The following is a 57,671-nucleotide window of genomic DNA, read 5'->3' on the forward strand; positions in this document are numbered from 1 at the left end:
TCCACTTCTCCTCGATCAGCGCGCGGTCACGCACCTCCGCGCCGGTTCCCGACAGCGCGGCATGGCGGCCGCTGGCGTTGGAGTAGCCGAGGCTGACCTGCGGGTTCTTGACCACCGATCCGTCATGGTGCGTGAAGAACCAGATGTCGCCGTTCTCTTCGGCTTCCTGGTTGGCCATCGGCCGGGTGAGTAGCCGCCCGTCCGCCTCGACCGTGGTCATCATGCAGATGTCCAGGTCCTTGATGACGTCGTAAAGCTGCTCTTCATTCTCGTGGTCGGTCACGGTCGCATCTCCTGCTCGGTTGGTCCGGGCAGGAGAAACCCCTTGGCGCGTCCGACGTTCCCTGCCGGGGCGCTTTGTCGCGATTATTCGTTCACGCGCCTGGCCGGCCGGTCAGCCCTTCTTGCCCTTGCCTGGCTTTGCCGCGCCCTTCTCGGCTTCCTTGCGCGTAGGCTTGAAGGCCGAGGGCGCCGTGTCGTCGAGAGCCTGGCGACCCTGTCCGACTTCCGGCGGCGACAGTGGATCGGAGGCTGGCCTCGGTTCGCCCGTCGGCACCGCATTGTCGCGCCGTTCCTCTCGGCGCGCCTTCGCGCTTGCCTCGGCTTCCTCGGCAGCCTCGCCGATCTTGCCTGCGCCAGGCTTGGCCAGCTTGCCGTGCGGACGCTTGGGCGGTTCGCCGGCAAATCCCGGCCCGCTGCCCTTCGGCGCGTCTTCCGGCACAGCGTCGTCGGCGGCGGCGAAGCTGATCACTGGGTCCATCTTGGCCAGCACATCGTCGTCCAGCCAGCACAGGCTCTTATGGCCGTCGCCGAGATCCTTGGGCGGCGGCACCTTCGTCTCGCAAAGATTGTCCGGCACCAGGTGCTTGTAGCCGCAGCGCGTCTGGAACGGACAGCCCGACGGCGGGTTCATGGCCGAGGGAATGTCGCCTTCGAGCACGATATGCTTCTTCACCACGCTCGTGTCGGCAATCGGGATCGCCGACAGCAGCGCCTCCGTATAGGGGTGGTAGGGCGGCGAGAAGATCTGGTCGGTCGTGCCCTGCTCGACGATGTAGCCGAGATACATCACCACCACGCGGTCGGCGATGTAGCGTACCACCGAGAGGTCGTGGCTGATGAACAGCATCGTCGTCTTGTTGACGCGCTGGATGTCCATCAGGAGTTCGGTCACCGCCGCCTGCACCGAGACGTCGAGTGCCGACACAGGTTCATCGGCCACCACCACCTTGGCATTGCCGGCAAAGGCGCGCGCAACGCCGATGCGCTGCTTCTGCCCGCCCGAAAGCTGGCGCGGCATGCGCGTCTCGAAAGCGCGCGGCAGCTTCACCAGGTCGAGCAGTTCGAGCATCCGCTCGCGCCGTTCCGCGACATTGTTGCCGACATTGAACTTTTCCAGCGTCCGGATGATCTGCGAGCCGACCGAATGGCTGGGGTTCAGCGTGTCGAACGGGTTCTGGAACACCATCTGGATGGACGCCACGGTCTTCACGTCGCGGTCCTCGATGGCGGTCGACTGGATCTCGCTGTTGTCGAGCTTGACCGTGCCCGACGAGGCTGTCTCGAGCCCGAGCAGCACCTTGGCCAGCGTCGACTTCCCGCAGCCGGATTCGCCGACGATGGCCACCGTCTCGCTCTCGCGCGCCGTGAAGCTGATCGTCTCGTTTGCCTTGACCGTACGCGGCTCGGCGCCGCCGAAGATCTCGTTCGCCGACACCTTGTAGTATTTCCGCAGGTCCTCGATCTGCAGCACCGGCGCGCCGGGCGCCACCGGCTCCTTCTTTTCCGTCGCGCCTTCGGGCATGGCGTCCCAATCGATCTCGTTGAAGCGCACGCAGCGGCTGAAATGCCCCTCATGGCCCTCCACGGGGATCATCGGGATTTCCGCGGCGTTGCACAGGCCCTCGACGAAATGCTGGCAGCGCGGGCCGAAATTGCAGCCCTTGGGGCGCTCGTGCGGCAGCGGCAGCTGGCCGGGAATGGCAATCAGCGGGCGCGAATTCTTGTCGGCGCCGGGCAGCGGGATCGAGCGGAACAGCCCCTGCGTATAGGGGTGGCGCATGCGGTCGAACACGTCCTTGATCTTGCCGGTCTCGACGGCCTCGCCCGAATACATCACGGTGATCCGGTCGCAGGTCTCGAGGATCAGGCCGAGATTGTGCGACACGAAGATCATCGACGTGCCGAATTCCTTGCCGAGCCCCTTCACCAGTTCGACGATGCCGGCCTCCACCGTCACGTCGAGCGCCGTCGTCGGCTCGTCGAGCAAGAGCAGCGCCGGCTTCGACAGCAGCGCCATGGCGATCACGATGCGTTGCTGCTGGCCGCCCGAAAGCTGGTGCGGGAAGGATTTCATCATCCGCTCGGGATCGGGCAGCTTCACCGCGCGCACCGTCTCCAGCGCCCGCTTGTAGGCTTCCTCCTTCGACACCTTCTCGTGGATGATCGGCACTTCCATCAGCTGCTGGCCGACCTTCATCGCCGGATTCAGGCTGGCCATCGGCTCCTGGTAGATCATCGCGATCTTGTTGCCGCGGATCTGCCGCAGCTCCTCGTCGGACAGGTCGCCCATGTCCTTGCCCTGGAACTTGATGCGGCCGCCGACGATCTTGCCGATGTTGGACAGGTCGCGCATGATTCCGAGCGAAACGGTCGACTTGCCGCAGCCCGATTCCCCGACGATGCCCATCGCCTCGCCCGGCATCACCGTGCAGGAAAAATCCATCACCGCCGGGATCTCGCCGGCGCGGGTGAAGAAGGAGATCGACAGGTTCTCGATCTCGATGATCGGTTCAGCGGCCTGTGTGGCGGAGGCTTGGACGACTTCGTTCATGGCTCTCTCCGGGGCATATGTGTGGTGGGCGCGGCGCGGAAGCCGCCGGTCTCTCCCCTCGAGGACGAGAGACCCGGCACGGCAGATGGGGGTGTCGCCGCTCCCATCCTCAATCCTTCATCGACTGCTCGCGCAGCGCGTCGGCAAGCAGGTTTAGGCCGAGCACGAAGGACATCAGCGCGATCGTCGGCGGCAGCGCGGGGTGGATGAAGGAGCGCAGCAGGCGGCTGGCATCCTTGATCGCCGTGCCCCAGTCGGGGCTTTCGGGCGCCAGGCCGAGGCCGAAATAACCGAGCGTGCCGAGCAGGATCGTCGTGTAGCCGATGCGCAGGCAGGCATCGACGATCAGCGGCCCGCGCGCATTGGGCAGTATCTCCCACAGCATGATGTACCACGGCGTCTCGCCGCGCGTCTGTGCCGCTGCCACGTAGTCGCGCGTCTTGATGTCCATCACCAGGCCGCGCACGATGCGGAACACGCCGGGACTGGAGGCGAACACCACCGCCACGAAGATGTTGAGCTGGTTGGGCTTCATCGAGACGATGCCGAGCGGATCGGCGTTGAACACCAGGCCGATATAGACCCAGCCGCCGAGCAGCAGCGTCAGCCCGACCAGTATGTAGAGCCTGTCCGGCCGGTTCTTGAAGCGCGTGTAGAACAGCGTCGTGAAGAAGATGATCGGGAACAGGAAGAACAGCCCGGCCAGCGCATAGGGGATAGGCGTGTCCATGATGCCGGGCGTCACCAGCAGGTAAAACAGCAGGATCACCGGGAAGGCCAGCACCAGGTTGGCCAGGAACGACAGGATGGAGTCGGTCCGCCCGCCGTAATAGCCGGCGGGCAGTCCGAGCGTGATGCCGACCATTAGCGCAAAGGCCGTCGCCGCCGGCGCGATGATCAGCACGATCTTGCTGCCGAACACCATGCGCGAGAACACGTCGCGCGCCAGCTTGTCGCCGCCGAACAGGTAGACCTGGTCCGTGTCGGGAACGATCGCGCCAGGCAGCGCATCCTTCATCACCACGATCTGCCCGAGCGGATCGAAAGGCGCGACCGTGCCCGAGAAGATCGCCGTGAACAGCCAGAACAGGCAGATCGACACGCCGGCAATGCCGACGCCCGAGTCGAAAAGCTGGCCGTAGAGGCCGAGCTTCGACTTGTAGGTGAAGCTCGCGCCCAGCACGATCGCCATCGCAAGCCATACCGGCCAGAACCGGACCAGCACACCGATGAAGACCTGGAAGCCCCCGATAAATTCCATCGCCCGGCCCCCTACTGAACTCTGATGCGTGGGTTGAGATAGGCGTAGCCGACATCAGAGATCAGCTGCGTCAGGAGCACGATGAACACCGACACCAGCGAACAGCCGAGCAAAAGGTCGATGTCGTTGTTGCCGGCCGCCTCAACCAGCGTGAAGCCGAAGCCCTGGTAGCGGAACATCACCTCGACGATGACGACGCCGGTCAGCAGCCACGGAAACTGCAGCATGATGACGGTGAAGGGCGCGATCAGCGCGTTGCGCAGCGCGTGCTTGATGACGACGCTCGAGAAGCTGAGCCCCTTCAGCCGCGCCGTGCGGATATATTGCTGCGTCATCACCTCGACCATCGAGGCCCGCGTCATGCGCGCGATGTAGCCGATGCCGTAGATCGCCATCGTCATGACCGGCAGCGTGAAATTGTAGAAGGTGATGCCCTTGCCGGTGGCGCTGGCGGCCGAGCCGTTCAGCCAGCCGAGCCACGAGGCGAAGATGACGGTGAAGATGACGCCGGAGACATATTCCGGCGTCGCCGTCGTGGCGATCGCCGCAACCGACAGCGTTCGGTCCGTGCGGGTGCCCTCCCGCATGCCGGCCAGTATCCCTATCAACAGGGCGATGGGCACCATCGTCACCATCACCCAGAACATCAGGATGCCGGTGGCGCCAAGCGCCGGGAACAGCTTCGCCGCGACCGTGGTCTTGAATTTGGTGGAACAGCCGAAATCGCCCTGGATGACGCCCGAAAAGCGCGTCTCGGCCGGCTCGTCGCAGAAGCTGAAGCGCGAGGTGGCCTCGCCCGTTTCGGCATCGATCTTGGGGTATTTGGGCCACACGCCGAGCCATTGCCCGTAGCGCACGAAGAAGTTCTGCCGGTAGCCGTTCTTGACCAGCCAGCTTTCGATGTGCTCGTCCGACGAGCGCATGTCGAGCTGGCTTATCGACAGCTTCCGAAGGTTCGGCTCGAGGTTGACCATGAAGAAGACAACCATGGTCAGGCACAGCATGGTCAGGATCATGGTGCCCATGCGTCGAGCTACGAATGAAAGCATGCGATCGGCCCCCCTGCCGTTCGGGTTGGGGTAACTACTCCGGAGCAACGGGAGGGGCCGTTGGGCCCCTCCCGTCTCGCGTCAGGATCAAGCGTTCAGCCAGACCTTGCCGAAGTCATGTTCGAAGGTCGGGTGCATGCCGTGGTTTTTCACCTCCGGCACCGAGCTGTTGTAAAGCTTGCGCCAGTACGGCTGGATGATGATGCCCGAGTCCTGCATGATCTTCTCGATGTCGGCCATCAGCACCTTGCGCTTCTCGGCGTCGGCGATCGAAAGCGCCTGGCCGATCTTCTCGTCGAGCTCGGGATTGGAATAGCCCGCCTCGTTCCAGGCCTCGCCCGTGCGGTACGCGATGGCCAGCACCTGGACGCCCAGCGGGCGCATGTTCCAGTTGGTCATCGAGTACGGGTACTTGGTCCAGTCGTTCCAGAAGGTCGAACCCGGCAGCACGGTACGCTTGACGTTGAAGCCGGCTTCGCGAAGCTGCGCGGCGATGGTGTCGCCGGTGTTCTTGTGCCAGTCCTCGTCGACCGTGATCAGTTCGTGCTCATAGTCCATCTGGCCGGCTTCGGTCATCAGGGCCTTGGCCTTCTCGAGGTCGCGCGCGACCTTGGGAAGCTCGGCATATTCCGGATGAATCGGGCAGACGTGATGGTTTTCCGCCGGCTCGCCGGCATTGCCGTAGCCGAGCGCCAGCACCGTCGCATTGTCGACCGCGAGCTGCAGCGCGTTGCGCACCTTCTGGTCGTCATACGGCTTGTTGTTGACGTTGGTGCGCGCCACGATGGTCGAGGCAGTGACGACTTCCGACGTATCGGCGCCGACGCCCTCGAGGATCGACACGTAGTCGGCGGTCGTCTCGTGGTTGGTGTGGACCTCGCCGGATTCGTAGGCCGAGACCATGGCCGACGGATCGGTGCCGTAGTCGATGAACTCGACGCCGTCGAGATAGACCTCGCCGTCCCACCACTTGCCGTCTTCGCGACGCTTGTAGACCACCTTCTGGCCGACGTCGTAAGAAACCAGCTCGAACGGACCGGTGCCGATCGGGTTCTTGACGAAGTCTGCGCCCGTCTCATCGAACGAACGATGGACGATCAGTGCGGGGTAGTCGCACAGGCTCGGGATGAGCGCGATGTCGGACTTGGTCAGGCTGAGCTTGACCGTCATGTCGTCGACCTTCGTCACCGCGCCCTCGCGCAGCTTGCCCGAGGCTTCGTCGACAATCGTGCCGAGACGGCCCGGCATCGAGTTGCCCTCGGCGCTCTTGTCGGCCCAGCGCGTGAAGTTGAACACCACGTCATCCGCGTTGAAGGTGTCGCCATTCGTCCAGGTCACGCCCGGGCGGACATGCAGCACGTATTCGGTGGCGTCGTCATTCACGTCCCAGCTCTCGATGAGATAGGGCTTGAAGGTGAAGTCGCGGGTGTACTTGACCAGCGGCTCCAGCGTCTGGCGCTGCGCATTGGCGATTTCGGACCAGTCGGCCGTACGCGGATCCTTGGGATCCTTGACCACCATGGCGACCTTGAGGACGCCGCCCTTCTTGGGCTCTTCCTGGGCCAGCGCCTCGGTCGGCGCGGCGAGTCCGAGCAGGCCGTAGGCCATTGCGGTCGAAGCGCCGAAAACGCTCGCCATGGCAAGAAATTCGCGGCGGTCCATGCCGCCAGCCTTTGCGTCTTCGGCCATCTTCACGATGTGATCCGGAACGCGATCCCCATTACTCTTATAGAACGTCATATAGTTCTCCCGTTGTTAGGCTTTCTGCCCATTACAATTCAGCATCCGGTGATCGATGTCAAAGCTCGCCGAATGCGAATTCGGCTTGAAATGTGCAACTTTGACCGGAGTGCAGTGTGCGCGAATGCGACAATCTTGGCGCAAAATTGGTACCCGACCGGAGATTCCGGAGAGAATCGTGTCAGCCGATTGTGTTGAGACAATTGCGTCCTTCCGGACAGCGCCAAGTCACTAAGCTACACTAGCAGCCGCCTGCTCGGCTGGCTAGGGCGGCGGGCGGCTTTCTGGCGCCCGGCCCTGCCGCCGCCCCCGCCGGAGCCGCGCCGATGCTCAGTATTCGCGCTCGTAGAAAATGCCGGCCTTGGCCTCGCCGCCGTCTGTAGCCTGGCCGCGCAGCTTCACGCCGCGCCCGACGCGGAGGTCGATCGTAGCCTTGCCCGAGCCCGCCTTGTCGCCCTTCTCGATCGACAGGTAGGTGCGGTCGTTAAGATACTTTCCGGCCGTCACGGCGGTCGATCCGTCCTCGGTCGTGCGCACGTCGAGGTCGTCCACGCCGATCGTCGAGCGCAGCGATTCGAGCAGCGTGCTGGTGCCGCCGCCGCCGGCGAGCTGTGCTGCCGCATCGGCGAGCTGCACGATCTGCAGCGGCGAAAGGTTCGACATCGAGCTGCCGAAGATCAGCTGCGCCAGCACCTCTTCTTCCGGCAGCGCCGGGTTCGACGTGAAGCTGAAGCGCGGGTCGTTGGCCGGGCCTGATACCGTCACGGTCACCGTCGTGTCCCCGGAGGTCGAATCGGCGGCCAGGTCGAGATAGGGCACCAGCGATCCCGAGAAGGTGATGGTGCCGCGCGAGAAGACCAGCCGCTTGCCGAGGATGGACAGCCGCCCGCGCGTCATCGTGAACCGGCCGACCGCCTGCGGCGCGCTCGCCGATCCGGTCAGCTTCAGCCTGCCGCCGAGTTCGGCGTCAAGGCCGCGGCCCTGCACGAAGATCTGGTTGTTGGCGTTGACGGTGACGTCGAGCAGGAGGTCGCTCCTGTTGCCCGTCGCCGGTTCGGCCGGCGACAGCGCCCTGTCCTGTGCCTGCACGGCGGCCGTCGCGTTCTTGTGCTGGACGTCAAGCGCTGCCAGCGATCCGGGCAGTTTTTCCGGCACCGTGATCACCGTGCGGCCAAGGTCGACCGTGCCTGCCAGCGTCGGCGAGGCCGACAGCTGGCCCGTCACCGTCAGGTCGCCCGACATCGTCGCCGTGACGACGCGGCCGTCGGTATAGCGCCCGTCGCGGATCTTCACGGCCAGGTTGGCAGGCAGGCCCTGCGCCGTATCGATGCCGACCGTGCCCGAGGCCGAGATCGAGCCGCCGGTCGACAGCGTGCCGTTCAGCGAGCGCACCGTCGCGACGCCGTTGGCGAGCGCCACGTCGGCGCTGATGTCGTTGATGGCGATGCCCATGCGCGCCGCCACCATGCGCGTGCCCGACGTTGTCACCGTGCCGCTGATGACCGGCGCGCTCATCCCGCCGCTCACCGACAGGTTCACGTCGGCGGCACCCGTCAGCGACAGGCCCTGCGCCGCCAGCCGTTCCGACAGGAAGGCGAAGGGCACGCCGCCCGCGAAATCGAGCGCCAGAGAGCGCGCCCGCGTGTCGACCGAGCCGCCGCCCTTCAGCGTGAGGCCCGAGCCCTCGCCGATCGTCGCGTCAAAATTCACCCTGCCACCGGCGAAGTCGCCGCTGGTGGTCAGGCTCATCGCGCCGAAGCCGGCTTCGCGCGTCTGCGCCGTCTGGGCGCCCTTCCAGTCGATGGAAAAACCGACCGACGGGTCGGCGGGCTTGCCTGTCACCTTGGCGGTGCCCGACACCGTGCCGGCCGCCGAAAGCCCCGGCGCAAATGAATTGGCGATCGAAGCGGGAACGCCCGACACCGTCGCATTGAGGTCGAGCGTGCTGCCCGCCGTGCCCGACACGGTCGCGCTGCCGCCTCCGAGGTCGAGCGCCAGCCTGTCGAGCGTCGTCGTCCCGTCGGCGATCTCCACCGTCGTCGGCCGCGCCAGCTCCGCCTCGACGCCGCGCACCGTCGCACGGCCGGAGTCGAGCTCGATCGTCGTCCGCCCGTCGGCGAGCCGCACCCGGCCGGCCGCCCGCGCCGGAATATCCGACACCGTCGCGCCGCCGTCGAAACCGGTCCAGCCGCCATCCTGGCTGAGCTTGACGTCGACATCCTTCACCACGGTCGTACCCGATGTCACCGTGCCGGCGCGCACCGTGCCGGTCACAGCCGGCTGCGCGATGTAGTCGGCGACCACGGCGCTGATGTCGACATTGCTCGCCGTGATGTCGCCGCGCGACAGTGCCTGCGTCTGCGCCTCGACGGCGAGCTGCGGCTTTCCGCCCTCTTCGGAGAAAGTCAGCGTTCCGTTGAGGTCGCCCTTGGCCGTCTGCGCGGCCAGCGCCGCCAGCGAACTGATGTCCGGCAGCTGGAAGTCGACCGTGCCGAGCGGCATGAAATTCTCGTCCAGCACAAGGTCGCCGGCGATCCTGTTGTCGCCAAGCGACAGCGACAGGTCCTTGACCTCGCGCCGCGCGCCCGCCGTTGACAGCGACGCCTTGCCGGCGAGCTTTTCGCCGCCCACGGTGCCGCTGAGCGACACGGCGGCCGCCGGGTTGTCTATGTCGGCGCGGCCCGAGGCCTCGAGCCGCAGCCCGGCGATCTCGCGCCCGGCCGCCATGATGCTGTCGCTCGTCACCGTCACCGAGACATCCGGCTTGCTGAGCGCGCCCTCGGCCTTCAGCGCGATCTCGACCGCGCCGCTTGCCTCCTTCGCCACCAGCCCGATGTCGGTCAGCGTCCCGTTGATCGTGGCGTCGATCTTCTCGTCGGCCGAGCGGATGGTGCCCTTGGCCGCCAGCGCGCCCGAGGTCAGCGAGAACGGGTCGGCCGAGACATGACCCTCGGTGTCGCGCAGGAACCGCGCCGAGAGTTCGACGCGCTCGGCGAGCGCCGGTCGCACCGCGGCGGGCAGCGCCGCCGACGCCACGTCGGCCTCGATGTCGAGCCGGATCGCGCCGTTGGCGAGCGATACCTCGCCGTCGAAGGCGCCGTTCAGTGCGTCGCTGCTGAGCGAGCCTTCCGTCACAGTCAGCGCGTCCGTCTTCAGCGTACCGGCGAAACCGGCGCTGATCTTGCCGGCCACCAGCGGTGCGATCGTCGGGTTGTCGATGGTCAGCGCGGCGGCCGTCGCCTGGCCTGTCACCGGACCGGTACGGGCGGCAATGTTGAAGGCGTCCGAATGCAGCGTCACGCTGAGATTGTCGATCGCTGCCGAATTGGTCGAGACCCTGCCCATCACCGCGCTGATATCGAGGTTCGGCTCGTTGCCGGCGCCAAGCGCCCGCACGGTCGCCGACTTCACCACCATGTCGATCGGGCTTTCCTCGCTGCCGAAGGACAGGAGCACGCCGTCGCCGGTCGCTGCCGCCTCCAGCGCAAAGTCGCTGGCGCCTTCCGGGTCGATCGAGCCGCTTGCCGAACCGCGCAGCGCATTGCTCTCCACCGTCGCCCGCTCGACGATGACGCCGCCGGCCTTTGTCGCCGTGCCGGCAATGTCGAACACCGTCTTGCCAGACAGCAGCGGCCGAAGCTTCTCCGGCACGAAACGCTGGAACTCGCCGTCGCCCTTGGCCTCGATGGCGCTGCCCTTGTCGGTCAGCTGGTGGCGTCCCTCGACGCGCGTTATCACCGTGCCGTCGACCGCGAAGGTGCCGCTGCCTTGCCAGTTGGCCAGGGGGCCCTCGCCCGAGATGTGGATTTCGACAGGCGGCGCGTCAGGCAGTTGCAGCAGGTTGGCGATGATGCCGCCCTGCGGTTCCGAGCCGTTGACGTCGATGTCGATGCGGTTCTCGTCGGGCACGAAGTGCACCGACGCGTCGATGCTGCCGGCGCCGCCGTCGCTGCGCGCGACGTTCAGCTCGGCCTCGATCTCGAGCGGCGAGGCGTCGGCCCTGAGCGATCCCTTGGCCGCAACCGCGGCAACGCCGCCGGCGAGTTCCGGTCCGATGGCGATGTCGGGCAGATCGATCTGTTTCAGCGACAGCGAGACCGGCAGCGAGAAGGCTGCGTCATCGGCCTTCTTCTCCGCGCCCTTCGGCAGCCGCGCGACCTCGATCCGCTCGGCGAAGATCCGCTCGGCGCGGAAGGTCATCGAAAACAGCGCCAGCGGCGACCAGTGGACGGCGACGCCGCGTCCGACGAGCCAGGTGCCCTCCTTGTCGCCGATCGCCAGGCTGTCCAGCGTCAGCTCGCCCGTCCAGATGCCGTCGATCCCGCGCAGCCTGACCGACTGCTCGGGCGTCGAGATGAAGTCGGAGATCAGCCCGGCAAGGTTGTCGCGGCCGCGCTCGGTCATCGTCAGCACGATGATGGCGCCGAAGGCGAGCGCCAGCACCGCCAGGATGGCGTAGCGCAGCAGTCTCAGGAAGTGCTTCAGGTAGCGCATCGTCAGAACGCCTGCCCGACGCCTGCATAGATGGCGAAGCTCGGATCGCCTTCCTGCCGGTCGAGCGGCACGGCGACGTCTAGCCGCAACGGGCCGAACGGCGTCAGGTAGCGCAGGCCGATGCCGGCGCCGAAGGCGAATTTGGAGAAGTCCGGGCTCTCGTTGACCGACACCGAGCCGCCATCGATGAACGGCACGATGGCGATGTTCTCGCGCACCTTGATGCGCAGTTCCACCGAGCCCTCGGCCACCGAAAGCCCGCCCGACGGCTCGCCGTCCGGCGCCTTCGGTCCGATGCCCTGGTAGGGATAGCCGCGCACCGAGCCGCCGCCGCCGGCGTAGAAGCGCCGGTCGGCCGGCACGTCCTCGATGTCGGCGCCGAAGATCGAGCCCGCCGCGACGCGTCCGGCCAGCACGAACTGGCCCGCCTGGTCGAGCGCCTGGTAGGCCGACAGTTCGCCCCTAACCTTGATGAAGGTCGCCCCGGTCTTGAGATCGTGCGTCGGCTCGGCGAAGGCCAGCGCGCGAAAGCCCTTCTTCGGGTCGAGCTTGTCGTCGCGGCTGTCATAGACATATTGCAGCGGCGTGCTGAGCAGCAGGTGTTCCCTGCCGTCGGGATTGTAGAAATCCTCGATTTCCTCGTAGTCGATCGACACTTCGGCCGAGGCGCTCTGCTCGCGCGTGAACTGGTAGGACAGGCCGGCTCTCGCCTCGGTCGAGAAGCGGTCATAGGCGTCGGGATGCTCGAAAACCGTGCGCACGCTGGCGAAGAACTTCGAGTCAGGGCCGATGACGCCCGGCTTCTCGAACAGGATGGCGGCATTGTAGTTGAGCTGGTCGACCTCGGTGGTGTCGCTGATGCGGCCGACCGAGCCTTCGACGCGCAAGGTCTCGGCGTGGCCGAACAGGTTGCGGTGGCCCCAGTAGCCCTCGAGGCCAAGGCCTTCGGTGCTTGAGACCGTGGCCCCGACGCCGTAGTAGCGCAGCTTGCGCTCGCTGACCTCGACGACGATCGGTATATCGCCATTGGCGTCGAGCGCGTCGCCATGCCTGACCGTGACGCTCGAGAACACGCCAAGCGCCAGCAGGCGGTTTCGCGCGTCCTCCATGTCCTGCGGCGAATAGGTCTTGCCCGGCCGCAGCCCGGCGACATAGCCGGTGAAGCCCGGGTCCATCGTGTCGGTGCCGCTGACCTCGGTCGCGCCGTAGCCCGCCACGGGCCCCGCCTCGACGTCGAGCGTTACGTTGAGCGTCGTCGTCGCGTGGTCGGCCACGATGTCGCTGCCGGTCACCTCGGCCAGTGGCCGGCCTTCCGCCTGCAACCGGCGCACGACCTCGGCCTCGGCCTTCAGCACCGCGTCGGAACTGGCGTCGCCGCCGGGCACCAGGCCGAACTCGGCCGGATCGAGGTCGGCCGCGTCGCCGCGCAGTGTCACCGTGCCGAGCGTGAAAACCGCGCCCGGGTCGATCGTCACCGTCACCGGCACCGGCCCGTCGCCGAATTCGGCGTCCGGCGGCAGGTCGTCGAGCTGCCGCCCGGCGATCGTGATGTCGACGACGCCGTCATAGCGCGCCCGCGAATAGAGCGCCGCAACCAGCCGTTCGCGGTCCGAGCGCGCCTTGGCCAGCACGCCCAGCGAGCCCGACACCGGCCGCTCCACGTCCTGCACCAGCGACGACGCATTGTTCAGCGCTTCCGTCAGGTCCTCGTCGCCGCCCTCGACCGTCAGCGTCACCGTGTAGTTCAGCGGATCGACGACGTCCTCGTTCTCGTCGTCAGACGAGCCGAACAGCTTGAATCCGAATATCTCGAAGGCAGTGGCGGAAGACACGGAGATCAGGCTGGCCGGCTGGCATAGCATGGCCGCCAGCAGGAAACGCGCTGTGCGTCCCGCCACGATCCTCCCGCCCTTGCGTGGCTTCCGTGTCTGCATCGATCCGATGTTAGGTCCCAAAACTAAAATTGGAATGAAGTCCTGAAGTGCTCGTAAAGGGGCCACAATCGATGTGTCAGAAGTTACGTAAGGTAGTCCCGTCCCCCGGCGTTCATGAGTTATGTTTCGGAAAGACGGGTATTTTGCGACATAGCATGCCGGGCGGCATGCGCAAGCAAAGACCTTGGCGGGGCTTGGCCCGCAAACGGGCGGTGTGACAGGCTTGGGCGATGCCTGTGCCGCCTCGCATGTTTCGACGTTCGCCCCGGTGGAGGAAAATGACATGCGGGTGGTCAACGGGCTTTCGGTTCTTGGGTTCCTCTTCTTCGTTTTCATGGCGCCGGCTCTGGCCCTCGAGGCGCGCCAGGTCGTCACCACGCCCGACGGCGATTATTTCGGTTTCGACCTCAGGTCCGAGCAGAACGTCACGCTCGATCAGTGCAAGACCTCCTGCCTCGGCGACAGCCAGTGCCGCGCCTTCACCTACAACACCAAGGCCAAATGGTGCTTCCTGAAGTCCGACTTCGCGACGCTGAAGCCCTTCGCCGGCGCCGTCGCCGGCAAGGTCGTCCCGCTCGCCGGCGATCCTGACCTCGGCGCGCCGCCCGCCGTTGCCTGGTTCCCCGACTGGATGGTTCCGGAGGCACAGGCCATGCGCAAGCGCATCCTCGCCGACCAGCCGTCGGACGAGGAAGGCATGGCCGCGCTCACCGAGGCCGGCCACAACGCCATGCTCACCGGCGACCCGCGCACCGCCGTGCAGAAATTCACCGCCGCGGTGCGCATCCTTCCCGACGATGCCGGCCTCTGGCTCGACCTCACCCGCGCCATCCAGGCCGTGCGCGGCATCAACTACCAGGAAACCGCGAGCCTGAAGTCCGAGGTCACCGCGGCCGCCTGGAACGCCTATCTCGTCTCGCGCACCGCGCCCGTCCGCGCCGGCATCCTTGCAGCACTTGCCGTCGGCCTCGACAATCGCGACCTATTCCGCCCGGCGCTGCAGGCCTATGAGGCAAGCCTTGCACTGGTCAATTCCGCCCTGGTCCGCGCCGAATACGAGGACCTCAAGGCGCGCAAGGGCTTCCGCGTCATCGAACACACCGTAGAGGCCGATGCCGCCTCGCCGCGCATCTGCGCCCAGTTCTCCGAGGATCTCGTCAAGGTCGGCGTCGACTACGCGCCCTTCGTCACCGTCGACGAGGCGGCGCCGAAGAGCGTCGAGGCCGACGGCCGCCAGATCTGCGTCGGCGGTCTCGCGCACGGCCAGCAGTACCGCGTCGCCTTCCGCGCAGGCCTGCCGGCGGCGATCGGCGAAGTGCTTGAATCGCCCGTCATGCTATCGGTCTACGTCAAGGACCGTGCCCCCTCGGCCCGCTTCACCGGCGATTCCTTCGTCCTTCCCTCGACGGCGCGGCGCGGCATCCCGGTCGTCACCGTCAACATGGACGTCGCCGACATCAAGCTCTTCCGCATCGGCGACCGCGCGCTCGCCCAGCTCATCTCCGGCTACCAGTTCCTGCGCCAGATCGACGGCTACGACATGAGCTCGATCGGCGACCAGATGGGCGAGCCCGTCTGGCAGGGCGAGCTCGTCGTCGCCAACGAGCTCAACAAGGAAGTCACCACCAGCTTCCCGGTCGACGAGGCGCTGCCCGACCGCAAGCCCGGCGTCTACGTCATGACCGCGACGCCGAAGGACGACCGCAGCGAGACCTGGCAGTCGCGCGCCACGCAATGGTTCGTCGTCTCCGACATCGGCCTGTCCACCTACACCGGCCAGGACGGGCTCACCGTATTTGCCCGCTCGCTCTCCACGGCCCTGCCGGTCGCCGGCGTCGACCTGACGCTGCTGGCCAGGAACAACGAGATCCTCGGCACGGCGAAGACCGACGGAGAGGGCCGCGCCAGCTTCAATCCCGGCCTGTCGCGCGGCGAAGGCGGCATGGTTCCGGCCGTGTTGATGGCCTCCGACGGCGACCAGGATTTCGTCTTCCTCGACATGACCCGGGCGGGCTTCGACCTGTCCGACCGCGGCGTCGCCGGCCGCGCCGCGCCCGGCGCGCTCGACGTCTATGCCTGGACTGAGCGCGGCATCTACCGCGCCGGCGAGGAGGTGCATGTCGCAGCCCTTGCCCGCGACGGCACCGCAAGTGCCGTCGAGAACCTGCCGCTCACCTTCATCTTCTCGCGCCCCGACGGCGTCGAGGATCGCCGCATCGTCTCCGACGGCGCCGCCGCCGGCGGCCATGCCGTCGACCTGCCGCTGTCGAGTGCCGCCATGCGCGGCACCTGGTCGGTCGCCATCCACACCGATCCGAAGCAGCCGGCCGTCGCCAGCCAGGTCTTCCTGGTCGAGGACTTCGTGCCCGACCGCATCGAGTTCGACATGACCAGCGACCGCGACGAGATCGCGCTCGGCGAGACCGCCGAGGTCACCGTCGACGGACGCTTCCTCTATGGCGCGCCGGCCGTCGGCCTTGCGCTCGAGGGCGAGGTCACGCTGTCCACCGTGCGCGAATGGGAGGCCTTCGACGGCTATGTCTTCGGCCTCGCCGACGAGCAGGAGGGCGACGCCACCCGTCTCCCGCTGCCCGCCCTTCCCGCCATCGGCGAGGACGGCAAGGCGACTTTCCCGGTCACCGTCACCCAGCTTCCCTCGACCACCCGCCTCGTCAATGCCGCCGTCACCGTGCGCATGCGCGAGGCCGGCGGCCGCGCCGTCGAGCGCGATCTCGACATCGGCATCCGTCCGCCGTCCGACATGATCGGCATCCGCCCCGATTTCTCCGGCAATGAAGTGCCGCAGGGCGGCACGGCGAAGTTCAGCGTCATCGCCACCAACCCGGATGGCGAGCGCGTCGCGCTGGCCGGCGCGCAATGGTCGCTGGTCAAGGTCGAGCGCAACTACCAGTGGTACCGCTCCGGCAATTACTGGAACTACGAGCCGGTCACCTTCACCAGGGCCGTCGCCAACGGCACGCTCGACATCGCGGCCGACGGCACCGTGTCGCTGTCGCAGCCGGTCGACTGGGGCCGCTACCGCCTGGAGATCGAGACCGCCGACCCCGCCGGCCCCGTCACCAGCTACGAGTTCGATGCCGGCTGGTTCGTCACCGCCACCTCGACCGAGACGCCGGACGGCCTGGAAATCGGCCTCGACAAGGCGACCTATGCGCCGGGCGAAGTTGCGAAGCTGAAAATTTCGCCGCGCTTTGCCGGCGAGCTGCTCGTCACCGTCGGCGCCGACAGGCTGCTCGCCACCGTTTCGGCCAGCGTGCCGGCCGACGGCGCCACCATCGACATTCCGGTCGGCCCCGACTGGGGCGCCGGCGCCTATGTCACCGCCACGCTCTACCGGCCGGGCGAGGCGCAGGAATCGCGCATGCCCTCGCGCGCCATCGGCGTCAAATGGCTGAAGGTCGATCCGGGTGCGAAGAAGCTCGCCGTCGCGACCGAGGCGCCCGAAAAGTCCATGCCGCGCTCGACGCTTGCCGTGCCGGTCTCCGTCACCGGAGCCGAGATGGGCGACGAGGCCTACGTCATGGTCGCCGCCGTCGATCTCGGCATCCTCAACCTCACCCGCTACGCGCCACCCGATCCGGAAGCCTGGTTCTTCGGCCAGCGCATGCTCGGCATCGAGCTGCGCGACCTTTACGGCCGCCTGATCGACGGCTCGCTTGGCGTCACCGGGCGTCTGCGCACCGGCGGCGACGGTTCGGCGCTTGCCGCCGAAGGCAGCCCGCCGACCGAAGAGCTGGTCGCCTTCTTCTCCGGTCCCGTCCGGCTCGATGCCGACGGCAAGGCGACCATCGGTTTCGACATCCCGCAGTTCAACGGCACCGTCCGCATCATGACGGTCGCCTGGACCCGCAAGGCCGTCGGCCATGCGGTTCAGGATGTCGTCGTGCGCGATCCGGTCGTCGTTACCGCCGGCCTGCCGCGCTTCATGGCGCCCGGCGATGGCGCCGTCATGCGCCTCGACGTCGCCAACACCGACGGTCCCGACGGCGACTATGCGCTGGAGATCGAGACCACCGGCGACCTGTCGACCGGCAGCGCACCGCTGCCCGACAAGCTCACCCTCACCGGCGGCAGGCGCCAGACGCTCACCGTGCCGCTGATCGCGCAGACCGTCGGCACTGCCGGCATTACCATCCGGCTTGCCCATGCCGACGGCACGACCGTCGAGCAGGCGCTGTCGATCCCGGTCCGCCCGGCTGCCATGCCGGTCACCACCCGCATGGTCGTCGATCTCGGCCCGGACGGCCGCAGCCTGCGCGTCGATCGCGAACTGCTTGCCGCCAGCATGATCGAGGGCGCCAGCGTCAGCGTCGGCGTCTCGCAGTCGGCCGCGCTCGACGTGCCCTCGCTGCTGATGACGCTCGACCGCTACCCCTATGGCTGCGCCGAGCAGACCACCAGCCGGGCGATGCCGCTGCTCTATGTCAGCGAACTGGCGGCCGGCGCCGGCATGGACGACGATCCGGAGATCCGGACCCGAGTCCAGGACGCCATCTACCGCGTCGTCAACTACCAGTCCTCGTCGGGCAGCTTCGGCCTCTGGGGCCCCGGCTACGGCGACCTCTGGCTCGACGCCTATGTCAGCGACTTCCTGACGCGCGCCCGCGAAAAGGGTTTTGACGTGCCCGCGCAGGCCATGGCGCAGGCGCTGGGCAATCTGCAGAACGCGCTCGCCTACGACATCGACCTCGAGGACCGCGGCACCGAGATCGCCTATGCGCTCTATGTGCTGGCCCGCAACAAGAAGGCCTCCGTCGGCGACCTGCGCTACTATTCCGACACCCAGCTCGAGGCCTTCTCCAGCCCGATGGCGGTGGCACAGCTCGCCGCCAGCCTGGCGCTCTACGGCGACGTGCAGCGCTCCGAGGCGACCTTCGGCGCTGCCAGCCAGCTTGCCCGCTCGACCGGCGAGCACGACTGGAGCCGCGCCGATTACGGCTCGAAGCTGCGCGACGGCGCGGCCATGCTGGCGCTCGCCGCCGAAAGCCGGCCGGTCTCGGCCGTGGTGCCCGAGCTGATCGGCTTCGTCACCGCCGAGCGCGACGCCACCCAGTGGACCAGCACGCAGGACGAGGCCTGGATGCTGCTTGCGGCACGCGCGCTGCAGGCCGGCAACGCGGCGCTGTCGCTGGAGGTGGACGGTGAGCCCTATACCGGCGCCTTCTCGAAGACCGTCACCGGCGAGCAGCTGCTCGACCAGCCGATCGTCGTCGCCAACACCGGCAGCCGGCCGATCCAGGCGGTGGTTACCACGGTCGCCGCACCGCTGCAGCCGCTGCCTGCCGGCGGCAACGGCTTCGGCATCGAGCGCACCTACTACCGGCTCGACGGCAGCGAGGCCAACGTCACCGAGGTCGCGCAGAACGAGCGCCTCGTCGTCGTGCTGAAGGTCACCGAGGACAATGACTGGGCGCAGCGCGTGCTGGTCAACGACCTCCTTCCGGCCGGTTTCGAGATCGACAACCCGCGCCTCGTCTCGAGTGCCGACCTTGCCAATTTCGACTGGCTGGCGCGCACCGAGGCGGCGCATCTCGAATTCCGCGACGACCGTTTCGTCGCGGCCTTCGACCGCACGGCCGGCGGCGACCGGGCGATCACGCTCGCCTATGTCGTGCGCGCCGTGACGCCCGGCGTCTTCACCCACCCGGCGGCAAGCGTCGAGGACATGTACCGGCCGCAATATTCGGCGCGCACCTCGACCGGCATGATGGAGGTCAAGGCGCCGTAAGGCGCGGGCAAAGACGATGGCGAAAACCCGCCTCCTGCGCAGCCTTTCCATCGCCGCCGTCTCGGCAGTCGCCCTCCTGGGCGCCTCCTGGGCGGCGCTGGAATCGCTCGACCGCGCCTACCCGCCGCCGCTGCCCGATGCCGGCGCCCTGTCGTCAGAGGTCGCCGACCGCGACGGCGCGCTGCTGCGCGCCTTCGCCAACCCGGACGGCCGCTGGCGCCTCGCCACCACGCTCGACCAGGTCGACCCGCGCTTCGTCGACATGCTGATCGCCTACGAGGACAAGCGCTTCTTCGACCACCGCGGCGTCGACCTCCTGGCGCTCGGACGTGCCGCCCTGCAGTTCGCCGGCAATGGACGCATCGTCTCCGGCGGCTCGACCCTGTCGATGCAGCTTGCCCGGCTGATCGAGCCGCGCGAAAGCCGCAGCCTGGCGAGCAAGCTGCGCCAGCTGCTGCGCGCCATCCAGATCGAGCGCCGGCTTTCCAAGCGCGATATCCTGGAGCGCTACCTGACGCTGGCGCCCTATGGCGGCAATCTCGAGGGCCTGCGCTCCGCCTCGCTCGCCTGGTTCGGCAAGGAGCCGAAGCGCCTCTCCGTCTCCGAGGCTGCGCTCCTCGTCGCCCTGCCGCAACTGCCCGAGCGCCGCCGGCCCGACCGCAACCCTGAGGGCGCGCTCGCCGCGCGCGACCGCGTGCTTGGCCGCATGGTCGAGGCCGGCCTGTTCGGCGAACGCGAGGCAGCCCGCGCCGCCCTCGAGCCGGTTCCCGGCCGGCGCCTGCCGCTTCCCGCCCTCGCCGCGCACGCCGCCGACTCGGCGCTGCGCAACCAGCCGGGACGCGAAGCGCACCACCTGACGCTGGTGAAATCCGTGCAGGAAAACCTCGAGGCCGTCGCCGCCGAGGCCGCGCAGAAACTCGGGTCCCGCGTCTCCGTCGCCATGGTCATGGCCGACGCCATGACCGGCGAGATTCTCGCCGAAGTCGGCTCGGCCGGCTTCCTCGACGCCTCCCGCTCCGGCTGGATCGACATGACGCGCGTGCTGCGCTCGCCCGGCTCGACGCTGAAGCCTTTCATCTACGGCCTCGCCTTTGAGGAAGGCATGGTCGCGCAGGAGACCATCATCGAGGATCGCCCGAGCGACTTTGCCGGCTACCGGCCGCGCAATTTCGACATGGGCTACCAGGGCGATGTCTCGATCCGCCAGGCGCTGCAGCTGTCGCTCAACGTGCCGGCGGTGCGCCTGCTCGACGCCGTCGGCCCGGCCCGCCTCGCGGCGCGCTTCCGCCAGGCCGGCGTCACCCCGGTCCTGCCGGCCGGCGAGGCGCCGGGGTTGGCGATCGGCCTCGGCGGCGTCGGCGTGTCTCTGCGCGATCTCGTCCAGCTCTATACCGGCCTGTCGAACGGCGGCCGCGCCAAAACCCTGCGCGACGGCTCGGAGGCGGCCACCCCTGCCCCGCTCGCCAACGGCACGGTGCTCGAACCGGCCTCGGCCTGGCAGATCACCGACATCCTGTCCGGCGTCAAGCCGCCGCTCGGCGCGTCGCAGCGCGGCATCGCCTACAAGACCGGCACCTCCTACGGCTACCGCGACGCCTGGTCGGTCGGCTATGACGGCCGCCATGTGCTCGGCGTCTGGGTCGGCCGCCCCGATTCCGGCGCCGTGCCCGGCCTGTCGGGCTACGACACCGCCGCCCCCATCCTCTTCGAGGCCTTCGCCCGTTCCGGCCTTGCCGCCGTGCCGCTCAGGCGTCCGCCGGCCGGCGCCTTCAAGCCCGGCCGCGACGAACTGCCCGTCACGCTCGAGCGCTTTTCCGCGCCGCAGGACGCGCTGCTTGCCCTCAACGTCACCGAGCCGGCGCCCAGAATCGTCTTTCCGCCGGAAGGCGCCCATGTCGAGCTCGGCGCGGCCGGCGCGGCCGCCTCGCCGCTGGTGCTGAAGCTTCAGGGTGGCCGCGCGCCGTTCCGCTGGCTCGCCAACGGCAAGCCGCTCGTCGACCTCGCCCGCCGCCGTACCGCCACCTGGCAGCCCGACGGCGCCGGCTACTCCACCCTCACCGTCATCGACGCCGCCGGCCGCGCCGCAAGCGTCAAGGTGTTCGTCGAGTAGGAATGCAACGCTTCCGGCCGACCGGCGAGCCATTGCGATGCCCCTCCCGTCCGCTCTAGGTTCCGCTCACGTCCTTCGAAGGAGATTTCGTCATGGACAGGTTCACCGGCGGCTGCCTGTGCGGCGAGGTTCGCTTCGTTGCGACCGGTCGCCCCTACCGCGTCGGCCTCTGCCACTGTCTCGACTGCCGCAAGCATCACGGCGCACTGTTCCACGCCTCGGCGATCTTCCCCGCGGACGCGGTGACGATCGAGGGCGAAACGCGCGACTATAAGGGACGGCATTTCTGCCCGCGCTGCGGCTCGTCGGTTTGCGCACGCTCCGGCGACGAGATCGAAGTAAACCTCGGCTCGCTCGACACCCCCGACCAGTTCACGCCGACCTACGAACTCTGGACCGTCCGCCGCGAAGCCTGGCTGCCGCCCTTCCCGCTCGCCCGACACTACGAGCGCGACCGCGAATCTTCCGGCCGTTCCGAGGAATAGCGGTCTTCCAGGCCCAAGGGGCGCTGAGGCGTTCTAGCCGACCAGCTTCAGCGCAGCGGAAGCCACCGCGCTGGTCAGGTCGCCCTCGAGCTGGTCGCTGATCGCCTTGTCCCGGAAATACTCCGTCAGCACGAACCTGGCCGGATCGAATGCCGGGTCGATGGTCAACAGGGCATCCCTTGCCTTGCGCAGCCTGTCGGTGTCGTCCAGATGCACCGCGGCGGCGGCCCGGTAGGCGGCGGAACGCCGCGACGGTCTGGCGAATTCGCCGACCACTCGATAGCAGTTCTGATGGTCGCCGATCACGTAGTGCGCGACAGCCTCGAGCTCGCGGCAATATTCCGGCAGGAAGGGATCGAGCCTTTTCGCCCGCTGCAGGTAGGTCAGCGCGGTCTGGCCATCGCCGAGAAAATTGTAGAGCTCGCCCATCCTGCCCACAATGAATGCGTGGTTGGGATTGAGTTCCAGCGCGCGGTTGAAGTGATAATGGGCGCGGTCGAAATCCCGCTGGTAGAGCGCCAGCGACCCCGTAATCCGGTGCGATTCAGCGTCGGTCTCGTCGAGCTCGACGGCAAGCCGGCCGGATTCCAGAAGGTCGTTCCAGACGTCCTCCCCGGTCCATTCGGCGAGCGTCGACAGGGCACAGGCGCGCCAGGCATGTGCCCGGCCGAAGTTGCGGTCCTTCTCTAGCGCCTGCTCGAACCAGTACAGCGCCTGCTCCGCAGTCTCGCGGGTCACGCCACCGATGCGATGCAACTCCAGTCCGCGCATCAGGCAGTCATAGGCCTCGAGATCGGTCGGCCGCTTGCGCCTGGCGCTGGCCTCGGCCCGGCGTTCGATCTGCCCGGCCACCGAAGACACGATCTTGGCAATCAGTTCGTCCTGCACGTCGAACAGTTCGGCATAGGTGCAGTCGTGCTTCTCGGACCAGATCTGGTCGCCTGTCGCGGCGTCCACTAGGTAGCTGTTGATGCGAACCCGGTCTCCGAGCTTGCGGATACCGCCTTCGAGGCAGAACTGCACGCCGAGCGTCCTTCCCACCTCCCGCGCGTCGATGCTCTTCCCCTTGAGCCCGAAGCTGGCATTGCGCGAGATCGTGAAAACGTCGGGAAAGCGCGACAGTTCGGTGATCAGGTCTTCCGTAAAACCGTCGGCGAAATATTCCTGCTCCGGATCGTTGTTGATGTTCTTGAACGGGATGACCACCACGGAGTTCGGCTGCCGCTGAGGTCCCTGGATCGCCGCCAGGTGGTCGCTCTCCATCAGAGCGGTGGCAAAGCTGTGCGAGCCAAGTTCGCCGACCACGCAATAGACGCTGACCGGCTCGGCGATGTTCTTCAATTGCCGGCTTCCCTTGTGCTCGAACTTGAGCTGCGCCTTGTGCTTGACGTGGTCGAACACCGTGCTGCTGACGAAGACCGAACCGGGACTGGCCTCTGTCTCGATGCGGCTGGCGATGTTGACCCCGTCGCCGAGCAGGTCGTCGCCGCTGACCACGACGTCCGCCAGGTGGATGCCGATCCTGAGCTCCAGGCCGATCGTCTCGGCCATGTCGGCCGCCGCCAGCTCCTGCTGCAGCTCGTAGGCTGCCCGCACGGCGGAAACCGGGCTGGCGAACTCCGACAGGAAGCCGTCGCCGGCGCGACTGAAGATGCGGCCGCCATGCACCGCCGCCTTCGCCGCGATAAGCTCCGCCAGCGCGGCCACGCGTCGGATGGTGTCTGCTTCGTCCTGACCCATCCTGGCGGAATAGCCGACCACGTCGGCAGCCACGATCGTAGAGAGACGTCGCTCCATCTATGCCAGCTCCTCGGGAATGGAGACTAAGGCTTGAGCCGGTACCCGTCCAGCAGATCGGCAGTCGGCCCGCCGTCGGCGTGACGCCGCCACCGGCTTTTCCGGCCACCACTGAGGCATCTCGATGCCATCAGCCGGGTCCCCGGTCCCAGTAGGGCGGGTCGCCAAAGCTTCGCCTGAGGCTCGCAACCAGCGCCAGCACCTTGGTCGATGGATTGCGTTCGCGCGGATAGGCGACGAAGAGCTCCGCGCCTTCCGCCTCGGTGCCGATATCGACATGGACCAAGCTGCCATCGGCAAGCTGTTCGTGCATGAAGAATGTCGGCAGCAGCGCGATGCCGAGCCCGGCCGCCGCCGCATCGCGCATCACCACGCCATTGTTGACGCGCAGAACGGCGCGCGGCCGCACTACGCTCCAGCCGGCCGCACTGCCGAAGCGCCAGTCGGCCTCGCGGTTGGCATAGAGAATGCCGTCATGGGCGGCGATCTCGGCCGGCGTTTGCGGGCGCCCGCACCGCGCCAGATAGTCCGGCGACGCCACCAGCAGCCGGCGGCTGCTTGCCAGACGCTTGGCGACCAGCCGGTTGTTGTTGACCGGACCATGCCGCACCACCGCGTCGAACCCGTCGGAGGCGACATCGACGAAACGGTCGTCGAGTTCCAGCGTCAGGTCGATGCCCCTGTTTTCGCCGAGGAAGGCGTTGAGCGCCGGACCCAGGTGAAGCATGCCGAAGCTCACCGGGGCCGACAGCCGCAGTGGCCCGACCAGCGTGCCGCGCCGCTCCGTCAGTTCCGCTGTCGCCTCGGCCGCCTCGCGCAGGATGGTTCTGGCGCGCGGCAGGAAGGCCTGCCCGTCCTCGGTCACCGAGAGTTTTCGTGTCGATCGCTGGATCAGCTTGGCACCGAGTTCCCGCTCCAGCTCGGAGAGGCGCTCGCTGGCGACGGACTTGGCGATTCCGAGTCGCCTTGCCGCGCCGCTGATCGACCCCGACTCGGCCGCCATGACGAATGTAGCGAGGCTCTCGAGCTTCATCATCGTTCGGCTATTCCGAAATCCGGTTCCGTACTTTGCAGTCTAATCCGAACGATGCCCGAATGCTATCTGGCAGGGGTCCAGCGGGATGGAACGATGGCCGGTCGGCCGTCTCCCGGCTGATGGAGACGCAAACATGCTGAAACTCGTGATGGGAGCGCTGGCCGCCCTTGCAATCCCCCTGTCGGCGGCAGCCCAAGTTCCACCCTTCCCGGCGTCGTTCGAGACGCGTGATATCGAGACCAATGGTGCGACGATCCACGTCCGCTTCGGCGGCCAGGGACCGGCCGTGGTCCTGCTTCACGGCTACGGCGAGACCGGCGACATGTGGGCGCCGATGGCCGGGGAACTCGCCCGCGACCACACCGTCGTCGTGCCCGACCTGCGCGGTCTCGGCCTGTCGTCGAAGCCCGAGGGCGGCTACGACAAGAAGACTCAAGCCAACGACGTTGCCGGAGTGCTCGACGCGCTGCACATCGACAGCGCGGATTTCGTCACCCACGATATCGGCAACATGGTCGGCTACGCCTTCGCGGTCCAGCACCCCGAGCGGACGACGCGCTTCGTCCTGATCGACGCGCCGCTGCCCGGCATCGGGCCGTGGGAGGAAGTCCTGAAGAACCCGCTGCTGTGGCACTTCCGCTTCGGCGGAGCGGACATGGAGCGGCTGGTTGCGGGGCGCGAGCGCATCTATCTCGACCGCTTCTGGAACGAGTTTTCCGCTACCCCCGCCGCATTCACGGAAGCCTCGCGCGAACATTACGCCGAACTCTACGCCCTTCCCGGCGCCATGCATGCCGGCTTCGCGCAGTTTGCCGCCTTCGATCAGGATGCGGCCGACAATCTCGCCTTCCTTGCCGGCAAGGGCAAGCTGACCATGCCGGTCCTGGCGATCGGTGGTGAGAAGTCGTTCGGGCCGATGATGGCGACGGTCATGCGATTCGCCGCCAGCAACGTCAGTGAAGGTATCATCCCGGGCTCCGGCCACTGGATCATGGAGGAAAACCCGGCCGCCACCGTCGCGATGGTCCGCGGTTTTCTCGACGCCTCGAACTAGCGCCCGCGCCGAACCCGCAGCGCCGCCACGATTGCCGGCACCAGCGTGATGGCGCCGCCGGCAACCACCACGACAAGCCAGTCGATGCCGCCGGTCGCCATGCCCGCCCCCATCGCGGCGAGCGTCCAGCATATCGGCACGATGCCGAGCGCGGTGGCGATCGCGAAGCGGCAAAACGACAGGTTGGTCAGGCCGGTCGCATAGCTGATCGCGTCGAAGGAAATGAACGGCACCAGCCGCGACGCGAACACGATTCCCATCAGCGCGCCCTGCGAGCGCGGCACGGCGATGAATTTCATCACCGGGTTCTGCGACCGCCTGACCGCGTCATAGCCGAAATGGCGCGCCATGCTGAAGGCGATCAGGGCACCGGTCTCGGCGCCGACGATGCTGACGACAGCCCCGCCCGTCGCCCCATAAAGCATGCCCGCCGCCACCGCGATCGGCCCGCTCGGGATCGGACTGACCACCACGGCCAGCACCATCAGTGCGATCAGCGCCAGCGGCCCGAAAATCCCGAGACCGCCGATCGCCCGGTGAACCCATGCCGCGTCGAATGCCGGCAGCTGCGCGTGGTTGAAAGCCAGCCATGCCGCGGCGCAGGCAGCCGCCACCGTGACCGCGGCCAGCACGGCCATCTTGCGCGGATGGGTTGTGCCCAGGACCATGATCGCATCCTCCCGCCCGGTCACTTGCGCCCGACCGTCAGCAGCAGCGTGTTTGGCCCGACCCAGCCGTCCGCTGTCTGGAAGGCGTCCAGCTGTCCGGCCATGTCGGTCCATGCCGCCGCCCTTGCCGCGTCGGAGAGCGGCGCGAGGATCTGCAGGATCGGCCCTGCCGCATCCCTGATGAAGGCGAGATAGTGCTGCGTCGTCGGCATGCGGAACGGCGCGTCCATGCGCGTCGTCGCCACCGCCGAAAATCCGGCCTCCTGGAACAGCGTATCGATGGCGCCCGACCGGCCGAGGCTGACCAGCCCGCCCGGCTGGAACGGGTCGCGCGGCGGCAGGTCGGCATGGCGCATTGCCGTCATCATCAGGATGCGCAGGCAGGGATTCTGGTCCGGCCCGGCAAACACCATGCTGCAGAAGCGCGCCCCCGGCTTCAGCGCGTGGCGGATCTGGGCAAGTCCCGCCGCGGGATCGGGCAGGAACATCAGGCCGAGCCGGCAGACGGCCGCGTCGAAGCTGTCCGCGTCGAGATCGAGCCGTTCGGCATCCGCCAGGTGGGTGCAGACAGTCTGGTATCCGGCGCGCGCGGCATTCTCGGCGGCGAGGCCGAGGATCTTCTCCGATATGTCGCTCGCCACCACGCGCCCCTCCGGCCCGACGCGGGCGGCGAGGTCGAGCGTCTGGTCACCGGCCCCGGCGGCCACGTCGAGAACCGTCTGGCCCGGCGCCACACCCGCCATGTTCAGCATCGCATCGGTCGATGGCCGCAGCCACGCCCGGATTGCGGGCGCGTGCCGGTCCCAGCCGGTCGCCGCCGCGTCCCAGTTTCGCCGGGTGCTGTCCTTGCCGTGGCTGTCCATGGTCGCCGCGATGTTCATGTCGTGTCTCCCTTTGGCGGCCAGCCGTCATCCGTCGCCAGCGGGCTGGACCCGTTGCGCGCTCGGTGCCGGAACTGCTGCGTGTGGACCGCCGGCACCCCCCTTGGGCGCCCCGCGGCGTGATGAGAGAATGACACTTCCTTTTGCCGTCGTGCAGCCGCATCATTGCAGAACGGGGCCGCAGGATTGCGAGGCGAAATTGTTCGACTGGAACGATCTGCGATTCCTGCTCGCCGTGGCTGAAGCCGGCAGCACGCTCGCGGCGGCCCGCGCGCTCGGCGTCAACCAGTCCACGGTGCAGCGTCGGCTGGCTGAGCTCGAGGCCCGGCTCGGCCAGCGCCTGGTCGAGCGTCTGCCCTCCGGCTACCGTCTCACCGATCTCGGCACGGCCGTTCTGCCGAAGGCCCGCGCCGTCGCAGAGGCCATCGATACCTTCGCCCAGGCCGTGCGCGACGAGGGCCGGAGCGCAAGCGGCGTGGTCCGCGTCACCTGCCCCGAGCCCATCGCCTTCCGCCTCGATCAGTCGGGCCTGCTCGACCGCTTCCACGCCGCCCATCCCGGCCTCAAGGTCGAGTTCGTGCTGAGCGACAAATATGTCGATCTGGCCAGAGGCGAGGCCGACGTCGCGCTGCGCTCGGGCGACACCGACGACAACGTGCTGGTCGGCCGCAAGATCGCCGACTCGCTGTGGGCGATCTATGCCAGCCGCAACTATGTCGCCGCGCACGGCGCGCCGGAATCCCCGGCCGACCTCGCAAGACATCCGCTGATCGGCTTCGAGGAGACGATGACCCGCCACCGCGCCGTCACCTGGCTGCGCGAAGTCGCGCCGGACGCTACCTATGCCGCGCGCAACACCTCGGTGCTCGGGCTGATCTACGCTGCCAAGGCCGGCGTCGGCGTGGCGCCCTTGCCGATGGCGCTCGGCGACGCCGAGCCCGACCTCGTGCGCGTCTTCGGCCCGGTGCCGGAACTCACCCGCCCCTGGCGCATCCTCGCCCACCCGGACCAGCGCCACGCGCCGGGCGTCGAGGCCTTCTTCACCTTCATCCTCGGCGAGACCGAGGCGCTGCGCCCGATCCTGTCTGGCTGACAGCGCCTCTCGCGGGGTTGCCGCGCCATTCGTAATAGGTCACCGGATGGCCGGAGCGTGGATGCGGTACCTCGCGCAGGGCCACCAGCCCTTCAACTTCGTAGAAGCGGCGGGCCCGCTTGTTGGCCGATGTCGTGAACAGCGTGAATCCAGCCGGCATCATCGACTTCGCCTCTGCCAGCAGCACCTTGCCGAGGCCCTTGCCGAGATGGCCCGGCGCGATAAACAGTTCCTTCAGCACCGCTGTCTCCGGCAGGACGGCGACGAAGCCGACGGGCTCTCCTCCGATTGCCGCGACCGTCACCTTCCAGCCCGACGCCAGCCCGTCGTCGAGCCACTGCCGCATCTCGGCCTTGCCCGGGATGATCTTCGGCCCGACATCGGGCAGGCTGGCGCTGGCATGCCAGATCGCGACGATCCGCTCGCGCTCGGTGTCGGCTACAGGCCGCAGTATAACGCTGTGCATGGAATTCCCGGCTGGATATGCGGCGCGCAGAAAAGCACGGATCGGCGCCACGGTGAAGCTCGCCGGTCAGGATGCCGGCCTCGTCAGTCGATTCCCTTCCCTGCCGGGGCAACCTGTTGTCCCTTGCGCAGCTCGCCAGTCGCTACCAACCGTCCATCCGCCAGGAAGGTCTCGAACTGCATCGGCAGTCCCTCGCCTTCGGCCAGGTCGGGCGTCGTCTGCATGTGGACATGAAGATGCGGCTCGGAGGTGTTGCCGCTGTTGCCGCAGCGGCCGATCTCCTGCCCCGCCTTGACGCTGTCGCCGGTCGAAACCTGCACGCTGCCCTGCCGCAGATGCGCCAGAAACAGATACGCGCCCGCGCCGAGATCGAGCACCACATGGTTGCCCGCCGGATGTTCGGCATCCGTCTCGCCGATCGCCTGGTCCGGCAGCCCGGTCACCGCCTCGACGACCTCGCCCCCCGCCGGCGCAAGCACCGGTGCATCCCAGCAGAAGTAGCTTTCCAGCCGGTGGGGATCGCCGGCATGGCTGGCGCCGTCGCGCCGGATCAGCAGGTCCACGGCGAAGCGCTGCGCCGCATCGACGGCATGATAGTTCTCCTCGAGCGTCCGGCCGCCCCAGTAGACATGCCACTCCCCATCGAAGGGCAGCCTCAGGCTGGCCTTCGTCGCATAATCGAGATGCCGGCTCTGTGCCGCCCTTGGCTTCTGGCGCACGAAGAAGCCGGCTATCGCCATGGCGTCGTCGAACGCCCATTGCATCTCCACCGGCTGATCCGTCGCCGACCATCGCGAGGTCCTGAGGTAGATGCCGTAGCCGCCCTTGCGGCTCGTCTCTTCCGCCACGACCTCGGCCTCGCTGCCCCATCCGGCGGCGAGCCTCTCACGCAGTTCGGCGAGCGCCTCGACGTTTCCGAGCGCGCCCTGCATCTCCGCGGTCATGTCCCGCCAGATCGTCTCGAACTCGCCGGCGAGAAAGGCCTGGCTGCGCTCGCGGCCCGCCGCCTCGACCCGCTCTTCGGCCCGCAGGCCGGACGAAAGCAGGAGTACGGCAAGCAGGACCGGGCATAACCGGGTCAAAGACTTGAAGAGCACGCCGCACACGCCGGCGGCCCTGCTTGAATATCTCTGGGTGTTTGTGGGGTCGAAGCTCATCGTCAGCTCCTGATCTCTTCGGTTGGTTTCCCCATCCGGGCGGGAAGCCGCTTATGCCCGCCCCTGCCAAACGGCTCGTCGCGCACAGGGTTCCGAAACCTCTGACCCGCGCCTCACAACGTCTCGCCTGGCAGCTTGCTTGCCTGCTTCACCCAGCTGACGAACTGCTCTTCGTCCAGTTCGTCCCCCTCGTGGATGTGGAGGTAGCGAACCTCCTTCTGCTTCGAGGCGACCGGCGGCACCGGGTCGAGCCCAGAACCGCGGAAGAAGGCGATCTTGATGTACTTGGCGAAGACATGGAAACTCAGGAACCAGACGCCGCTTTCGACGCCATAGAAAGGCGAGTTTCATTTCACCGCTTTTTCAACGTTCGGCACTGCGCGCTCGATCAGCGCATCCAGCCGGCGCCCCACCTCGCGCTTCCAGTCCGGCATTGCCGCGATATAGGCCTGCACCGGTGCGTCACCAAATCCCTTGGCGATCTGCGGGTTGCCGCCTGCAAGCAGTACAGGCTCGGCATTGCCGCTTTCCTTAATTCTTGGCCGTTTCACTTGCCGGACCCGTTCAGCAAAACCGCAGCCCGTACCAGCGCCTTGAACGCCGCTTCATCGATCGTCTCGCCCTCCTGCATGTCGATGGCGCGCCGCAGATTGCCGTCGAGGCTGGAATTGAACACGCCCGAAGGATCGTCAAGAAAGGCGCCTTTGGCAAAGGTCAGCTTCACCTTGTCCTTGTAGGTTTCGCCGGTGCAGATAATGCCGCCATGCTCCCACACGGGAACGCCCAGCGGGTTCGACGGCTTGCGCCATTTCACCGCCTCGGTCACGTCAGGGTCGGCCTCGTGGATCAGCCGCCGCATCCGCGCCAGGGTCCCGCCGCGCCAGCCGCCAATCTCCTTGATCCGCGTATCGATTGCCTGCGAGGCTGTGCCTTCGCCACTTGTTTCCATTGGCTCTCTCCTGGTCTTTCTGCCTGGTTGCTGCCTTCCCGCCGGTCGATTACGGCCGATCTGCCGCGAACCAAAGAAGCCGATTCGGTCAAAAACAAGACAACTCGTTCGCCAGGCAGACGGCTGACCGAACAAGCAACGCTGTCCGGCCATGCTGGTTATTGGCAGCCGCCGCCCTGGCGGAAGCGCCTGTCCGCTCATCTTGCCCCGGATTGCCGCACACGGGTTCAATCGCTGGTCGAAACATTCTAAGGCTAGGGCAGCCGGCGAGAGAGCCATGAACGCCGGCCCGGAGTTCCTGAATGCCTTTGTCGCCATCGTTTCGACCGTCCACCAGCCATTCCTCGCTTGGCGGCGCGTTCTACGACACGGTCGCACCGGCCGAGTTCCCCAAGCACATCCTGCGCTTTCGCAATCAGCGCGTTGCCGCCAGCGTCGGCCTCGACAGCCTGACGGAGGCCGAATGGATCGGACATTTCGGCCGCTTCACGCCGCTGCCCGGCAGTTTCGAGACGCCGCTGGCGTTGCGCTATCACGGCCACCAGTTCCGCACCTACAATCCCGAGCTCGGCGACGGCCGCGGCTTCCTGTTTGCCCAGGTGCACGAGCTCGGCGGCGACCGCCTGCTCGATCTCGGCACCAAGGGCAGCGGCCTGACCCCCTGGTCGCGCACCGCCGACGGACGCCTCACGCTCAAGGGCGGCGTGCGCGAGATCCTCGCCACCGAAATGCTCGAGGCGCTCGGCGTCGACACATCCAGGACACTCAGCCTCGTCGAGACCGGCGAAGCCCTGATGCGCGGCGATGAGCCATCGCCGACGCGTTCCGGCGTGCTTGTGCGCCTTTCGCACTCGCATATCCGCATCGGCAGCTTCCAGCGCCTGCTCTATCTCGATGAGACCGACAACATCGCAAGGCTGCTCGATTATACGGTCCGCACCTACATGCCCGATGTCTGGCGTGACGACATTGCGTCCCGCGCCGTCGCCTTTCTCGATGAGGTTTCGGCCCGTGTTGCCGCCACCGGTGCTGCCTGGATGCTTGCCGGCTTCGTCCACGGCGTCCTCAACACCGACAACATCAACGTCACCGGCGAGAGTTTCGACTACGGCCCCTGGCGCTTCCTGCCTGTCCTCGACCCGACATTCACCGCCGCCTATTTCGACGACACCGGCCTCTACGCCTATGGCCGCCAGCCCGACACGCTGCTGTGGAACCTCACCCGGCTTGCCGAGTGCCTGCTGCCCTTCGCCGGCCAGGCCGAACTGGAGACCGTGCTGCGCGGCTTCGAGTCGAAATTCCAGAACGCCTTCAACGCCGCCATGCTGCGCCGCCTCGGACTGCGTCCGGCCGGCGAGGCTGAAGACACCGCGCTGGTGCGCGCCGTGTGGAAGTTCATGCTGGAATCGAAGGCGCCCTTCGAGCAGGTCTTCTTCGACTGGTATGGCGGGCTGGCCAGCGAGACGCGCGCCGCCGAGAGCGCGCAGGCGCTTCACTATGCCTCTCCGGCCTTCGCCCCGGTTCATGCCGCCTTTGCCGCGCATGAGGCCGAACCGGGAATCCGCCTCGACCACGCCTATTTCGCGAAAAAGATGCCCTGCACCATGCTGATCGACCAGGTCGAGGACATCTGGACGCCGATCGCCGAGGCCGACGACTGGAGCCGCTTCCATTCAAGGCTGGTCGAGATCGCCGAAATGCGCGAGGCCTATGCGGTGAGACCCGCCGGCTAGGCCTGTGCGCGGTCGGCGCGCCGCGCCTCGATCTGGCGCATCGCCATCACCCGGCGGCGGCCGATCTCGGTGCGCATCGCCATCAGGTGCAGCGTCAGGAACAAGAGCGTGAAGCCCACCGCCGTGATCATAAGCGGCCGCAGCATCGAGGCATCGATGGTCGGCCCGTCCATGCGGAACACCGAGGCCGGCTGGTGCAGCGTGTTCCACCAGTCGACCGAGAACTTGATGATCGGGATGTTGATGAAGCCGACCAGCGTGATGATCGCCGCCGCGCGTGCCGATTTCGCCGGGTCGTCAATGGCGCGCGTCAGCGCCAGGATGCCGAGATACATCAAGAACAGCACAAAGACTGAGGTCAGCCGGGCGTCCCACACCCACCAGGTGCCCCACATCGGCTTGCCCCAGATCGAGCCGGTCGCGAGCGCCAGGGCGGTGAACACGGCGCCTATCGGGGCCGCGGATTTCAGCGCCACGTCGGCCAGCGGATGGCGCCAGACCAGCGTGCCGAGCGCCGACAGCGCCATCAGCGAGTAGCACATCATGGCAAGCCACGCGAAGGGCACGTGGATATACATGATGCGCACCGTCGTGCCCTGCTGGAAGTCTTCCGGTGCCGCGAAGCCGAGATAGAGCCCGGCCGCGAGCAGCAGCGCCGACACGGCGGCCATCCACGGCACGATGCGGTCGGCCAGCGCGACGAATTTCGTCGGGTTGGCCAGGTCGATCCAGCGGCGGGGGCGTTGGCTTGTGTCGCTCATGGCGGGCTTCATAGCTGCCTTGCCGGCCGGCCGCAATCGGACCGATCGGCGCAGCCCGCGGCCTGCCGGCGAAATGATCGCCTCAGGCGGCCTGGTTCTCGACGGCCACGAGGCTGAGGCGGCGCACATCCTCGTCCGTCAGCAGGCCACCGGCCCTAAGCAGAGAGGCGAAGCGGCCGTTGCGCGCCGAGAGTTCGGCAAAGCCGCCCATCTCGACGATGCGGCCATTGTCGAGGAAGACCACCAGGTCGGCGTCGCGAACCGTGGTCAGCCGGTGCGCGATGATGAAGGTCGTACGGTTCTGGCGCAGCCGGTCGATGGCTTCCTTGACGCGGGTCTCGGTCTCGACGTCGAGCGCGCTGGTCGCCTCGTCGAGCACGAGGATGGGCGCGTCCTTCAGGATGGCGCGGGCCAGCGCCACGCGCTGCCGTTCGCCGCCCGAAAGCTGGCTGCCGCGTTCGCCCGACAGCGTGTCGTAGCCTTCGCTCTTCGAGAGGATGAATTCGTGCGCGGCCGCGGCAGCGGCAGCGGCGTGCACGTCCTTGTTGCAGGCGTCCGAACGGCCGATGCGGATGTTGTCCTCGATCGAGCGGTTGAACAGTCCGGCATCCTGGAACACCGTGGCGATCGATTGGCGCAGCGACTTGCGCGTCACCGTCGCGATGTCGATGCCATCGATCAGGATGCGCCCCTGCCGCGGCGTGTAAACGCGCTGCAGCAGGTTGATGAGCGTCGTCTTGCCGGCACCGGTCGGCCCGACGATGGCGACCGTATGACCGGCGGGCACCTCGAGATTGATGTCGCTGACGCCCTGGCCCGACTTCGGGAACTCGAAGCCGACGTCCTCGAAGCGGATATGGCCACGCACGCCCTCGAGCTCGACAAGCCCCGCCGGTTCGCGTGTCAGGGCGGCGTCGTCCTCGAGCCGGTAGAAGCCTTCGAGCTTCACGCGGGCGTCGAAGATCTGGTTGACGAAGGCCGAGATCTGGTCAAGCCGGCTGATCAGCAGCGAGGCGAAGCCGGTAAAGGCGATGATGTCGCCGATCCTGAGCTCGCCGCGCGACACCAGCCATGCGCCGATCAAGAGCACCACCATCATCGAGATGGTCGAAGCGAGCCGGTGCAGCGCACTCGCCAGCGCCCACCAGTCGAGCACCGGGTTCTGCGCCGAAAGCAGCGCGCGCACATGGTTGCGCAGCGCCTCGGTCTCGTCGCTGATGCGATTGTAGCTCTGCAGCACGGCGACGTTGCCGACCGAATCCGTGACGTGCGAGAAGACGTTGTGATAGTGGCGCTCGACCGATTTCTGGCCCTCGTTGGTCTTGCGCATGACCAGCCGGCCGATCGCTACGTAGAGCACGCCGAGCATCACCAGCACGAGCGACATGCGCACGTCGAGCGACAGCGCGGTCGGCACCAGCAGCACCAGGGCCACGAAGGTCGAAAGGTGCTGCCGCATGAATTCCAGCCACAGCGAGAACAGCGATTCTACCGCGCGCAGCAGCGTGTGCAGTGCGTTCGACGTTCCCCGCTCGTGGTGCCACGACAGCGGCATGCCGATCACCCGTTCGAAGCTCTCGCACAGCACCCCTGCCCGCCGCGCATGCGCGATGCGGTCGGCGCTGCGCGCGACGAAAACGAAGGCGACGATGTTGAAGGCGCCAAGGCTTGCCCACAGCGCCAGGGTCGATACCACTTCGCGCTTGTCGGTGATGGCATCGATCACCCGACCGAACAGGATGGGTTCGGCGATGACGACGATGGCCAGGATGACGTTTGCCGAACAGACCAGTGCGACGCGCTTCTTGTCGGCGCCAAGATAGCGAAGTGCTCTCCAGTAGATTTCGAGCAGTGACACGCAATTACCTCGTCATGCAAAAATTGTGCACCGCACCATCATTCTCATACCGGTAGCGGCCTCGGGTGACAATCCACCCGTAGCGCGCCAGTTCCCCGATTTCGAACAACAAAGCACAACGCCCCGTAACGTCCTGTGATCGGATAACGGTTTGAAAGTTAAAGCAAAAAGGCCATTCTTGCGGCAACATTGTGGCAAGGTGTCTTCCCCAGGGTAGGAAAGCGCAAAGATTCTATGACGGTAGCGTCACCTGCACGTCCACATTTCCCTTTTGCACCAGCGCCACCGCGTGGTCTTCGCACTGCACACCATCAGCCTTGACGCTGGCCTTGCCGCCCTTCTTTCCGCGCTGGACAGAGATCCGGTAGGTCGCGCCGCCGAGCTTCAGCGTCGCCGAATAGCCGTTCCAGTGATGCGGCAGCACCGGCCTGATCGTCAGCCGGTCGCCTTCCTTCTGGATGCCGAGGATGCTCTCGACCGCCGCGCGGTAGAGCCAGCCGGCCGAGCCCGTGTACCAGGTCCAGCCGCCGCGCCCGCCCTTGTCCGGCGACGAATAGACGTCGGCCGCCACCACATAGGGTTCGGTGCGGTAGCGCTCGGCAGCCTCTTCGTCGAGCGCGTGGTTGACCGGGTTCAGCATCTCGAAGGCACGCCAAGCCGCGTCGGCATCGCCCATTTCGGCGAGCGCGATGACGAACCACGTCGCAGCATGGGTGTACTGCCCGCCATTCTCGCGCACGCCCGGCGGATAGCTCTTGATGTAGCCGGGCTCCAGCGGCGTGTCGGCGAAGGCCGGCGTGAACAGCTTGATGATCTTCAGCTCGTCGTCGACGAGCATGCGCGTCGCCGAAGCCATCGCGGTCTTGGAGCGCGCCGGATCGCCCGCGCCCGAGATGACGCTCCACGACTGCGCGATGGAATCGATGCGGCACTCCTCCGACTGCTTGGAGCCGAGCGGCGTACCGTCGTCGAAGCTGCCGCGCCGGTACCACTCGCCGTCCCAGGCCGCATTCTCCAGCGCCTGTTTCAACCGCCCGGCATGCTTTTCCCACGCCTTGGCGCGCTTCGTCTCGCCGCGGCCCTTGGCGACGCGGGCAAAGTTGCCCAGCGTCTTCAGCAGGAACCAGCCGAGCCACACGCTCTCGCCCTTGCCGCCCTCGCCGACCCGGTTCATGCCATCGTTCCAGTCGCCGCCGAGGATCAGCGGCAACCCGCTGGCGCCGGTCCGCTCGATCGCGAGGTCCAGCGCCCGCACGCAATGCTCGTAGATGCTGGCGCTCTTGTCCGACACCTTCGGCGTGAAGAAGGAATCGTGCTGGCCCTCGGCCAGTTCCTCGCCCTCGATGAAGGGCAGCTCCTCGTCGAGCAGCGTCGCGTCGCCCGTCACCTTCACGTAGCGGTGCACGGCATAAGCCAGCCACACCACGTCGTCGGAGATGATCGTGCGCACGCCCGCGCCGCTGCGCGGCAGCCACCAATGCTGCACGTCGCCCTTCTCGAACTGCCGCCGGGCGGCGTTCAGGATCTGGTCGCGCGCCAGCTGCGGATCATGCAGCAGCAGCGACATCGTGTCCTGCAACTGGTCGCGGAAGCCGAAGGCACCGCTCGCCTGGTAGAAGGCCGAGCGCGCCCGGATGCGGCAGGCCAGGCTCTGGTAGGGCAGCCAGCGATTGACCATCGCGTCGAATGCCTTGTCCGGCGTCTCGATCTGCACCGTACCGAGGAATTCGTCCCAGCGGCGGTCATTGTCTGCGAGCCGTTCGTCGAAATCCTTGTTGCGGTGCGCGGCCGCCAGTGCGCTTGCCTCTTCGGCCGAGCCGGCGTCGCCAAGCAGCCACAGCAGCGTAACCTCGCCGCCTGCCGGCACCGTCACGTCGCGCGCCATCGCTGCGCAGGGGTCGCTGCCCGCCTCCACGCGGCCCGACAGCGTGGCGCCCGTCGCCACCACCTCCGGCCGTTCCACCGAACCGGCACGCCCGATGAATTCATGCCGGTCGGCGGTCACCGACTGCGCCTCGCCGTCGCTCGCCAGGAACGCCACGCGGTCGCCATAGTCGAGGCTGTAGGCGTTGCGCGCCAGCAGCGCCCCGGTCGCCTCGTCGAGCGATGGCACGATGGTCGGCGCCGACTTCGCCCGGTTGTTGCCGAGCACCCACTCGGCATAGGCATAGACCCTCAGCCGCGCCTCGAGCGGGCCGGCATTGCGGATCGTCAGGCGCGAGACCTTCACCGGGTCCTCGGGATCGACCAGCTGCGTCAGCTCGAGCGAAAGCGGCCCGCGCTTGACGGAGAATTTCGAGAATCCCTGGCCATGCCGCGCCTCGTAGGTCGCCGAAGGGTCGCGCGCCACCGCCGCGAAGGGCGAGAAGGCGCGACCGCTCGCCTGGTCGTACACGTAGATCGCCTCGCCCGGGCGGTTGGTCACCGGGTCGTTCGACCATGTCGTCAGCTGGAAGTCGCGACTGTTGCGGCTCCAGGTGAAGGAGGCGCCCTCGGCCGAGGTGTGAAAGCCGAAATTCTGGTTGGCGATGACGCTGATCCACGGATGCGGCGTCGAGCGCTCGCCGGTCAGCCGCACCACATAGTCGCGCCCGTCGCGGTCGAAACCGCCATAGCCGTTCCAGTAGGCCAGTTCGCCGCCATCGGGCGCCGGGACGCCTGCAACCACGGGCCGGAGCTCCGGCATTCTGGCCGGCAATGCGTCGTCGGACTCCTCGCCATGCGCGGAAACGGCCGGCGCGCGCGCCAGCAGTTCGGCCGACTCGGCGCGCTCGATCTGGTCGAGGATGCTGCCGTTGCGGGTATGCAGCGCCACCCGCGCGGCCGACAGCAGCGTCTGGTAGGAATCGGCGTCCATCAGGTCGCGCCGGACCGCGAAGATGTGCTGGCGCGGCCCGATTTCCTTGCCGCGCAGCTTGGCGTTCTCGCACAGCGTCTCGATCGCCTGCTGCAGGTCCTGCACATAGGACGAGGCCTGCTCGTTGACGATGACGATGTCCGACAGCATGCCGCGGGCGCGCATGTATTCCTGGTAGCGCAGCGCGTCGGCCACGATCTCGAGGTCGGCGACGTCGCCGATGCGCACGAGGAAGATCGGGTAGTCGCCCGAGATCGCCATCGGCCACAGCGCCGACTGGCGGCCAAGGCCCGACGCGATGGTCGAGCCGGGCAGCCTTAGGAACGGCGCCGGGTAGATCAGGTAGGAGGCGAGCTTCTGCACGTTTGCCGCCTCGGCGAGGCTGAGCCCCATGTGCCGCGTCTGCACCTGCGAGCGCGTCCAGGCCAGCATCGCCTGGCGCGAAAAGCCCTCCGAATGGTCGAGCCTGGCAATCGTCGCCTCGACCTCGGCGCGGTCGGGACCCACCACCGTCCAGAAGGTCAGCACCACCTTGTTGTTGGCCGGCACCTTGACGCGGCAGCGCAGCGCCGCGATCGGGTCGAGCGTGAAGCCGTGATTGCCGCCGAGCCGCGCGCCGGAATCGAAGGCGGCGGCATTGGCGATGCTGCGGCCGCGCCCGATGAAGGCGCGTCGGTCCGTCTCGGCCTGGATCTCGCGCGCCACGCCGGTCGGCGCGGTGACGAAATGCGCCGCCGCAATGTCGGCCTCGCTCGCCGAGCGCTTGCGCCTGTTGGCGAAGATCACGTTGCGGCCGGGCTCGATCTCGGTCTGCACGAACATCTTGGAGAAGGCCGGGTGCGCGTTGTCGGCGGCTTCGGGCGCCAGCACCAGTTCGGCAAACGAGGTCAGCTCGATCAGCCGGTCGCTCTGGCCCTCGTTGAACAGCGTAACGCGCCGTCCCTCGCCATTGCCTTCCGACACCACGATCGCCTCGACCTCCGAGCGCAGCGTGTCGACGGTCTTGATGAAGCTCGCCTTGTCGTCGGAAAAATGCGTCTGGCAGCGTTCGCCCGGCGCCGGGCGCGGCTCGGCCGTTGCCGACCACCATTCTTCCGTCTCGGTGTCGCGCAGGAAGATGTAGCTGCCCAGCCGGTCTTCGGTCGGGTCGGCATGCCATCGCGTCACCGCCATGTCGTTCCAGCGGCTGTAGCCGGAGCCGGTCGCCGTCACCATCACCGAATAGTGGCCGTTCGACATCAGGCTGGTCGAGCGCAGCGCCTGCGCCGGGTTGAGGATCAGCCGCGTGTCCTGGTTCTGCTCGACCGTGTCGATCTCGCCGCGCTCGTCGGCCTCGGTGCGCACCGTCTCGACCGGAATGTCGCGCGGCGCCTTCTCCTGCAGCAGCAGTTCCGCGGATTCGATCACCGGGTCGCTGTGGAAGCGGTCACGCATGCGGCCCTCGAACACGGCATTGGCCACCGCCACGATCGTCATGCCCTGGTGATGCGCCATGTAGTTGTAGACCACTGCATGGTCGCTGCCTTCGGGCACGCGCTGCGGCGTGTAGTCGACCGCGTCGTGATAGCCGTAATGGCCGAGCGCGCCGACGCGCTTCAGGCGCTCCAGGTTCTCGACCGCCTCGGCCGGCATGAACTGCGCGGCAAGCACCGTCGCATAGGGCGCGATCACCGTGCTCCGGCCCAGCCCGCGCTTCAGCCCGAGGCCAGGCACGCCGAAATTCGTGTACTGGTAGGTCAGCTCGCGGTCGCGGCCGTTATAGGCGGCTTCCGAAATGCCCCACGGCACGTTCTTCGAGCGGCCGTACTGGATCTGCTTCTTGATCACAAGCTGGCTGGTCTGGTTCAGGATGCCGCCGCGCGGCTCCTTCATCACCAGCGGCGGCATCAGGTACTCAAACATCGAGCCCGACCACGACATCAGCGCGCCGCGGAAGCCGATCTCGACGATCGGCCTGCCGAGCTTGAACCAGTGCTCCGTCGGCAGGTCGCCCTTGGCGATGCCGAACAGGCTGGTCAGCCGCGCTTCCGAGGCCAGCAGGTCGTAGCAGCTCTCGTCGAGCTGGCGTTCCTCGACGCGGTAGCCGATCGACAGCAGCTTGCGCTCGGGGCTGAGCAGGAAGGAGAAATCCATCTCGAAGGCATAGCGGCGCGCCCGCTCGCCGATCGCGACAAGCGACTTGCGCAGCGCAGTCACGCTCTGGTCGTCGCTGTGCGCGTCCTGCACATGCGCCTCGCATGTCGCTTCCAGCCGCTCGGCCCATTCTGCCAGCACCTGGCTCTTGGCCGACTGCGCCTCGGCGTCGATGGCGATGGCGAGCTTTCGCACCTCGCTTGCCTGCACCGTCAGGTTGATGGTGCGGATCGAGGCCATTTCCGGCTGCGTCTTGATGGTGTGCACGGCGCGCCGCATGCCGACGATGCGGTCGAGCAGCCTCTGGCGCAGCGGCCTGAGCTGGCGGCGATCGTCGGGCAGTTCGGCAAGGCTCTCCTCGAGCACCGTGACGCAGTCGAGAATGCCGTCGAAGTCGCCCTGCAGGTGCACCGCCGGCGCTTCGGCCCAGTCGCTGCAGGCTGCCGCGACCGCCACCAGGTGGCCGGCCAGGTTGCCGCTGTCGACGCTCGACACGTAGAGCGGCAGCAGCGGCTTCAGCGTCTTGGTGTCGTACCAGTTGAACAGATGGCCGCGATGGCGCCGCATCTTCTCGATGGTCGTCATCGTCGCCTCGATGCGGCGGGCCGCGTCGGCGAGGCTGATCCAGCCGAAATCGCGCGCCGAAACGACCGACAGCAGATAGACGCCGATATTGGTCGGCGAGGTGCGCTGCGCCACCACCGGCTGCGGCGTCTCCTGGAAATTGTCCGGCGGCAGCATGTTGTGCTCGGCCGTCACGAAGGTCTCGAAATAGGCCCAGGTACGGCGCGCCACCGTGCGCAGCAGCGCCCGGTCGGCCTTCGTCACGCGCAGCCGGTCCTCGGTTTCGGCCGAACGGCTGATCAGCCATGCGAAGGCCGGCGAGCCGATCCAGAACAGCGCGAAGAAGAAGCCGACGAAGGCGCCGGTGGAGTCGGCCGCCACCGCGATGGCAAGCCCGACGAGCGCGATCACCACCGCGCCGTACATGATGCGGTAATAGGCGCCGATGGAATTGTCGCCCGACTTGTGCGCCTGCGAGGCGGTACGCCATTCGAGCAGGTTCTGGCGGCTGACGAACATCCGGTAGATCGTGCGCACGATGGCATCGCCCATCATCCATGCCGAATGCGCCATCAGCACCACCTTGACGGCCACCAGCGCGGTGCCAAAGGAAGCGTCGCGCACCAGTGCGGTGAAGTGGCCGCGCACCGTCGCCTCGCGGCCTTTCGGCACGATGGCGTCGATGATCTCGAAGGTCGGCGCCATGAACAGCGCCAGGATCAGCAGCGCCTGCCACTGCGCGGCCTGCGTGAAGGGCAGCAGCGCCCAGCCGGCAATCGCCGCCAGCACCCAGAAGATCGGCGTCAGCGAACGGCGCAGATTGTCGATCATCTTCCAGCGCGACAGCGCCGGCACGCCCGATTTCGGGCTGAAGATGAAGGACAGCAGCTGCCAGTCGCCGCGCGCCCAGCGGTGTTGCCGCGAGGCGTCGACCGAATAGCGCGGCGGATAGTCCTCGACCACTTCGACGTCGGTAACCAGCGCCGAGCGTGCATAGGCGCCTTCCAGCAGGTCGTGGCTCAGCACCTGGTTTTCCTGGATGCGGCCGCGCAGAGCCGCCTCCATCGCATCGACATGGTAGAGGCCCTTGCCGGTGAAGGAACCATCGCCGAACACGTCCTGGTAGAGGTCCGAGACGGCGAAGACATAGGGGTCGATGCCGCGGTTGGCCGAGAAGACGCGCTGCAGGAAGGAAGATTCGTCGCCGGTGGTCAGCGAGGGCGTGACGCGCGGCTGCAGGATGGAGTAGCCGGCCGTCACGCGGCCCGTTTCGGCGTCGATTACAGGGCGGTTGAGCGGATGGCAGAGCTTGCCGGCAAGCCTCGTCACGCAGTCGCGCATCATGCGCGTGTCGCTGTCGAGCGTCATAACGTGGACGATGCCCTCGGGCAGCGGCGCCTCGAGCGGCAGGAAGGTGGTGTCCGGGTCGCCACGCAGCAAGAGGTTCAGCTCGTGCAGCTTACCGCGCTTGCGCTCCCAGCCCATCCAGCACTTCTGGCTTTCATTGTAGATGCGGCGGCGGTGCAGCAGGTGGAACAGCGGCGCGCCCTCGGTCGGGTAGCGCTCGTTCAGCCTGGCGATCTCGCCACGCGCGAAGTCGAGGATCTCGTCGTCCTCGACGCGTTGTTCGGCGGCACTGTCGGGCCAGTCCGACAGGAGCGCGAATGACACCGCACCGCTTGGATTGGCGAGATGGTGAACTTCAAGCCGGCGCAGCGTGTCGTCTACCTCGTCGCGCGAACCGATCAGCGATGGAACCACCACCAGGGTGCGCGCCTCTTCCGGCACGCCGTCCTTGTACTCGTAGCCGACCAGCCTCGTCGGCTTCAGGAACAGGAGCACGATGGTGTTGAAGAAGCCGAGCGCGCCCTCGCTCGCCGGCACGGCGAACAGCACGAGCAGCAGCCCGACCTCCGAGTCGGTCAGGCCGATCGCCTTCAGCGCGCCACCCGCCAGGACCATCAGCAGCACGGTGAGCAGGAACACCGGCACCACGATGCCCGACCAGCCGGTGCGCCGGAACGCCCGGTTGAGCTGCGTGCCGAAGGACGGCCTGTAGCCTATCGCCCGCTCCAGTTCCTCGCGCCGCGTGCCGACCAGGAAGAAGCCGACATTGGCCGCGTCCTCGGCGCTCGCCGGGCCGGCGGTCCCGGCCTGCAGGCTGTAGCCGGCAAGCTCCGTGGCGCGTTCGGCCACCTCGTATTCGGTCAGGCCCGAGCGCCGCGCCAGGTCCTCGATCGCCGTGCGGTACTGGTCGCGCGAGGCGAAGTCGAGCGCCTCCATGTCGGAGCGCTCGCGCAGCAGCCGGTCGATGCGGCTGACGTCCTCGAACCAGACGGTCCAGTCGATGTCGTTGACCAGCCGCAGCCCGCGCACGATGTTGCCGGTGGTGACGTTGCCGCTCGACAGCGCCTGGTGTTCGCCGATCGTCGTCTCCTCGGCGTCGGTGCCGGCCTGCTCGAGCACCTTCTCCAGCCAGTCGAGCGCCATCTCCGAATTCTGCGAGCCGTCGCGCAGCCGGTAGAGCAGCTGCGTGGCGAAGCTGGTGTCGCAGGCATGCGTCGTGTAGTCGGCCAGGAGCGACGCCTCGTCGACGCCATCGCCCGAGCCCAGCACCTGGTCCGCCACCTCGTTGGCCGACTGGCGCAGTTCCCGCGAGCGGTTCACCCGCACCGCGATGCGCCGCAGGTTCTCGATCAGCACGAAGCGCAAGAGCGAGGGCAGCGCCCACAGCTCGCCGATCTTCAACGGCACCACCGACTGGAAACCTTCGACGATCGCCTTGAAGCTGCTCAGCGACACCGTGCTGTCGGTATGCGCGACATAGACCCAGGCAATGGCCAGGGCACGCGGCACCGGCTGAAGCCCGGCCACCTCCATCGTCGGTAGCTGGCGGTAGAAGCGGCGCGGCAGGTCGCGCTTGATCTGGAAGCTCGTCTCCTCGACGAGATAGTGGTTGTCGAGCAGCCACTGCGCCGCCGGCGTCACCATGTCGCCGCGCGCCTGCGCTGCGTTGGTCGCGCGGTAGACCTCGAGAATGCGTTCGCCATTCTCGCGCACGCGCGCCTGGAAGTCGAAGGCGCCGATGCTGGCGACGTCGGGCACGTCGCCGCGTGCCAGCCTGGCGCCCAGCTCACGCAGCCGGTCGTCGTGCAGGAAATGGGCCCGGATCGGCTCCTCGGCCGCAGGTGGACAAGGCTTGGCAGCGCTTCTCAGCCGCCGGGGATCGGTCTGAATGTTCATCCAAAGGTCCTGTGAGGCGGAGGCTGTCGCAGAACGCAACTTCCCTCAGCCCTAAACCGCTGCAGCAGCGTTTGGTTGCACCGCCGCGCTCGATTTATTTCATCGCAATACGCTGATGCCTGAAGCGCTGCAAGCGCGGGTTCGGCGTCTCCGCGAAGCGCCGCCCCGACTGTCTTCTACCCGGCCCCTCGCCCGCCGCGCTGCCGCACGGTCGGAACCGGCGGCCGGGCGTGCCGGCGTCAGCCGCCTTCGGTGCGGCTGCGGCGCTCCTCGCGCATGTCCTTCAGCAGCTGCGCCAGGATCGACTTCATGTCCTCATGCTCCGGACCATCCCGCTTGACCACCCAGGAGGCCTTGCGCTGGTGCCAGGCCGGGGCGGCGGCGCGCAGCGCGGCCGTGAACGCTTTGGGATCGACCCCAACCGCCTCGGCCATTTCGGTGGCGGAAATCTTGATTATCGCCATTGGCGTCTCCCTCTTTCCTGTCCAGCATATCGCATTTGATCGCCGAACGAGATGCCATTGCGACGATATTCACACGGAAACGTCGCGCCCGATTGCCGCAACATAAAATCGCGCTTTCCCCTCCACGCGCAAGGCTTCCGGCCCGACGATCGCCGCGTCGAGCGGTCCAAGCCGCGCCGTCTCGCCGGACGACGTGACGAGAAGCTCTCCCGAATGGCAAAGCAGGAGCACCGTCTCGGCAGCGACCGGCAGTTCTGCGGCGCCGTCGAGCTCATGCCGGTACAGCCGGTGCTGCAGCCGTCCGCGCCTGGTCATCACGTTGAGATCCGTGATCGGACCCGCGATCAGCATCGCCCGCGTCGGCAGGTCGGCTGGAAAGGCCAGCGGTTCGCTCTGGCCGAGCAGCTCGGCCGGCTCCCTGCCCTCGACCGCCAGGATCAGCCCGGCACCGTCGAGCACGGCGAGCGTCCGGTCGATGCCGTCGAAACCCGAAAAGGGCCCGTCCGTCTCGACCCTGGCCATCGAGACGCGCCAGTCGAAGTCGCCGAGCCCTGCATCCGGCGGAGACACCGCCACTTCCGTCGTCTCGCCGCCGCCGTTCTTCCAGGCCATCCGCCGGTGGTCGGCGGCGCGCAGAACCTGCATCTCTTTCCCTTTCCGCATGTCTTGCTCCAGTCGTTCGCCCGGCCGAGGCCTGTCTCAACGCGTCTCGCTGATGCGGTCAACAGCTCCGCCACGCCCGCACAGCCGGGAGTTCAGGGCGACAGCGACGTGCGCGGCACCGCGACCGGCAACCCGCATCTGCCAGATATCGGCTGTTCGCCGCCATGCCAACACCCGCGCCGTGCCCCCGCTGCCAGCACGAAAAGCCCCGCCCGGCGAATGCGTGCAATTCGGCTGGCGCCCAGTTGCAATTGATTTGCAAAAGCATATGTTGATAGCATCTGCTTCAGGAGCCTCCCGCATGCCGCCCATCCGCCTCACCGTCCTGGCCGCCCTTGCCACGCTGGCGCTCGCCGCCTCCGGCTTTCAGGCACAGGCGTCCGGCGACCGACTGAAGGTCGTCACCACCTTCACCGTCATTGCCGACATGGCCACGAACGTCGCCGGCGACGCCGCCGACGTCGTCTCGATCACCAAGCCGGGTGCGGAGATCCACGGCTACGAGCCCACCCCGCAGGACATCGTGCGCGCCCATGGCGCCGACCTCATCCTGTGGAACGGCCTCAACCTCGAGCGCTGGTTCGAGCAGTTCGTCGCCAATCTGGGCGACGTGCCCTCGGTCGTGCTGACCGACGGCATCGACGCCATCCCGGTCGCCTCCGGCGCCTATGAGGGCCAGTCCAACCCGCATGCCTGGATGGGCGCCGACAACGCCGCCATCTACATCGACAACATCGCGAAGGCGCTCGCCGAGCACGACCCGGAGAACGCCGCCGTCTATGCCGCCAACGCCCAGGCATACAAGGAGAAGATCCACGCCGTCGTCGAGCCGCTGCGCGCCGAAATCGCCACCATCCCCGAAGACAAGCGCTGGCTCGTCACCTGCGAAGGCGCCTTTAGCTACCTCGCCCGCGACTTCGGCCTGAAGGAGCTCTATCTCTGGCCGATGAACGCCGACCAGGTCGGCACGCCGCAGCAGGTCCGTTCCGTCATCGACGGCGTCAGGAAGCACAAGATTCCGGTCGTGTTCTGCGAAAGCACAGTCAACACCTCGCCGGCCGAGCAGGTCGCGCGCGAAACCGGAGCGGCCTATGGTGGCGTGCTCTATGTCGACAGCCTGAGCGAGCCGGACGGTCCGGTGCCGACCTATCTTGATCTCCTGAAAGTCACCTCGCAGACCGTCGCGGCGGGACTGACCAAACATACGAACTGACCGAGCGGCCCAACCAAGAAGGACCTTTTCCTTGCTGCAGACAGCCATCCCCGATGCCAAGGGCAAACCGGTGGAAAGCAATCCGGACGGCATTCTTGCGCGTGACGTGACCGTCACCTACCGCAACGGCCACACCGCGCTGCACGACGCGAGTTTCGAGATCCCCACAGGCACCATCACCGCGCTGGTCGGCGTCAACGGCGCCGGCAAGTCGACGCTTTTCAAGGCCATCATGGGCTTTCTGCCGGTCGCCCGCGGCGAGATCCGCCTGCTCGGCCGCTCGGTGCGCGACGTGCTGCGCGACAACCTCGTCGCCTATGTGCCGCAGGCCGAGGAGGTCGACTGGACCTTTCCGGTGCTGGTCGAGGACGTCGTCATGATGGGCCGCTACGGGCATATGGGCTTCCTGCGCCGTCCCGCCCGCGCCGACCACGCCGCCGTCGATGACGCACTGACCCGCGTCAACATGCAGGAGTTCCGCAAGCGCCAGATCGGCGAACTGTCCGGCGGCCAGCGCAAGCGCGTCTTCCTCGCCCGCGCGCTCGCCCAGGACGCCCGCGTCATCCTGCTCGACGAGCCCTTCACCGGCGTCGACGTCAAGACCGAGGACCAGATCGTCGCCCTGCTGCGCGAGCTGCGCGACGAAGGCCGCATCATGCTGGTCTCGACCCACAATCTGGGCTCCGTGCCGGAGTTCTGCGACCGCACCATTCTGGTCAAGGGCACGGTGCTCGCCTATGGCCCGACCGAAACCACCTTCACCCGCGAGAACCTCGAGCGTGCCTTCGGCGGCGTGCTGCGCCACTTCACCATCGGCGGCTCCGACCTGCACGACGACGAGGACCCGCGCCAGATCAGCATCATCACCGACGACGAGCGCCCGCTCGTCCACTACGGCGACCAGACCCGCCGCACCTCCGACGAGGGCTCCACCTCGTGATCGAGCTTCTGCTCCAGCCCTTCTCCTATTCCTACATGGTCAACGCCATGTGGGTATCGGCGCTCGTCGGCGGCGTCTGCGCCTTCCTCTCGGCCTACCTGATGCTCAAGGGCTGGTCGCTGATCGGCGACGCGCTCAGCCATTCCGTCGTGCCGGGTGTTGCCGGCGCCTTCATGCTCGGCCTGCCCTTCTCGCTCGGCGCCTTCATCGCCGGCGGTCTGGCAGCCGGCTCCATGCTCTTCCTCAGCGACCGTTCCGGGCTGAAGATCGACGTCATCATCGGCATCATCTTCACCTCCTTCTTCGGCCTCGGCCTGTTCATGATCTCGGTCAACCCGACCTCGATCAGCGTCCAGACCATCATCATGGGCAACATCCTGGCCATCACCCCGCAGGACACGCTGCAGATGGCCATCATCGGCTTCGTCTCGCTGGCCGTGCTGCTCGCCAAGTGGAAGGACCTGATGGTCACCTTCTTCGACGAGAACCACGCCCGCTCGATCGGCCTGCGCCCTGACATCCTGAAAGCCGTCTTCTTCGTGCTTCTGTCGGCGGCCATCGTCGCCGCCATGATTACCGTGGGCGCCTTCCTCGTCATCGCCATGGTGGTGACGCCCGGCGCCACCGCCTATCTCCTCAGCGACCGGTTTCCGCGCGTCATCACGCTCGCCGTCATCATCGGCACGCTGACCAGCCTGGTCGGCGCCTATCTCAGCTATTTCCTCGACGGCGCCACCGGCGGCGTCATCGTCACGCTGCAGACGCTGATCTTCCTCACCGCCTTCTTCCTGGCCCCCAAGCACGGCCTCCTCGCTACCCGCCGCAAGGCCGCCGAGGCCCTTGCCCGGCCCTCCGCTTCCGAGGGAGCGCTCTGATGACCGTCGAGAACCTGCTCCTGCCCTTCCAGTTCCCCTTCATGCAGAACGCCTTCTGGGTCGTGCTGCTGGTCGCGCCGCCGACCGCGCTGCTCTCCTGCTTTCTCGTCCTCAAAGGCTGGGCGCTGATGGGCGATGCGGTCAGCCATGCCGTGCTGCCGGGCGTCGTGCTCGCCTGGATCGTCGGCATACCCCTGATCGTCGGGGCCTTTGCCGCCGGCATGAGTTGCGCGCTTTTGACCGGCTACCTGTCGCACAACAGCCGGGTGAAGCAGGACACCGTCATGGGCGTGGTCTTCTCCGGCATGTTCGCCGTCGGAATCATCCTCTTCACCTCGATCCACACCAACCAGCACCTCGACCACATCCTGTTCGGCAACATGCTGGGCATCGGCACCGACGATCTCTGGACCTCGGGCCTCATCGGCCTCGTCGTCTCTGCCGTCCTGCTCCTCAAGTGGAAGGACTTTCTACTGCACGCTTTCGACCCGGCACAGGCCCAGGCGTCGGGCCTGCGCACCGGCCTCCTGCACTACGGCCTTCTGTCGATCCTCTCGCTCACCATCGTCGCCACGCTGAGCTCGGTCGGCCTGATCCTCGCCGTCGCGCTGCTCGTCACGCCGGGCGCCATCGCCTTCCTCGTGGTGCGCTCCTTCGGCTGGATGCTCTTCGTGGCCGTGCTGGTCTGCACCGCGGCCATGCTCGCCGGTACCTATATGAGCTTCTTCCTCGACAGCGCGCCGGCACCGACCATCGTGCTGGTCCTGAGCGCCGCCTTCATCCTCGCCTTCCTGCGCCGCCTCTGGCTGACGCGCAGCAACTCCCGGCTCATGGCGGAGGCCGGCGGCGAACCGGCCTGACCGGCTGCCCCCGCGCCGGTTTCAGGCGTGGAACTCGAACACCAGATAGCGTGCCGGCACCGTTCCCGGGTTGCTCAGCCCATGCTCTTCACCGGCAGCGCTGAACGCCGTGCCGCCCGGCCCGATGCGCTGGCCGAGCGTCTCCACCTCGCCCGAAAACACGATGATTGCCACGTCGTGCCGGTCGACATGCGCGGGATAGCCCTTGCCTGGAGCCATCGTCGTGACATGCGCATGCAGCTTCGTCAGGAAGCCCGTAGGCCCCTCGAACAGTTTCGGCATCGAGATCGGCTTTTCGTCTGCCGCCACTCTGCCGATGTCGAGTACCAGCGTGCCGAGCTGCTTTTCGGTTTCCTTCGGCGCTCCGCGCCATTTCAGCATCACATAGGTCACCGGCTGCGCGGACACGTTGCGGATCGTGTGGAACTGGTAGGCCGGATAGTAGGCCAGCCCCCCGGCACGCAGCGTTTCGACCCGCGGCGCGGCGTCCTCTGCCGCCTGCGGAATGACGATCTCGGCCTCGCCGTCGAGAACCACCAGCAACTCCTCCTCGACATGGTGATGCGGCGGATGCGGCGAGTGCCCCGGGGCAAGCACCGAGACATGCGATTCCATGTCGGGCGCATTGGACGTCGCGCCGCGCAGGATGTGGAACGGCGAAAAGCCCTCCGCCCCGGCCTCGAGCCCGGCGTTCTGGCTGACCACCGAGCCGACCGGCGCCTGGCCATGCGGCCGCCCGGGCATTTCCGCGGCCGGCCGCGCTCCGACCAGCACCGGCAGGCAGGTCGCCCGGCGATCGGTCAGCCGGAACGGCCAGTCGGAACTGCCCGGCTCCTGGATCGGCACTTCCGCGCCGGCCCGCGCATATTGCAGCAGCAGCGCCGTCCGCTTCGCCGTGCCGGTGTTCAGCGAGCCGTGCCAGATGCGCCCGTCCATGAACAGCGCGTCGCCGTCGCCCATTGCCGGCTGCACCAGTTCCGCCGCGCCGTCCCGCTGGCGGGCCAGCGCCAGGATCCTGTCGTTGCCGGTCGTCTCGCGCGCCAGCCCGGTCTCGTGCATCACCTGCTGCACCGGCGTCCCGAACAGGTGCGAGCGGGTGATCATGGCCAGCGCCGAGTCCCGCGAGGTCCCCTCGAGCCCGATCCAGACCGAGACGAAGCCGCCGGCCGGCGCGCTGCTCTCGATGTCGGTATGCACGAGATGCGCCTGCCCAGGCTTGCGCTCGACCACGCTCGCTCCCCACAGCACCACGTCGGGCCCGAGCAGGTCCGCGAGCCTGTCGAGAATCTGCGGCCGCATCGCCAGGTCGTGAAAGAACGGATCGACCACGGCGCGGTCCTTCGGCCATTCCGGTGTCGGCTCTCGCCCGCCGAAGCGGTAGTGCCGCAGGATGAGGTCGCACTGCTCGCGCGTGAACAGCCGGATCGGCCCGGCAAATCCGTCGCGCGCCAGGTCCCTGGCGATGGCGCTCTCCGGCGCGGCGGGTTTCCACCCGGCCGCTGTCCGGCGTGAAGCCTCCCGGGCGGATCGATGGCGGAGCCGCCCCAGGCCGGTCAGGATGGCGCGAGCTGCCGTGCTGGCGGCGCGCAGCGGAGCCGTCACCCGCCAGCTGTGCGAGGCCAGCATCTCCTGCCTGGCAGCCGTGCTGGCCGCCAGCATGGTCTTCAGCTTCTGGATTTCGGCGTTGCGCTCCTTCAGCGTCTTTTCGAACCCGCTCTTCAGCTCGGCGATCTGGCGAACCCTGTCGGGAAAGACGAAGGGAATCTTGCGGTCATTGCGGTGCGGCCAGCTGTGGAACCAGGAGTGCTTGTTGTCCTCGACGATGACATGCGGCGTCAGTTTCGCCTCGCGCAGCGCCACGTTGATCGACAGCTGGTCGCGTCTGGAGTAGCGCAGGATATGGGCCGACCACACCTCGCACATCTGGCGGACCGCCGGGTCGGCGTGGTCGCGCAGCATGATGCCGTTCCAGTAGACCGGCTCGTCCAGAACCCCCTTGTAGCTGCTCGCATAGTGCTCGCGCTGTTCGGTCACGCGCGCCGGATCGTCGATCCCTTGTCGCGCGATCACGTCGAATTCGTCGCTCAGCCGCTCACGGAAGCTGTGCGCGGGCAAGACCATCGGCGTACCGCCGAAATAGCGCTCGAAGATCGCTTCGGGCGGCGCCGACAGCACGACCGTGTTGTCCATGTAGATCGACGCGTCGAACTCCGGCAGCACGCGGTGCGCCATGATCTTCAGCAGCCGCTGGCTGCGCACCGGGTCGCCAGGAAACTCCGGCTTCACCAGCCTGATCTCCCAGCTTTCGCTGGTCAGTTCCGGGTCGTCGGTCAGGCAGATGAAGGGGATGGAGGAGTCCTCCGCCATCGGCTGCTCGTTCAGCCTCTCGTACCGGCCGATAATGGAGGTATAGACGCAGCGCCGCGAAGCGGCAGCCGCACGCCCGGCAGGGCTCTTGTGGTTGTTCATGCCTGGATCCGGAATGGACGCAATGACGCGACACTAGGGGGTTTCGCGCCAGGATTGAAGCATTTCGCAAGGATACCCCCAGCCTGTCGGGAGCGCCCGGCCCGGCCAGGTAAATCGAAACGCTACCGCGCGGCTGCCTGCGCGCCGCTCATCCCCGCATCGTCTCTGGCGGTAGACGACGAGACCTGCGCGTCTCCGTCAGGTAGCCCGGCCGGCGGTGGTTTCGCAGCCGATCAGCGCCCGGCCCGTCGCAAGCAGGGCGGCAAACAGGATCGCCGCGTTGGTCGCGTGGCCATACTCCCATGCGCGACGCAGCGCCTGCCAGCCATCGGGCGCCGCGGTCCAGTTGGCGGTCGCCTGGTTGCCGGGAAACACGAAGCCGAAGAACACGCCAAGGCTGACGACGATCAGCGAGGCAGCAACCAGCGCGTATCCGGCAGCACCGCCGCCGCGCCTGCGCTCGGCGACATACAGCGCGATGTTGGCGATGATCGCCCCGGCAATCGGCACGATGAACAAGGCCCAGCCGGCATAGATGCCCTGTACGGTGAAATAGGCGTCCTGCTCGAGATCGATCTTGCCCGGCAGTTCGAAGAGATGCGCGCCGCTCGGCACCAGGGTCAGCGCCGTCAGCGCAAGTGCCGTGAGTTTCAGGATCATGATCTTCTCCCATCCGTTTGCGTTTGGGACAGGGGCTGAACGCGGTCTCCCTGCCGCCGTTCCACCCGCAAGACCTTCCCCAGCGTCAATCATCCTTGCCAGTCCGTGCCCATGTCCCCATAATCGGGTCGAAATTCCTGGTATGCGCATGGGAGGGAAGACATGACCGACCGGAATGTTCACCAGCGCCTCGCTGCAGTCCTTTGCAGTTCGGCCCTTGTTCTGTCTGCCGCCATTGCCACGGTTTCGGCCAAGACGGTCGTCATCCAGCGAACCCACATCTACGTCTACACGCTGCCCAAGGGCTGCGTGAAGACCACCTACAGCGGTGGCGTGGTCGTCTGGAAATGCGGCTCCATCTACTACCAGCCCTATGAGGGCCGCTACGTCCGCGTCTACATAAACTAGCCGCCCGACCGCCTCAGCCCTTGGCGAACTGCGCCACCAGCTCGTGGCTGTCGCCGGGATAGACCAGCGTCGCATGGGTGATCGGCGCGTCGCCGCTACGCGTGCGCCGCTCGATCACCAGGCAGGCGCTTCCCGGTGCGATCTGCAGCGTCTGCGCATCCGCGGCAGTCGCGTTTTCCGCCCGGATCCGGTGTTCCGCCAGACTCCACGGCACCTTGCTCAGCAGCCAGGTTCCGGGCGGCGCCTCCTCGAACATTTCACCCGCCGCCTCCGGCACCGTCGCCAGGCAGATCAGCCGCCGCTCCAGGCAGAACGGTCGCTCGCCGGCATAGTGCACGCATACCGTCTCCAGCACCTCTGCCGGCAGCGGCAGGTCGATGCGGTCGCGGTCGGCTTCCGTCAGCGGCCTGAGGCGCCGCTCGACGATGCTGTAGCGGTAGGGCAGGCCCAGCGCCTGCACCTCGCGCCGCAAATCGTTGATCTCCATAACCGCCGACTGCACATGCGGAAAGCGCACATAGGTGCCGGCCTTGCGGCGCCGCTCGATCAGCCCCTTGCGCACCAGTTCGCCCAGCGCCTTGTTGACCGTCATGCGCGAGCAGCCATAGCTCGCCATCAGCTCGTGTTCGAAGGGGATGCGGTGGCCGGGCGGCCAGTCGCCCGACAGGATGCGGCCCTCGACGTCGTTGAGGATGCGCTGGTGCAGCGACAGCGGCCGCCCGGAGGCGGTCGGCGCGTCGTCCGCCTGGCGGGCGCTGTCAGCCATGCGCCGCCGCGGCGATCGCCTCGCTGCGGATCTCCTCGGTCAGCTTCAGCCTCAGCGCCGAAAACTCAGGCGTCGCCTTGATCGTGTAGTGGCGCGGATGCGGAAGGTCGACCGGCGTGATCGACTTGATGCGCCCGGGCCTTGCCGTCATCGTCACCACGCGCGAGGCCATGAACACCGCCTCCTCGATGTCGTGCGTCACGAAGATCACCGTCTTCTGCTCGCGCTCCCAGATGCCGAGCAGCAGCTCCTGCATCAGCCCGCGCGTCTGGTTGTCGAGCGCCCCGAACGGCTCGTCGAGCAGAAGGATCTTCGGGTCGTTGGCGAGCGCCCGCGCAATCGCCGTGCGCTGCTGCATGCCGCCCGAAAGCTGCTTGGGCCAATGATGCTCGAAGCCGCGCAGGCCGACCTTGTCGATATAGCTGTCGACGATCTCGCGCCGTTCCTTCTCCGCCACGCCGCGCTCGCGCAGGCCGAAACCGACATTTTCGCGCACCGTCAGCCAGGGAAACAGCGTGTAGGACTGGAACACCATGCCGCGGTCCGCACCCGGCCCGCGCACCACCTTGCCCTCCAGCGCCACCGAGCCGGTCGTCGGGCTGTCTAGCCCAGCGATGATGCGCAGGAGCGTCGACTTCCCGCAGCCCGACGGCCCGAGCACGGTGACGAAGTCGTTTCGCGCAATGTCGAGATCGGTGGGCTGCAGCGCCACCGTCGGCTTGCCGCCATGGACGCCCGGAAAGGTCCGGCCGACGCCCTTGATCTGCAGTTCCACCGGCGCCGCCACAGTGCTGTCGGCCGCGCTCATGCCAGCCTCCAGGCAAACAGCCGGCGGTTCAGCGACTTGAAGGCGAAGTCCGAGACCAGCCCGATCAGCCCGATCACGATGATGCCGAAGATGATCTGGCCCGTCGCCAGCAGCGCCTGTGAATTGATGATCATGTAGCCGATGCCCGACGACGCGCCGATCAGCTCGGCGACGATGACGTAGGTCCAGGCCCAGCCGAGCACCAGCCGCAGCACCTCGGCGATATCGGGCGCATTGGCCGGGATCAGCACGCGCCGCACCACGCCGCTGTGGCTGGAGCCCAGCGTATAGGCCGCCTCGACGAGGTCGCGCCTTGTATTGGCCACCCCGACGGCGATCATCAGGATGATCTGGAACACCGCGCCGATGAAGATCACCAGCAGCTTCTGCGTCTCGCCGATGCCGGCCCACAGGATCAGCAGCGGTATGAAGGCCGAGGCCGGCAGGTAGCGGGCGAAGGAGACGAAGGGTTCGAGCAGCGCCTCGATCGGCTTGTAGGCGCCCATCGCGATGCCCACTGGCACGGCCACCAGCGAGGCGATGACGAAGCCGCCGATAACGCGCCATACCGTCATGCCGATATCGTAGCCAAAACCCTGGTTGACCATCAGGTCGTAGCCATCGGCCAGCATGGTCAGCGGGTCGGCAAGGAAGGTTTTGGAAACGAAGCCGCCGAGCGTGGCATAGGCCCAGCCGGAGAAAAACAGCACGAAGAACAGCAGTCCAAGCAGGAGCCGCGACGTGGTGCTGATGGGTTTCAGGGGCTGCATGGGACTCGCTATGCATGAAGGCGGGCGCCCGCCTGTCGCGGACGCCCGGACCTCATCGCCTTGTGAGGGATCTTACTTGATGTAGGACGTGTCGGCGAGGTTCGACAGGTCCGGCTTCTCCTTGATCACGCCCATGGTCAGCAGCAGGTCTGCGGCCTGTTCGCTGAAGGTCTTGAACGTGGTCTCGAAGAATTTCTGGTTGGCCGCCTTGTCCTGCCATTCGAGATTGGAGGCCGACTTGCCGAAGTCCTCGCCCGACTGCTTCACGTCGGCGCCCATGATCTCGTAGGACTTGTCCTTGTCCGACGCGATCATTTCGAGCGCCTCGAAGTAGCTGTTGGCCAGGGCCTGGGCTGCTTCCGGATTTTCTTTAAGGAAGGCCGGCGTGCAGCCGAACGTGTCCATCACCGCAGGATAATCAAGCGTCGTGGCGATGATCTTGCCCTTGTCGGGCTCGGCGCGAACCGACGAGAGGTAGGGCTCATAGGTCATGGCAGCGTCGTTCTGGCCGGCCAGGAATGCCTGCGCTGCCGGTCCGGGCTCCATGTTGACCACCTTCACGTCGTCGAGCGTCATGCCGTTCTCGGCAAGGATCCAGCCGAGGTAGAAATAGGGCGAGGTGCCGGGCGCTGAAGCCGCGACCGTCTTGCCCTTCAGGTCGGCGATGCTTTCGATGCCCGGGCGCACCACCATGCCGTCGGCGCCATGCGACATGTCGAGCTGGAAGATCTGCGTGGTGGCGACGCCGGCGGCGTTCCACACGATCCAGGTCTCGACCGTCGTTGCCGCGCACTGGATGTCGCCCGAAGCGAGCGCCAGGTGGCGGCTGGCCTGCGGCACCTTGACGATGTTCACGTCGAGGCCGTGCTTCTTGAAGATGCCGGCCTCCTTGGCGAGCGTCAGCGGCGCGAAACCGGTCCAGCCGGACATGCCGATCGAGACCGCCGTGTCGGCGGCGGCCGAGCCGGCGCCAAGGCCGAGTGACGCCGCCATCGAAGCGGCCAGTAGCCAAGATTTTTTCATGTGAGTTCCCCTGTTGTCGCTTTTCTGTGCAGGTGCTGGTAATGCCTTGTCTGAGGGCATAGTAGCCACGCCCCTTTTCTTTTGTCTAGACAAAATACCCGCCGCCACCACTGCGCCTCCAGCCTCGCGCAGCGCCTTGCCTGCCCGGCCCGGCCCGGAGCCACCGCGGCACGCCTCTTGCCGCCGCGGCCGCCGCTGTGGTCAATCCCGCCGCCTTTTGCTATGGTGGCCGCACTTCGGGACGGCATTCGCATTCAACTCAGCGGCAATGAGAGGATCGGGCCATGACACCGTGGGAAATCAGGGCCACCGAATTCACCAACTGCAACTGCGCCTATGGCTGCCCCTGCCAGTTCAACGCGCTGCCGACGCACGGCCATTGCTGCGCCGTCGCCAGCATCCGCGTCGACGAGGGCCATCACGGCGACACGCGGCTCGACGGCATCTGCTTCGGCGGCATTTTCGACTGGCCGGGCGCCATCCACGAGGGGCGCGGCCGCGCCCAGCCCTTCGTCGACGAGCGCGCCTCGGCTGGGCAGCGCGAGGCGTTGCTGCGCATCATGTCGGGCGAGGACACCGAACCGATGGCCACCATGTTCGCCGTCTTCGCCACCACCCTCGACACCGTCTTCGATCCGCTCTTCCTGCCGGTCGACTTCGCCGTCGACGTCGACAGGCGCACCGCGCGCGTCTCGGTGCCCGGCCTCTTCGAGACGACCGGCGAGCCGATCCGCAATCCGGTCACCGGCGACGAGCACCGCGCCCGCATCGACCTGCCGCACGGTTTCGAATACGAGATCGCCGAGATGGGTAGCGGCCGCTCCGTCACCGAGGGCAGCATCCGGCTGAAGCTCGCCGACAGCTATGGCCAGTTCGCCCATCTCCACCTCAACAACCAGGGCGTCGTCCGGCACCGCACCGCGGCCTGAGCCGCCATGGCGCGTGACGTCGCCGAAACCATCCTGCGGCGCGACCGCCAGGTCGTGCTTGCGGCGCTCGCCGTGGTGGTCGTCCTCGCCTGGGCCTGGCTGCTCGCCGGTTCGGGCACCGGCATGAGCATGCGCGCCATGACCACCGCCGCCTTCCCGCCGCCGGCCATGCGGTTCGACCCGCAGCCTTGGAGCCCGGCCCACGCCGCCATCATGCTCGCCATGTGGGCGGTGATGATGGTCGCCATGATGCTGCCGAGTGCGGCGCCCGTCATCCTGCTCTATGCACATGCCTGGCGCGGCGAACAGGGGCGCGGCCGCATCGCGCCCGGCCGCCCGCCGGTCGAAGCCTTCGTCGCCGGCTACCTGACGGTGTGGACCGGCTTTGCCGTCGTCGCCACCGCCCTGCAATACGGTCTCGAGCGAAGCGGGCTCGTGCACGGCATGCTGATGTGGAGCACCAGTCCCCTCCTTTCGGCCGCCCTTCTCGTCGCCGCCGGCCTCTACCAGGTGCTGCCCGCCAAGCAGGCCTGCCTCGTGCAGTGCCGCTCGCCCGCCGCCGTCATCGCCGGCCGCTTCCGGCCGGGCGGCCTGGCGGCATGGCGCATCGGCCTCGGCCATGGCCTGTTCTGCCTCGGCTGCTGCTGGGCGCTCATGGCGCTGCTCTTCGTCGGCGGCGTCATGAACCTCTTGTGGATTGCCGGCCTCACCCTCGTCATCGTCGCCGAAAAACTGCTCCCCGCCGGTCAGTTGCTGTCAAGGCTCTTCGGCGCCCTCATGATCCTCGCCGGCCTCGGGCTCGGCCTGGCCGGCCTAGCGTGACGGCTCAGAACCTCCGGCTGTCATAGGCCCAGTGCAGCAGCGCCTGGCGTTGCTTGGGCCGGCAGAAGATGTCGCCGCGCTCGCAGTTCTGGCGGA

At 67.2% G+C, this 57,671-nt stretch carries 39 protein-coding genes and 1 pseudogene (2 of these 40 cut by a window edge); 13 read left to right on the forward strand and 27 right to left on the reverse strand.

The genetic code is table 11. The features are described 5' to 3' along the window. From ACT2BZ_RS23435 to ACT2BZ_RS23465, 7 genes are all read right to left on the reverse strand, one after another. Positions 1 to 283, reverse strand: partial view of a pyridoxamine 5'-phosphate oxidase family protein gene (locus ACT2BZ_RS23435; protein ID WP_457938217.1) — the 5' portion only. It extends 194 nt beyond the left edge of the window; 283 of the gene's 477 nt are visible here — the first part of the coding sequence; the start codon lies at positions 281 to 283; its stop codon lies beyond the left edge, outside the window. Positions 284 to 394: 111 nt separating this feature from the next. Continuing rightward, positions 395 to 2,833, reverse strand: a complete 2,439-nt coding sequence (locus ACT2BZ_RS23440; RefSeq protein ID WP_457938219.1) for a dipeptide ABC transporter ATP-binding protein — start codon at positions 2,831 to 2,833, stop codon at positions 395 to 397. 109 nt (positions 2,834 to 2,942) lie between these two features. Next, complete coding sequence (locus tag ACT2BZ_RS23445) at positions 2,943 to 4,094, reverse strand: ABC transporter permease (RefSeq protein WP_457938221.1); 1,152 nt, start codon at positions 4,092 to 4,094, stop codon at positions 2,943 to 2,945. Between the two features lie 11 nt (positions 4,095 to 4,105). After that, positions 4,106 to 5,143 carry an ABC transporter permease gene (locus ACT2BZ_RS23450; RefSeq protein ID WP_457938223.1) on the reverse strand — a complete coding sequence of 346 codons (1,038 nt, stop codon included), beginning with the start codon at positions 5,141 to 5,143 and terminating at the stop codon, positions 4,106 to 4,108. A gap of 87 nt (positions 5,144 to 5,230) precedes the next feature. Beyond that, positions 5,231 to 6,883, reverse strand: a complete 1,653-nt coding sequence (locus ACT2BZ_RS23455; RefSeq protein WP_457938224.1) for an ABC transporter substrate-binding protein — start codon at positions 6,881 to 6,883, stop codon at positions 5,231 to 5,233. 330 nt (positions 6,884 to 7,213) lie between these two features. After that, positions 7,214 to 11,377 (reverse strand): translocation/assembly module TamB domain-containing protein, encoded by a 4,164-nt coding sequence (locus ACT2BZ_RS23460; RefSeq protein WP_457938226.1) that lies wholly within the window; start codon positions 11,375 to 11,377, stop codon positions 7,214 to 7,216. A 2-nt stretch (positions 11,378 to 11,379) separates the two neighbouring features. After that, positions 11,380 to 13,275 (reverse strand): autotransporter assembly complex protein TamA, encoded by a 1,896-nt coding sequence (locus tag ACT2BZ_RS23465; protein WP_457938228.1) that lies wholly within the window; start codon positions 13,273 to 13,275, stop codon positions 11,380 to 11,382. 319 nt (positions 13,276 to 13,594) lie between these two features. Between ACT2BZ_RS23465 and ACT2BZ_RS23470 the strand changes: the two genes are divergently transcribed. The 3 genes from ACT2BZ_RS23470 (at position 13,595) to ACT2BZ_RS23480 (ending at position 21,655) form a co-directional block, all read left to right on the forward strand. Further along, a complete protein-coding gene (locus tag ACT2BZ_RS23470) occupies positions 13,595 to 19,060 on the forward strand; it encodes an alpha-2-macroglobulin family protein (protein WP_457938230.1) in 5,466 nt (1,821 codons plus the stop codon). A gap of 16 nt (positions 19,061 to 19,076) precedes the next feature. Beyond that, positions 19,077 to 21,170, forward strand: coding sequence for a penicillin-binding protein 1C (gene pbpC, locus ACT2BZ_RS23475; RefSeq protein WP_457938232.1), 2,094 nt, complete (start codon positions 19,077 to 19,079; stop codon positions 21,168 to 21,170). A 92-nt stretch (positions 21,171 to 21,262) separates the two neighbouring features. After that, positions 21,263 to 21,655: a GFA family protein gene (locus ACT2BZ_RS23480; RefSeq protein ID WP_457938233.1), complete on the forward strand. Its 393-nt coding sequence runs from the start codon at positions 21,263 to 21,265 to the stop codon at positions 21,653 to 21,655. Between the two features lie 33 nt (positions 21,656 to 21,688). Here ACT2BZ_RS23480 and ACT2BZ_RS23485 read toward each other — a convergent pair whose 3' ends face one another. Then, positions 21,689 to 23,452 carry an adenylate/guanylate cyclase domain-containing protein gene (locus ACT2BZ_RS23485; RefSeq protein WP_457938234.1) on the reverse strand — a complete coding sequence of 588 codons (1,764 nt, stop codon included), beginning with the start codon at positions 23,450 to 23,452 and terminating at the stop codon, positions 21,689 to 21,691. Between the two features lie 130 nt (positions 23,453 to 23,582). Further along, entirely contained in the window at positions 23,583 to 24,488 is a 906-nt protein-coding gene (locus ACT2BZ_RS23490) for a LysR family transcriptional regulator (RefSeq protein ID WP_457938235.1), read from the reverse strand. A 133-nt stretch (positions 24,489 to 24,621) separates the two neighbouring features. Between ACT2BZ_RS23490 and ACT2BZ_RS23495 the strand changes: the two genes are divergently transcribed. Continuing rightward, positions 24,622 to 25,542, forward strand: coding sequence for an alpha/beta fold hydrolase (locus ACT2BZ_RS23495; protein ID WP_457938236.1), 921 nt, complete (start codon positions 24,622 to 24,624; stop codon positions 25,540 to 25,542). On the opposite strand, the gene ACT2BZ_RS23500 is transcribed toward ACT2BZ_RS23495, so the two are convergent. Together ACT2BZ_RS23500 and ACT2BZ_RS23505 are read right to left on the reverse strand one after the other, a co-directional pair. Continuing rightward, the gene (locus ACT2BZ_RS23500) at positions 25,539 to 26,210 is read right to left on the reverse strand and encodes a TVP38/TMEM64 family protein (protein ID WP_457938238.1); all 672 of its coding nucleotides are present in this window, start codon (positions 26,208 to 26,210) and stop codon (positions 25,539 to 25,541) included. The two genes, ACT2BZ_RS23495 and ACT2BZ_RS23500, sit on opposite strands and share 4 nt — an antisense overlap. A gap of 20 nt (positions 26,211 to 26,230) precedes the next feature. Beyond that, the gene (locus tag ACT2BZ_RS23505) at positions 26,231 to 27,091 is read right to left on the reverse strand and encodes a class I SAM-dependent methyltransferase (protein ID WP_457938240.1); all 861 of its coding nucleotides are present in this window, start codon (positions 27,089 to 27,091) and stop codon (positions 26,231 to 26,233) included. Positions 27,092 to 27,221: 130 nt separating this feature from the next. Between ACT2BZ_RS23505 and ACT2BZ_RS23510 the strand changes: the two genes are divergently transcribed. Beyond that, positions 27,222 to 28,184: a LysR family transcriptional regulator gene (locus ACT2BZ_RS23510; RefSeq protein WP_457938242.1), complete on the forward strand. Its 963-nt coding sequence runs from the start codon at positions 27,222 to 27,224 to the stop codon at positions 28,182 to 28,184. Here ACT2BZ_RS23510 and ACT2BZ_RS23515 read toward each other — a convergent pair. The 4 genes and pseudogenes from ACT2BZ_RS23515 to ACT2BZ_RS23530 all read right to left on the reverse strand — a co-directional run bounded on the left by ACT2BZ_RS23515 (position 28,138) and on the right by ACT2BZ_RS23530 (position 30,756). Then, positions 28,138 to 28,650, reverse strand: coding sequence for an N-acetyltransferase family protein (locus tag ACT2BZ_RS23515; RefSeq protein WP_457938244.1), 513 nt, complete (start codon positions 28,648 to 28,650; stop codon positions 28,138 to 28,140). The two genes, ACT2BZ_RS23510 and ACT2BZ_RS23515, sit on opposite strands and share 47 nt — an antisense overlap. Before the next feature lie 83 nt (positions 28,651 to 28,733). Beyond that, on the reverse strand, positions 28,734 to 29,807 hold the full coding sequence (locus tag ACT2BZ_RS23520; RefSeq protein ID WP_457938246.1) for a M23 family metallopeptidase: 1,074 nt from the start codon (positions 29,805 to 29,807) through the stop codon (positions 28,734 to 28,736). Positions 29,808 to 29,920: 113 nt separating this feature from the next. Next, positions 29,921 to 30,358 (reverse strand): annotated as a pseudogene (locus ACT2BZ_RS23525) (DUF1801 domain-containing protein). Continuing rightward, positions 30,355 to 30,756, reverse strand: coding sequence for a DUF1801 domain-containing protein (locus tag ACT2BZ_RS23530; RefSeq protein ID WP_457938248.1), 402 nt, complete (start codon positions 30,754 to 30,756; stop codon positions 30,355 to 30,357). The pseudogene ACT2BZ_RS23525 and the gene ACT2BZ_RS23530 overlap by 4 nt, the downstream one beginning before the upstream one ends. A gap of 302 nt (positions 30,757 to 31,058) precedes the next feature. On the opposite strand from ACT2BZ_RS23530, the gene ACT2BZ_RS23535 reads away from it, so the two are divergent. Beyond that, complete coding sequence (locus ACT2BZ_RS23535) at positions 31,059 to 32,489, forward strand: protein adenylyltransferase SelO (protein WP_457938250.1); 1,431 nt, start codon at positions 31,059 to 31,061, stop codon at positions 32,487 to 32,489. Here ACT2BZ_RS23535 and ACT2BZ_RS23540 read toward each other — a convergent pair. From ACT2BZ_RS23540 to ACT2BZ_RS23560, 5 genes are all read right to left on the reverse strand, one after another. Then, positions 32,486 to 33,250 carry a heme ABC transporter permease gene (locus tag ACT2BZ_RS23540; protein ID WP_457938252.1) on the reverse strand — a complete coding sequence of 255 codons (765 nt, stop codon included), beginning with the start codon at positions 33,248 to 33,250 and terminating at the stop codon, positions 32,486 to 32,488. The two genes, ACT2BZ_RS23535 and ACT2BZ_RS23540, sit on opposite strands and share 4 nt — an antisense overlap. An 82-nt stretch (positions 33,251 to 33,332) precedes the next feature. Beyond that, a complete protein-coding gene (locus tag ACT2BZ_RS23545) occupies positions 33,333 to 35,108 on the reverse strand; it encodes a glucan ABC transporter ATP-binding protein/ permease (RefSeq protein ID WP_457938254.1) in 1,776 nt (591 codons plus the stop codon). Between the two features lie 232 nt (positions 35,109 to 35,340). Then, complete coding sequence (locus tag ACT2BZ_RS23550) at positions 35,341 to 43,905, reverse strand: GH36-type glycosyl hydrolase domain-containing protein (protein WP_457938255.1); 8,565 nt, start codon at positions 43,903 to 43,905, stop codon at positions 35,341 to 35,343. A 239-nt stretch (positions 43,906 to 44,144) separates the two neighbouring features. Beyond that, positions 44,145 to 44,369 (reverse strand): hypothetical protein, encoded by a 225-nt coding sequence (locus ACT2BZ_RS23555; RefSeq protein WP_457938257.1) that lies wholly within the window; start codon positions 44,367 to 44,369, stop codon positions 44,145 to 44,147. A gap of 69 nt (positions 44,370 to 44,438) precedes the next feature. Then, positions 44,439 to 45,014: a HutD/Ves family protein gene (locus ACT2BZ_RS23560; protein WP_457941423.1), complete on the reverse strand. Its 576-nt coding sequence runs from the start codon at positions 45,012 to 45,014 to the stop codon at positions 44,439 to 44,441. A gap of 319 nt (positions 45,015 to 45,333) precedes the next feature. Between ACT2BZ_RS23560 and ACT2BZ_RS23565 the strand changes: the two genes are divergently transcribed. From ACT2BZ_RS23565 to ACT2BZ_RS23580, 4 genes are read left to right on the forward strand one after another with little or no spacing between them, the layout of a single operon-like run. Continuing rightward, entirely contained in the window at positions 45,334 to 46,245 is a 912-nt protein-coding gene (locus ACT2BZ_RS23565; RefSeq protein ID WP_457938259.1) for a metal ABC transporter substrate-binding protein, read from the forward strand. 46 nt (positions 46,246 to 46,291) lie between these two features. After that, entirely contained in the window at positions 46,292 to 47,185 is an 894-nt protein-coding gene (locus ACT2BZ_RS23570) for a manganese/iron ABC transporter ATP-binding protein (protein WP_457941424.1), read from the forward strand. Between the two features lie 35 nt (positions 47,186 to 47,220). Then, positions 47,221 to 48,060: a metal ABC transporter permease gene (locus ACT2BZ_RS23575; protein WP_457941425.1), complete on the forward strand. Its 840-nt coding sequence runs from the start codon at positions 47,221 to 47,223 to the stop codon at positions 48,058 to 48,060. Then, the gene (locus ACT2BZ_RS23580; protein WP_457938260.1) at positions 48,060 to 48,920 is read left to right on the forward strand and encodes a metal ABC transporter permease; all 861 of its coding nucleotides are present in this window, start codon (positions 48,060 to 48,062) and stop codon (positions 48,918 to 48,920) included. Before ACT2BZ_RS23575 ends, ACT2BZ_RS23580 begins: the two co-directional genes overlap by 1 nt. Positions 48,921 to 48,941: 21 nt before the next feature. Here the strand turns inward: ACT2BZ_RS23580 and ACT2BZ_RS23585 are convergent, their stop codons facing one another. After that, on the reverse strand, positions 48,942 to 51,389 hold the full coding sequence (locus ACT2BZ_RS23585) for a cupin domain-containing protein (protein ID WP_457938261.1): 2,448 nt from the start codon (positions 51,387 to 51,389) through the stop codon (positions 48,942 to 48,944). A 198-nt stretch (positions 51,390 to 51,587) separates the two neighbouring features. Continuing rightward, complete coding sequence (locus tag ACT2BZ_RS23590; RefSeq protein WP_457938263.1) at positions 51,588 to 52,049, reverse strand: DUF1772 domain-containing protein; 462 nt, start codon at positions 52,047 to 52,049, stop codon at positions 51,588 to 51,590. 162 nt (positions 52,050 to 52,211) lie between these two features. Here ACT2BZ_RS23590 and ACT2BZ_RS23595 point away from each other — a divergent pair, with 162 nt between their 5' ends. Then, a complete protein-coding gene (locus tag ACT2BZ_RS23595) occupies positions 52,212 to 52,457 on the forward strand; it encodes a hypothetical protein (protein WP_457938264.1) in 246 nt (81 codons plus the stop codon). Between the two features lie 13 nt (positions 52,458 to 52,470). Here the strand turns inward: ACT2BZ_RS23595 and hutC are convergent, their stop codons facing one another. The 4 genes from hutC to ACT2BZ_RS23615 form a co-directional block, all read right to left on the reverse strand. Beyond that, complete coding sequence (gene hutC, locus ACT2BZ_RS23600) at positions 52,471 to 53,223, reverse strand: histidine utilization repressor (protein ID WP_457938265.1); 753 nt, start codon at positions 53,221 to 53,223, stop codon at positions 52,471 to 52,473. Next, on the reverse strand, positions 53,216 to 54,031 hold the full coding sequence (locus ACT2BZ_RS23605; protein ID WP_457938267.1) for an ABC transporter ATP-binding protein: 816 nt from the start codon (positions 54,029 to 54,031) through the stop codon (positions 53,216 to 53,218). Before ACT2BZ_RS23605 ends, hutC begins: the two co-directional genes overlap by 8 nt. Next, entirely contained in the window at positions 54,028 to 54,801 is a 774-nt protein-coding gene (locus ACT2BZ_RS23610; protein ID WP_457938268.1) for an ABC transporter permease, read from the reverse strand. Before ACT2BZ_RS23610 ends, ACT2BZ_RS23605 begins: the two co-directional genes overlap by 4 nt. Positions 54,802 to 54,873: 72 nt before the next feature. After that, positions 54,874 to 55,824, reverse strand: a complete 951-nt coding sequence (locus ACT2BZ_RS23615; RefSeq protein ID WP_457938269.1) for an ABC transporter substrate-binding protein — start codon at positions 55,822 to 55,824, stop codon at positions 54,874 to 54,876. Positions 55,825 to 56,108: 284 nt separating this feature from the next. Here ACT2BZ_RS23615 and ACT2BZ_RS23620 point away from each other — a divergent pair, with 284 nt between their 5' ends. Then, entirely contained in the window at positions 56,109 to 56,753 is a 645-nt protein-coding gene (locus tag ACT2BZ_RS23620; RefSeq protein WP_457938270.1) for a DUF1326 domain-containing protein, read from the forward strand. 6 nt (positions 56,754 to 56,759) lie between these two features. Next, positions 56,760 to 57,575, forward strand: coding sequence for a DUF2182 domain-containing protein (locus ACT2BZ_RS23625; RefSeq protein WP_457938272.1), 816 nt, complete (start codon positions 56,760 to 56,762; stop codon positions 57,573 to 57,575). 4 nt (positions 57,576 to 57,579) lie between these two features. Here ACT2BZ_RS23625 and ACT2BZ_RS23630 read toward each other — a convergent pair whose 3' ends face one another. Continuing rightward, positions 57,580 to 57,671, reverse strand: partial view of a hypothetical protein gene (locus ACT2BZ_RS23630; RefSeq protein WP_457938274.1) — the 3' end only. It continues 412 nt past the right edge of the window; the window shows 92 of its 504 coding nt (coding positions 413-504); its start codon lies off the right edge, out of view; the stop codon is at positions 57,580 to 57,582.

It is taken from the genome of Mesorhizobium sp. 10J20-29 (assembly GCF_054130485.1).

What these genes read in the sequence shown, in the direction of transcription:
- ACT2BZ_RS23455 (WP_457938224.1), bottom strand. Translation starts at nt 6,883, where the DNA reads ATGACGTTCTATAAGAGTAATGGGGATCGCGTTCCGGATCACATCGTG.
- ACT2BZ_RS23485 (WP_457938234.1), bottom strand. Translation starts at nt 23,452, where the DNA reads ATGGAGCGACGTCTCTCTACGATCGTGGCTGCCGACGTGGTCGGCTAT.
- ACT2BZ_RS23495 (WP_457938236.1), top strand. Translation starts at nt 24,622, where the DNA reads ATGCTGAAACTCGTGATGGGAGCGCTGGCCGCCCTTGCAATCCCCCTG.
- ACT2BZ_RS23520 (WP_457938246.1), bottom strand. Translation starts at nt 29,807, where the DNA reads ATGAGCTTCGACCCCACAAACACCCAGAGATATTCAAGCAGGGCCGCC.
- ACT2BZ_RS23575 (WP_457941425.1), top strand. Translation starts at nt 47,221, where the DNA reads ATGGTCAACGCCATGTGGGTATCGGCGCTCGTCGGCGGCGTCTGCGCC.
- ACT2BZ_RS23440 (WP_457938219.1), bottom strand. Translation starts at nt 2,833, where the DNA reads ATGAACGAAGTCGTCCAAGCCTCCGCCACACAGGCCGCTGAACCGATC.
- ACT2BZ_RS23580 (WP_457938260.1), top strand. Translation starts at nt 48,060, where the DNA reads ATGACCGTCGAGAACCTGCTCCTGCCCTTCCAGTTCCCCTTCATGCAG.
- ACT2BZ_RS23625 (WP_457938272.1), top strand. Translation starts at nt 56,760, where the DNA reads ATGGCGCGTGACGTCGCCGAAACCATCCTGCGGCGCGACCGCCAGGTC.
- ACT2BZ_RS23470 (WP_457938230.1), top strand. Translation starts at nt 13,595, where the DNA reads ATGCGGGTGGTCAACGGGCTTTCGGTTCTTGGGTTCCTCTTCTTCGTT.
- ACT2BZ_RS23620 (WP_457938270.1), top strand. Translation starts at nt 56,109, where the DNA reads ATGACACCGTGGGAAATCAGGGCCACCGAATTCACCAACTGCAACTGC.
- ACT2BZ_RS23555 (WP_457938257.1), bottom strand. Translation starts at nt 44,369, where the DNA reads ATGGCGATAATCAAGATTTCCGCCACCGAAATGGCCGAGGCGGTTGGG.
- ACT2BZ_RS23500 (WP_457938238.1), bottom strand. Translation starts at nt 26,210, where the DNA reads ATGGTCCTGGGCACAACCCATCCGCGCAAGATGGCCGTGCTGGCCGCG.
- ACT2BZ_RS23505 (WP_457938240.1), bottom strand. Translation starts at nt 27,091, where the DNA reads ATGAACATCGCGGCGACCATGGACAGCCACGGCAAGGACAGCACCCGG.
- ACT2BZ_RS23610 (WP_457938268.1), bottom strand. Translation starts at nt 54,801, where the DNA reads ATGCAGCCCCTGAAACCCATCAGCACCACGTCGCGGCTCCTGCTTGGA.
- ACT2BZ_RS23550 (WP_457938255.1), bottom strand. Translation starts at nt 43,905, where the DNA reads ATGAACATTCAGACCGATCCCCGGCGGCTGAGAAGCGCTGCCAAGCCT.
- ACT2BZ_RS23595 (WP_457938264.1), top strand. Translation starts at nt 52,212, where the DNA reads ATGACCGACCGGAATGTTCACCAGCGCCTCGCTGCAGTCCTTTGCAGT.
- ACT2BZ_RS23605 (WP_457938267.1), bottom strand. Translation starts at nt 54,031, where the DNA reads ATGAGCGCGGCCGACAGCACTGTGGCGGCGCCGGTGGAACTGCAGATC.
- ACT2BZ_RS23615 (WP_457938269.1), bottom strand. Translation starts at nt 55,824, where the DNA reads ATGAAAAAATCTTGGCTACTGGCCGCTTCGATGGCGGCGTCACTCGGC.
- ACT2BZ_RS23535 (WP_457938250.1), top strand. Translation starts at nt 31,059, where the DNA reads ATGCCTTTGTCGCCATCGTTTCGACCGTCCACCAGCCATTCCTCGCTT.
- ACT2BZ_RS23480 (WP_457938233.1), top strand. Translation starts at nt 21,263, where the DNA reads ATGGACAGGTTCACCGGCGGCTGCCTGTGCGGCGAGGTTCGCTTCGTT.
- ACT2BZ_RS23515 (WP_457938244.1), bottom strand. Translation starts at nt 28,650, where the DNA reads ATGCACAGCGTTATACTGCGGCCTGTAGCCGACACCGAGCGCGAGCGG.
- hutC (WP_457938265.1), bottom strand. Translation starts at nt 53,223, where the DNA reads ATGGCTGACAGCGCCCGCCAGGCGGACGACGCGCCGACCGCCTCCGGG.
- ACT2BZ_RS23460 (WP_457938226.1), bottom strand. Translation starts at nt 11,377, where the DNA reads ATGCGCTACCTGAAGCACTTCCTGAGACTGCTGCGCTACGCCATCCTG.
- ACT2BZ_RS23490 (WP_457938235.1), bottom strand. Translation starts at nt 24,488, where the DNA reads ATGATGAAGCTCGAGAGCCTCGCTACATTCGTCATGGCGGCCGAGTCG.
- ACT2BZ_RS23585 (WP_457938261.1), bottom strand. Translation starts at nt 51,389, where the DNA reads ATGAACAACCACAAGAGCCCTGCCGGGCGTGCGGCTGCCGCTTCGCGG.
- ACT2BZ_RS23510 (WP_457938242.1), top strand. Translation starts at nt 27,222, where the DNA reads ATGACACTTCCTTTTGCCGTCGTGCAGCCGCATCATTGCAGAACGGGG.
- ACT2BZ_RS23565 (WP_457938259.1), top strand. Translation starts at nt 45,334, where the DNA reads ATGCCGCCCATCCGCCTCACCGTCCTGGCCGCCCTTGCCACGCTGGCG.
- ACT2BZ_RS23540 (WP_457938252.1), bottom strand. Translation starts at nt 33,250, where the DNA reads ATGAGCGACACAAGCCAACGCCCCCGCCGCTGGATCGACCTGGCCAAC.
- ACT2BZ_RS23450 (WP_457938223.1), bottom strand. Translation starts at nt 5,143, where the DNA reads ATGCTTTCATTCGTAGCTCGACGCATGGGCACCATGATCCTGACCATG.
- pbpC (WP_457938232.1), top strand. Translation starts at nt 19,077, where the DNA reads ATGGCGAAAACCCGCCTCCTGCGCAGCCTTTCCATCGCCGCCGTCTCG.
- ACT2BZ_RS23530 (WP_457938248.1), bottom strand. Translation starts at nt 30,756, where the DNA reads ATGGAAACAAGTGGCGAAGGCACAGCCTCGCAGGCAATCGATACGCGG.
- ACT2BZ_RS23590 (WP_457938263.1), bottom strand. Translation starts at nt 52,049, where the DNA reads ATGATCCTGAAACTCACGGCACTTGCGCTGACGGCGCTGACCCTGGTG.
- ACT2BZ_RS23560 (WP_457941423.1), bottom strand. Translation starts at nt 45,014, where the DNA reads ATGCAGGTTCTGCGCGCCGCCGACCACCGGCGGATGGCCTGGAAGAAC.
- ACT2BZ_RS23445 (WP_457938221.1), bottom strand. Translation starts at nt 4,094, where the DNA reads ATGGAATTTATCGGGGGCTTCCAGGTCTTCATCGGTGTGCTGGTCCGG.